Raw genomic sequence first — 57671 nt, forward strand, 5'->3', positions numbered from 1 at the left:
GTCGACACCTGCAACCAGCTGCCACCGGCTTCCAGGTCGCGACCGCCGTAGACCTCACCGGCATCACCGGCATCCGGATCGAAACCGGCGGGCGCGGTGGCGCGCGCATGCGCCTCGTCGCGATTGGCGATGAGCACCAGTGGCCAGCGTGGGTGCAGGCGATAGGCGAGGGCGACCAGGCACATGGCCCCAGCCTAGCGGGTTGGCGCGGGTTGCAGCGTCGTCAGAGCGGGCACAGCGCCAGGCGCCCGGCATGCGGCGCGCATACGCGGTCACGGCAGGCGATGCCGGCCGGAGTGTTCGCACGCGGGCAGGCAGCAAGCGCCTGCTCCACCTGCTGGCGGGCTCGCGCCTCGCGCCGCGAGACCGGTTGCGCCTGCGGTCCACCCAGGCTTTCCAGGCGCGCCTGGGTCTGGCGGCTGCGCTCGTCGTCCGCGCGCAGCTGCGCCACCAGCGCGTCCATCGACTCGTGCTCCTCGCCAGGCGCGCTGCCGTCCTGGTGGATGATCCGCATCAGCGTCGACAGCAGCCCGCCGTCATCGGCCGCAGCCGCAGGTGCGGTCGCGGCCGCACGCCGGGCGGTCGTCGCGCGCGTCGGGACGCGTTCGGACCCTCCGACCCGTGCCGTCGGCGGCGCGGCCGGGGTGGCGGCTGCTCCGGCGGCCGCGGCAGCGACCGCGGTCGTCCCCGGAGCCGCCGACCCGGCCGAAAGACGCTGGAACGGATCGGCCGGGCGCTCGTCGACGATCACTGCGACATCGTGTGGTGGCTCGCCCGCGTCCGCGGCAGCCGGAATGTCTTGCAAGGCGGTCGCCGGATCATGGACAGTCTGCGCCGGATCCACGGCCACGCCCTGCCACAGGCGCGTTGCCGCAAGGAGCAGGAACACAAGGACCGTGAGTGCGATGACCCCCAGCAGCAGCCGCCTGCCGGCAAGCGTGCGTCCACGACCGCTGCGCGGCCTGCGCGTGCGCTCGGGCCTGCGTTGTTCCATGTCCGCAAGGATGCGGCCGCTGCCTGCGGCCACAGTGTGGCCGCTACCTGCGACCAGGCTGGGACGGGTCGATTCGCCAGTGTTCAAGGGCAATCCTGCGCTTGTCCGGCCGCGGCCGGGATCAGTCCGTTGCCGCATTCTATGCAGCCGGGATGGCGCGGCGTCAATGGCGTGCCATCCGTGTGGAGCGGCGGCATGACGGTTCTCGTCGTGTTGCTGGTGTTCTTCGTGCTGGCCTGCGTGTCGAGCTGGTTGCTGCTGTTCGACGGCGCGCGCGATGCGCTCTCGGGGTGGTGGGCGCGGATCCGGGCACGTTTCGCGCGAACCGGAACCAGGGTCTCGGGTGGTCTTGCGCGGAGCATCGGTGCCGGCGGGCGTGCCGCGGCCGGGGTTGGCTCGGGCGTACGCCAGGACCTGCGCAGGCATCGCTGGCTGGTGCTCGCTTCCGTCGTCCTGCTGGTACTGCCGCCGCTGCTCGTGCTCGGCCTGCGCCAGCGTGTGGTGCTGCCCGGTTTCCAGGGTGACGACCTGGGCGAGTCGCAGACAATGATCGCCGGCCTGCTGCGCGGCGAACGCCTGGTGCCGCCGCCCCCTCCGCCGCCGGCGGTGTTCACCACCCGGGAGATCCGCGAGGAGCGCCCGGAGATCGTGACCGCCGACCGTCGCTGGGACCACGTGGATGCCGACCTGCAGCAGCGGGTGCTGGCGATCTACCGGGTGATGCAGACGCAACACGGCATCCGGATGGTGCTGGTGGAAGGCTACCGCTCGCCCGAACGCCAGGCCGAACTCGCACGCGAAGGGCGCGCGACGCTGGCGGGTGCGTGGTCGAGCTGTCACCAGTACGGTCTCGCCCTCGACAGCGCACCGATGCGCGACGGCAAGCTGCAGTGGGACATGGGCGATGCCTGGACCCGGCGCGCGTACTTCCTCTACGGCGAACTCGCCGAGCAGGCCGGGCTCACCTGGGGCGGGCGCTGGACGCGGCTCAAGGACTACGTGCATGTCGAGTCCACGCGCAGCTGCCGTGAGGCGCGTGCGGCACGCCGCGCGGCGAGCGACTGAGCGCATACGCAGGGATGCCAAGCGGCGTCGACACCTGCTATCGTCGCGGCCGGACCGGCTGCGGTCCGCAGGAGCGGTAACGACAGGGAGAGCACGCGATGTCGCGTCCAATCATCGTCATCGGCGACCGGATCGACCACGGGGGAAGCGTGGTCTCCGGCACCCCGACATCGGATATCGCCGGCACGCCGATCGCGCGCGTCGGTGACAGCGTCGTCTGCCAGCGCCACGGCCCCACCACCATCGCGTCGGGTGATCCCACGCTCATCGTCGACGGCCAGCCCGTCGCCCGGCACGGCGACAGGACCGCGTGCGGGGGCACGCTGCTGTCGTCGCAATCCACCACGTTCGTGGACTGAGGCGGGCGCATGGGGCAGGACGCCCGCAGGGGAATGCACGGCGACGGGGGCGCATCGGCATGATGCGGGCGTTGCTCGTGGCCGTCGTGGTGTTCGCCGTCGTGTGGCTGTGCGCGATCGGCATCTGGCGTGGTACCGGCGCCACCCCGGGGGGCATGCAGATGGCGCTGGTGCTGGGCGGGTTGCCGCTGCTGCTGCTGGGTGGCGTGCATGTGGCGCGCAAGGCACGACGCAAGCGTGCCGACGCGGCAACCGACATACCGGCGACCGCCGCCGCTGACGCTGACAGGCGCGACGCGATCACCCCTCCGTCGATGGCCGTGCGCGCCAGTGCTGTGTGGCTGCCTGTCGCCGACACGCCAGCGGATGCGCTGGCCGCGCTGGTGCAGCCGCGGCGCCCCGGCCTGCATCCGACCCTGCGCGATCGCGACGGGCTGCCGGTGTTTGCCGCGTTCGTTGCCCATCTCGACACCCTGATGGCCGAAGAGCTGCTGCGGCGGCACGCGCCCGGGGTGCGGGCCGGTGAGGAGGCGCTGCGCGCACTGGCGCTGCTCGAGCCGGTGGCCGAGGCCCTGTACCTCGAGACCGCGGCCCTGCTGCCGCGCGTGGTGGAGGCCGACGGGCAGGTGGTTGCCGGCATGCACCACCGCGAAACGGCTGCGATGCGCGAACGTATCGACGTCCACCTGCTGCTGCCGGCGGCCTGGCCGGCGGCACTGCGCGAAGCATGTGCCGCCGCGATGCAGGAACACGCGATCGATTGCGGGCTGCCGGCCGCGCAACTGCAGGTGCAGGCCATGGCGGTCGTCGATTCCCGCGAAGCGTGGGCGCGGATGCGGCCGCTGCTGGAACCGGCGGATGTCCCGGATGGCCCCGATCGAGCGACGCGCTGGCATCTGCTGCTGGCGGCGGATTCGCAGGTCGGCGCGCAGGCGGTCCGCCGCCTGGAGTCCGCAGGCCTGCTGATGGGTGCGCGCCACCAGGACGGCCTGGTGCCGGGGGAGGGTGCAGCTGGCGTGCTGCTGCAGCGCGCGGCCGGGTCCCACGGCGCCATGGCGTTCGTGCACACGCAGGTGGACGGCGAAACCTCGCTGGCGTCGCTGCGTGCCGGCGCGCGCGCCACCGCCGACCTGCTGGAACGCGCGATGCGCGAGGCGGGCATCGAGCCCGCATCGGTCGGATTGGTGCTCAGCGACGCCGACCAGCGCACCGCGCCCGCGGTGGAGACCGCCGCCGCGGTGTCGCTGGTCTGCCCGGATCTCGATACCGCCCACCAGTGCCCGGCGCTGGGCATCGCCAACGGTGCGCTCGGCATCGTGGCACCGGTCGCATTGCTGGCGCTGGCGGCTGCCCGGGTGCAGGACTCCGCACAACCGCTGCTGGCGCTGTCACTGCTCGACGAGCGCCGGCGCCTCGCCCTCGCCATCGTGCCGGTTGACGACGATGGCTCCAGCTCCCGCGCCGACGCCGATGCGCCGGCCACTGTCGCCTGACGGATTTCCCGATGTTCAGCAGACTGCGTTACTACCTCACCGACTACCGCGTGCTCGCCGCGATCGGCATCGTCTCCGCGGCGGCGATCGCCATGTTCGGCGCCGACGGGCTGCGCCGGATCGGGCTGTGGCTGCTCGCACTGCTTGTCCTGTTGCTGCTGGTCGCCGCGGCGGTGTGGCTGGTACGCCGGCTGCGTGCGCGACGTGCGGCGCAGGGCATCGACCGGATGGTGGCGGAGGACGCCGATCGCGCGGTCGCACACGCACGCCCCGCGGCGAAGGCCGATACCGAAGCGCTGCGCACGCGGATGATGGAAGCGGTGGCGGCGATCAAGTCCTCGCGCATCGGCGTGCTCAAGGGCAAGGCCGCGCTGTACGAGCTGCCCTGGTACGTGATCATCGGCAACCCGGCCGCGGGCAAGAGTTCGGCGATCCTCAATTCCGGGCTGAAATTCCCGTTCGGCGACAGCCGCGGCAATGTCATCCAGGGCATCGGCGGCACCCGCAACTGCGACTGGTACTTCACCACCGAGGGCATCGTGCTCGACACCGCCGGCCGCTACTCGGTCAGCGTCGAGGACCGCCTGGAGTGGCTGACCTTCCTCGACCTGCTGAAGAAGAACCGCCCGCGCGCGCCGCTCAACGGCATCCTCATCGCCGCCAGCATCGCCGAGATCTCCGGCAGCAAGCCGGAATTCGCCATCGAGCTCGCCAAGAGCCTGCGGCAGCGCGTGCAGGAGATCACCGAGCGGCTGGAGGTGTTCGCGCCGGTCTATGTGGTGTTCACCAAGGCCGACCTGATCGCCGGCTTCACCGAGTTCTTCCGCGGGCTCGACCCCGCCGAGCGCGAGAACGTGTGGGGCGCAACGCTGCCGTTCGAGCCGGAGGCGGCGACCGATGCGCTCGGCGCGTTCGATGCGCATTTCGACGAACTCGCCGACGGCCTCAAGGAAATGAGCCTCAGCCAGATGGCGATGCAGCGCGGCGGCCAGGTGTCGCCGGGTCTGCTGACGCTGCCGCTGGAGTTCGCAGCCATCAAGCCGGCGCTGCGCACCTTCATCGCCACCCTGTTCGAGGACAATCCCTACCAGTTCAAGCCGGTGTTCCGCGGCTTCTACTTCACCAGCGCGCTGCAGGAAGGCCATTCGGTGCACTACGCGTCCGAACGGGTCTCGCGCGAGTTCGCGCTGCAGCCGGCGCGCGATGCCGCGGTCGAGTCTTCGACCACCGGGCATACCGCGCATTTCCTGAAGGACCTGTTCCGCAAGGTCATCTTCGCCGACCGCGGCCTTGTGCAGCAGTACTCGAGCCCGCGCCGCACCCGCCTGCGCTATGCGGTGTTCCTCGGATCGGTGGCGGCACTGGCGCTGGCACTGGGTGGCTGGGCCTGGTCGTACACGACGCATCGCCAGCTGGTGGAGAACGCCTCGCGCGATCTGGAGCAGGCGGTTCGCGCGCAGGAAGGCCGCGTGGACCTGCAGTCGCGGCTGCAGGCGCTGTCGTTGCTGCAGGACCGTCTCGAACAGCTGGCGCGGCACCGGCAGTCGCGTGGCATCGCCTCGGTGATCGGCATGGACCAGAGCGAGCGCATCGAACGCAAGCTCCGCGACGAGTACTTCCACGGCATGCGCCAGGTGATGCTTGCGCCCACCAGCGCACGGCTGGAGAGCTTCCTGGCCGACGTCGCCGCCGGTGGTGGCCTGCAGGAGCCCGCCACGCCCGGCGACCAGGCACAGGCGCAGGAGGCCACGCTGTACCAGGAAGCTTCGCCGGACGACGCCAACGACGCCTACAACGCGCTCAAGACCTACCTGATGCTCGGCAACCGTGGGCGCGTGGAGCAGGCGCACCTCGCCCACCAGCTGACGCGCTTCTGGCGTGGCTGGCTGGAGGCCAACCGCGGGCAGATGTCGCGCGAGGAGATGGCACGCAGTGCCGAGAAGCTGCTCGGTTTCTACGTCGCGCAGGCGGATGACCCGGCGTGGCCGCAGCTGGACACCAGGGTCGCGCTGGTGGCCGACAGCCGCGAGGCGCTGCGCCAGGTGATGAAGGGCCAGCCGGCCATCGAGCGGGTGTTCGCACAGATCAAGGCGCGTGCGGCCACGCGCTTCCCGACCATTACCGTGGCCTCGCTGGTCGGCGAGGAGCGTAATGGCGAGGCGATCGCCGGCAGCTATGCGATCTCCGGCGCGTTCTCGCGCAAGGCCTGGGAGGACTATGTGCGCGCCGCGTTTGACGAGGCGGCCGGCAGCGAGCTCAGCACCACCGACTGGGTGCTCGATACCACCGAACAGAGCGACCTGTCGCTGGCGGGCAGCCCGGAGCACATCTCGCGCCAGCTGGCGGCGCTCTACAAGCAGGAATACGCGCAGGAATGGCAGAAATTCCTGCAGGGCGTGAGCGTCAACCGCTTCGAGGATTTCGACGCCGCGGTTGCGCGCATGAACAGCCTCGGCGACCCGCAGAACTCACCGCTCCGGGCGCTGCTGGAGGCGATCAACGAACAGACCGTCTGGGACAATCCGGCGGCACTGCGTGCTGCGCAGGGCCCCGGGCGCAGCGGCTTCGTGGCGTGGTTCCAGCGCGTGGTCCTGCGGCGCGCGCCGTCGTCCCTGCCGATGGAGCTCGATCCCGGGACCGGCCAGGCCGTGCAGGCGGCAATGGGACCGGTCGGCAAGACCTTCGAGGGCTTCGCGCGGCTGCTGGGCACCGGCGATGGTCCGGCGCTGATCGACAGCTATTTCCAGACCCTGGGCAAGCTGCGCAGCCGGCTCAACGCGATCCGTACCGAAGGCGAGCCGGGCCCGGGCGCCCGCCGGCTGATGCAGGACACGCTGGGTAACGACGGCTCCGAACTCAACGCGGCGCTCGCGCTGGTCGACGAGCAGATGCTCAATGGCCTCGACGAGACCCAGCGCAACGCGCTGCGGCCGCTGCTGCTGCGCCCGCTGACCGAGACCTTTGCCGCGCTGGTGGCGCCGACCGAGGCCGAGATCAACCGGGTGTGGGCGGCGCAGGTGTACCAGCCGTTCCGCGACGGCATCGGCCGGCAGTTCCCGTTCGACCAGGGGGCGGATGTCGATGCCGCGCCGGGCGATGTCGCGGCGATCTTCGGCAGCAGCGGTGCGGTTGCCGGCTTCAACAGGGACGCGCTGGGGGCGCTGGTGATCCAGCGCGGCAACCTGCTCGAACCGCGGCGCTGGGCGGGCATGGGTATCACCCTGTCTCCGGAACTGGTCAGCGGCTATGGCGACTGGGTCAGCGGCAGTGCCGCCGGCGCGGGTGGCCAGGACACCACGATCTTCCAGATCCAGCCGGCGCCGGCGATCGGCGCGGTCGAATACACGCTGGAGATCGACGGCCAGGCGATGCGCTATCGCAATACGCCGCCGACCTGGACGACCTTCCAGTGGCCCAATCCGGGGCAGGTGCCGGGCGCGCAGCTGTCGGTGGTCACCAGCGACGGCCGCACCGTGCGCGTGGTGGATGCACCGGGCAGCAATGGTTTCGTCCGGCTGATGGAAGCCGCGCGTGTGGAGAGCCGACCCGACAGCAGCTCGGTGACCTGGAGCGCGGAAGGAATCTCGATCACCGTGGACATGCGCATCACCCGCCGCGCCGGTGCCGCCAGCGGCAGTGGCGAGTGGCAGCGCGGCCTGCAACTGCCGTCCACGGTGGCCGGCGAGCCGGACCCGACGGCCACCGCCGCTACCGATGTGGACGCATCCATGGAGGAAGGCGCATGAGCCAGACAGCGACGGCCGCGGTCAGTTACTTCGGCAAGATCCCGGCACGCGGGGATTTCGTGCGCACCGCCGACGACCACCAGCTGATGGCACTGCTCGACCGCTGGGCGGGCGGCAGCATCGAACTGCTGGCGCGCAACCCGGACTGGAAGCGGCTCTACGACGCCACCCCCGGCGTGGCGTATGCGTTCCTCGGCTCGCGCAGCCGGCTGGTGGTGTGCGGGCACCTGCGCCCGAGCCACGACGCCTCGTCGCGGCGTTTCCCGCTGCTGTCGGCGATCCGCCTCGAGGTCGGCCAGCCGCTCGCATTCCTTGCCCGCAGCCCGCTGGCGCTGTCACGGGTGTGGACCGGGCTGTCGCGCCTGTCGGCGAACGCGGTGAGCGCGGACGCGCCCGAGGAACCGCTGCGTACGCTTGGGGAGGCGCGCTACGAGCTTGCGGTCGATCCGCTGGCCTACCAGGCCCCGTTCGACGACTTCCTCGACATGGAGACGATCGGCTCGCTGCAGGCGCGCCTGCGCGACGCCGGCCATGCCGAGGTCTCGCTGCGCCACATGCTGCCGGCGCTCGGCCTGCTGTTGCAGCCGCTGCTGACCGGTGGCGGCATCAGCATCGACAAGGGCCTCGAGCTGCCGCTGCCCACCGACAGCCTGCACCGTCCGCTGGTGGCGGCGTTCTGGCTGGACCTGGTCTCGGGCTTCATCGCCCGCGGCGATTTCGAACTCGCGGTGCTGGTGCGCGACGAGGCCGTGCCGCGGCTGGTGGTCGGCTTCAATGGCGCGCAGGACCAGGTGCTGGGAGCGGTGCTGGACCCCACCGTGGCGGCGGACTACCTGATCCGCGGCAGCCAGGCGGGCTGGGTCGAGGACTACCTGCCCGGCGACTACGCGCTCAACCGGCTCGCCAGCTATCTCGACCGCGACGACCTGTCGCTGAAGACCGCACGCAAGCTGTTTGGCGAAACCTTTCTGGGGACCTGAGATGCGAACGATCCTCCACACGATGCTGGCGTGCGTACTGCTGGCCGGTACCGCCTCCGCGCAGGACACCTCGAAGCCGGTCATCGCCGAGGGCATCGTGCCCGACCAGGCCAGCAAGGCGCTGATCCTGGCGCGGTTGCACGAGGTCTACGGCGCCGAACGGGTGGTCGACCGCCTGCAGGTCGAATCCATCCCCACGCCGCCGAACTGGGGCGAGTACGTCGCCAACATGGTTGGGCCGGGCCTGCGCCGGGTGTCGGACGGCGCGCTCGAGGTCAACGGCCAGGCGGTGCGCATCACCGGCCAGGTAGTGAACGAGGCGCAGCGGCAGCAGGTCGCCAGCGAACTCAGCCTCGCCAGCAGCAGCCGCTACACGGTCACCAACAGCCTGCGCACCGGGGGGTCCGGACAGAACCTGCTTGACGCGACGCTGGGCGATCGCATCGTCGAGTTCGAAAGCGGCAGCGCGCAGCTCACCGATGTCGGCCGCGGCATCCTCGACGAGATGGCCTCGGGCCTGCGCGAGATCGGCGATGCGCGGGTGCAGATCGTCGGCCATACCGACGACGTCGGCGCGCGCCAGGGCAATATCGCGCTGAGCCAGGCACGCGCCCTGGCGGTGCGTGACTATCTGGTGGGGCAGGGGATCCCCGTCGACAACCTCAGCGTGCTGGGCCGCGGGCCGGACGAGCCGATCGCCGACAACGCGACCGATGAGGGCCGCGCGCGCAACCGCCGCATCCAGTTCAAGGTGCTGTAGCGCTCAGCCGTAGGGGTCCTGAGAGGGATCCTCGACGTCGAGCATCTCCTGCATCTGCGCGAGCGTGGCATCGTCCTTGATCACGCGCTTGAGCCACACATGCAGCGGCATTTCGCCCCAGCGCGCGGCCTTGTCGGCGAGATAGGCCACCGGGCTGTGCGGCTCGGTGCGACGGAAGAACTCCGCGACCTGGCGCAGCTGGGCAAGCGCCTGCCGGCGCGATGCAAGTGGCCCCGCAGCCGCCGGCATGCTGCCCGCCGCCGGTGCGCCCTGCGTCGACTCTGCATCGGTGCCCATCGGCACCTCTGTGGCGTGGGCGTCACCGCCGTCATCGGTCAGCACACCGGCTTCGCGGGCAAAGCGGCCGAGCATCCGCCGCAGGGTGTCGACCTGGTCGTTGACGGCGGCGAAACTCGGGCCGTCCACGCCCAGCCGTGCGTCCACCGCCAGCTGCAGTTCGCGCAGCGCTTCGACGCAATCGTCGGCATCCTCGAGCAGCTGCCGGTAGAACCCATGCGGGGTGTCGCGCCGCGCGGCCTCGAGCAGTTCCAGGCCGGGCCGGCCATCGCCGGGGTCCTGGTCGCCACGCGCATGCGCGGCCTCGAATGCGCCCAGTCCGAACCGCCCCTGCGGCGCCTGCACGATCGGCAGCGTGCGCAGCCACTGCAGGGAATTGCCGAGCAGCCAGCCGAGGTTGCCGATACGTTCCTCGTGGTCGTCGCCTTCCGGCAGCGGGTGCAGGTCGTCCCAGTAGCGGTCGCAAAGGCCGGCGACCAGCCGGTAGCCCTGCGCAAGCCCGGCCAGGCCGTGCAGCTGGCCATTCGCCTCCACCAGCCATGCGGCGATGCGCAGGTCCTTGGTGCGGGTGCGCAACAGGTCGCTGCAGGTGCGCGCGACCACCGGCCAGTCGGCGCTCTTGATGTCGGTGACCCAGTCGCCCTGTTCGAGGGTCGGGTCGTCGGCGCGGCGCGCTTCCTGGATCAGGTCGAGTTCGGAAGAGAACGCGAGGTCTTCGCCGGCGGGGTAGGTGGCGTCGATCGGCGCCAGCAGGTCGTCCAGGTCCAGCATGTCGGGAGTCCGTTCCGGGTAGCCTCGCAAGTCCAGCCCTGCACCGATCCATCGGACAGGAACCAGGCCAGCCTGGTCGGCCGGGTGGTGGTGCCGGAGGCGGGACTCGAACCCGCACGCTTTCAAGGGCGGCGGATTTTGAGTCCGCTGCGTCTACCGATTCCGCCACTCCGGCGCGGAGCGCGAGTATACCGCCAGCCGCCCGCGCTGCGAGGCACTCAGGCGGCGGGATCCACCGCGAGCGGGCTGTCGGTGCGCCGGTGCCACTCGCCGTCTTCGGGCACGAAGCGCGCGCAGCGTTCCATCGGGCCCTTGTAGATGTGCACCGACACCGCGACGCGGTCGCTGCTGGCGTTGGCGATGGTGTGGTACTCGTGCGGCGGGATCAGGCTCCCGGCGCTGCCGGGGCCCGCCTGCATGCCGCCGGCGGCGCGGAAGCGGAAACGCTCACCGTCCTGTTCCAGCAGCTCGTACTGGGTGATCTCCAGCACCCCGTGCCAGACACCCTCCACGCACCACAGGCCGCAATGGTCGTGCAGCGGCGTCGCCTGGCCGGGGCCCCAGGTCATCGCGACGATGCTGTAGCCGTGCTCCGGGCTGCGATAGAGCTCGCGGCGGGCGTAGTGGTCGGCGACCGGCTCGTGCACGCAGGCCGGTAATTCGACCTCCGGATCGCCGATCACGTTGCACAGCACGGTGCGCAGTGCGGCGGTCACCGCGTGCTCGTCACCGCTGGCCACTGCGGTGTCGATGGCGCGCACCAGCTTGTCGCGACCGGTGAAGCGGATGTCGGGCAGGGCGGTCTCGGTCATGCAGGCCATTCTAGGCCAAGCCCGCGGCCACGGCCCGGTGGACGGCCCCTGGTGGCCTACAGCCCGTCGAGAAAGCCGCGCACCGCCGGCCCGAAGCGCTCGAAGTCGACCAGGAAGGCGTCGTGGCCCTGTGGCGACGGCAGCGGCAGGAAGCGCGCATCGCAACCGCCAGCGCGCAGGCCGTCGGCGATCTCCTCCTGCTGCTGCAGCGGAAACAGGATGTCGGTATGCACGCCGATCGCGAGCGCCCGCTCCACCCGGATCGCCGCCAGCCCCGCCAGGGTGTCGCCGCCGAGCGATTCGCCGATGTCGAACCAGTCCATGCAGCGGCTCAGGTACAGATAGCAGTTCGGGTCGAAGTTGCGCACGAAGCGCCGCGCATGCGCCTCGAGGTAGCTCTCAACCTCGAATTCGAGGCCGAACGGATCCTCGTCGTCGCGACGATCGGAGTCCAGCCGCACGCGGCCGAAGCGGCCGTCCCACTCCAGCGCGGAGCGGTAGGTGATTACGCCCAGCTTGCGCGCCATGCGCATGCCGCTCTCGGGATAGCGCGCGTCATCGTAGTGGCCGCCGTTCCAGGCGGGGTCCAGGCGGATCGCCTCACGCTGCAGCGAGCGGATCGCGATCGAGAACGGCAGCGCCCGCGCGGCCCCCGAGACATTGATGTGGCTGCGCGCACGGCCGGGATGGCGCAGCAGGAGGGCGAGCGCCGCCATGCCGCCCATCGAGTTGCCGATCACGCAGGCAAGGTGCTCGATGCCCAGCGCGTCGACCACGTGCATCGCGGCATCGGCGACATCCTCGATCGAGAGGTCCGGGAAGCGCAGCCGGTACGGCTGGCCATCCTCCGGTGACGGCGAGGCCGCCCCGGTGGACCCCTTGCAGCTGCCGAGCGTGTTGACGCAGACGACATGCCAGCGGTCGGTGTCGATCGGTTTGCCGGGGCCGACCATCGCGTCCCACCAGCCCGGCGACGGGTCGTCGGCGTTGCTCGCGGCGTGCGCATCGGGCGACAGCCCGGTGAGGATGAGGATGCTGTTGTCACCCGAGGCGTTGCGGGTGCCCCAGGTCTCGTAGGCGATGCGCGCGCGCTGCAGGGCGCCGCCGCGCTTCATCGGCAGCGCGTGCTCGAGCTGGAGGAAACGCGTGCCCGGAGGGATGAATTCGGTCATCGCGAAAGTGTAAGCGCAGCCGCCCGGACCGCGTGGCGGGCCATCGCGTTCACTGCTGTAGGACAATCCAGCGGTCCCGGCTGGCGTCCATACACATGCCCCCATCGTCCGCTATCCGTTCCCGGTGTTCGCGCATCGCCATGCCGCTGGCGGCTGCGGGGATGGCGTTGTTCGTAGTGATCGCCATCGGCATCCATCTGCTGCGGCCCGACCTCGACTGGGTCGACGCGCAGATGAGCCGCTACCTGTTGCAGCCGTATGGCGGCTGGCTGCAGCTCGCGTACTGCACGCTGGCGGTGGCGATCGTGGCGATCGCATTCGCGGTGCAGCGATCCCTGGCGCCGCCGGCACGCAGCAGCGGACCGCTGCTGCTGTTCGTCGCCGGGGCGGCCTCGCTGGTGGTGACCGCATTCGCGCCGATGGACGGCGATGGCGCCGACGCGACCTTCGTCGGCTGGATACACGGGGTTTCCGCACAGGCGGCCTTTCTGTGCGTGACCGTAGCGATGCTGCTGCAATCCGCCTGGCTGCGGCACGACGCGCGCTGGCGCACATCGATGCCCGGCGCATTGGGCATCGCCGCGGTCGCGTTCGCCGCGTTGTGGGCGCTGGTTCTGGTCGGCGGGCTGCCACGCGGGGCCGCGCAGAAGGCGGTGATCGCGATCATCGCCTTGTGGTTCGTCTTCATCTGGACGGCGCTGCGCGGGCGGTTGCGTCGCGGCGACGCGTGGGTCGGAGATCCGCCATGACCGACACCGGGTTCAACCCCTATGCCGTACCCGGCATGCCCGTGCTGGCCGCGCAGCAGCGGGCGGCGCTGGAGGCCGCCTATGCGGATCCTCCGCGCGCCTACCATTCCTTCGCGCATGTGGGCGAGGTGATGCGCGAGATGGCCACGGTGCTGTCCGGGCCGGGCTGGCACCGGCCGCGCGAGGTGTGGCTGGCGGTGCTGTACCACGATGCGGTGTACGTGCCGGGCGCGACCGACAACGAAGCACGTTCCGCGGAGCTGGCGCGCGAGGCGATCGTGCGCTGGCTGCCCGACGCGGGCATCGATGCCGGGCGCGTCGCGGAGCTGATCGTGCTGACGGCCCGGCACGGCCAGCACGATCCGGATGACTTCCCGGACGATGCCGACGGCGACGACACCCGCCGCTTCCTCGACTGCGACATGGCGATCCTCGGCGCACCGGCGGCGCGCTTCGACGCCTACGACCGCGCGATTGCCGCCGAATACCGCGACCGCGTGCCGGGCTGGCTGTACCGCATGCAGCGGCGGCGATTCCTCGCCGCGCTGCTGCGACGCCCGCGCATCTACCTCAGCGCGGAGTTCCACGAGCGGCTGGATGCCACGGCGCGCGCCAACCTGCGGCGCACGCTGGGTACCAGACGCTGATCGACAGGCCGCTGCTGATCAGCCAGCGTCCATCGCCTGGCCGTTCTGCTTTTCCTCGTCGGTCGCCGCACGCACGCTGGCGATGCGGACGTCGAAATGCAGGGTCTTGCCGGCCAGCGGATGGTTGCCGTCGACGCGGACCTCGTCATCACCGACCTCGACCACCGTCACCAGCAGCGAGCCACCTTCGGTCTGGGCGCGGAACTGCATGCCCAGCTGCACGTTGTCCACGCCCTGGAATGCCTGTTTCGGCACGGACTGGACCAGCCCCTCGTGACGTACCCCGTAGCCCAGCTCGGGTTCGACATCCACGGTCAGCTCGTCACCGACGGCATGGCCCGCCAGGGCGTTCTCCAGGCCCGGCACGATATTGCCGGCACCGTGCAGATAGCTCAGCGGGCGATCGTCCGGCGAGCGGTCGATGACAGCGCCGGCATCGTCGGTGAGGGTGTAATGGAAGCTGACCACGCGTTCGGCCGCGATCTCCATGGGATCTCCTTCGGGGTTGGGATGGGAGTACGCCGGTCGACTCACGACGCCAGAGAAGTGGTGCGTGCCGGCAGGCTAGGGGAATCGGCCCGCCCGCTGCAACCCGGCGCGCCGCACGCGCGGCCGCGCGGAACCCTGCCGGGGCTGTGGCAAAGTTGCGGCCTTGTCGAAAACGGAGTGCACGGATGAGGCGGATCTGGTTCCTCGGCCTGGCGGCAGCGCTGCTGCCGATCGGAGTGATGGCGCAGGCGGGTGGCATGACCCTGGAGCAGATCGCCAAGACGCGGACCGCGTCGGGCGTCGCGATCAGCCCCGACGGCGGCGAGATCGCCTATGTGCTGGCGGTGCCGCGCCTGCCGGGCATCGACGAGGACGGCCCCGCGCGGACCGAACTGCACGTGGTGTCGCGCAATCGCGACAGCCGCGGTTACGTCACCGGCAAGACCAATGTCGCCGCCCTGCAGTGGTTTCCGGACGGGCGCTCGCTGGCGTTCCTGTCCAAGCGCGAGGGCGACACCACTCGCGGGGTGTACCGCATCCCGTTGCGTGGTGGCGAGGCGGTGCGCTTCGCATCGCTCAAGACCGATATCTCCGGCTACAGCCTGTCGCCCGACGGCACCCGCGTCGCCCTTCTGGCGCCGCAGCCGGAGAGTGATGCACTGGCCGCCGAGCGCAAGCAGGGGTTCACCCAGAAGGTGTACGAGGAGGACTGGCGCCCGACCACGTTGTGGATCCAGGACGTCGACGGCGACGCCGAGGCGCGGGAACTGGCGATCGATGGCAGCGTGCAGAGCGTGCACTGGAGTCCGGCCGGCGATCGTCTGGCACTGGTGGTCGCCCCGCGCCAGCTCACCGACGACACGCTGGTGTTCGCGCGCGTGCGCATCATCGACCCCGACGGTCGTGAACTCGGGCGCGTCGACAATCCGGGCAAGCTCGGCCAGCTGGCGTGGAGCCCGGATGGAGCACACCTCGCGGTCATTTCCGCCGCCGATGAGAACGACGCCGCCGATGGTCGCCTCACCATCGTCGGCAAGGACGGTGGCCCGCAGCGTGACCTGCTGCCCGGCCTGCACGGGCATGTGTCGCACGTCGGCTGGCGCGACAATGGCCGCGTCCTGTTCCTGAGCCAGGAGGGCGTGCAGACCCGGATCGGCGAGATCGCCGTCGACGGCAGCAATCAGCAGACCCTGCTCGCCGCCGAAGGTCCGGTCTGGGGTGGGCTCAGCGTGGCACGCGAGGGCGGCGACCTCGCCCTGGTCGGGCACTCCCCGCAGCATCCGCAGGAGGTCTTCATCCTCGGCCGCGGGCAGGCGACGCCGACCCGCTTGACCGACAGCAACCCGTGGCTCGCCGACGTGCGCCTGGCCCGGCAGGAGGTGGTGCGCTACCGGGCGCGCGATGGCCTGGAGATCGAAGGGATGCTGGTGCATCCGCTCGAGCGCCGCGGCAACCAGCGGGTGCCGCTGATCCTGGTGGTGCACGGCGGTCCCGAGTCGCACTACTCCAACGGCTGGCTGACCGGCTATTCGCAGCCGGCGCAGGTGGCCGCCGCACGTGGCTTCGCCAGCTTCTTCCCCAACTACCGCAGCAGCACCGGGCGTGGGGTGGAGTTCTCCAAAGCCGGCTACGGGCGCCCGGGCATGGAGGAGTTCGACGACCTCGTCGATGGCGTCGACCACCTGGTGGAGATCGGCCTGATCGACCGCGACAGCGTCGGCATCACCGGCGGTTCCTACGGCGGCTACGCCAGTGCCTGGGGTGCCACGTACTACAGCGAGCGCTTCGCGGCATCGGTAATGTTCGTCGGCATCTCCGACCAGGCCAGCCTGGTCACCACCGGCGATATCCCGCAGGAGCAGTACCTGACCCACATGGGCACCTGGCCGTGGGAGAACCCGGAGATGTTCCGTCAGGCCAGCCCGATCACCCACGCACAGAAATCGCGCACGCCGACGCTGATCCTGCATGGCGAGGCCGACCCGCGGGTGCCGGTGATGCAGTCCTACATGATGTACCGCTATCTGCAGCTGGCCGGGCAGGCGCCGGTGCGTCTGGTGCTGTATCCGGGCGAGGGGCACGGCAACCAGCGCGCTGCCTCGCGCTGGGATTACGCGATGCGCCTGATGCAGTGGATGGAGCACTACCTCACCGGGCCGGGCGGCGAGCCGCCCGCCTACCAGCTCGACTACGCCCTTCCCGAAGCCGCACGCTGATCGGCACGGGTGATCCATGGGGAAGGCCGGCAGCGATGCCGGCCTTTCGCGTCATCGGGCAACGTGTTGCCTCGGGACGTGCAGGAGACAGGGTTCGCGCACGCCGGAGACCGTTCGTAAGCACTGCGTGATTGCGTGGCTCACATGCCTTTGAGTGCCACGCGGTTAGCGTGTGGATGCCGCATCGCTGCACCGCGCGCCTGTTCGCCGACCACGATGCGCCACGGGCCGGACCGCCGCCGACAACCGTGCGCGCCGCCCGGCAACCCCCACGATCACCAGGAGACACCATGAACCAGCAGAGCCGGACCACCGAGACGTTGAACGACCTGATCGCCATCGCCCGCGACGGGCAGGAGTTCTACCAGGATGCGTCCACGCGGATCGACGATGTCGAGCTGAAGTCGCTGTTCACCCGCGTGGCCACGACCAAGGCCACGATCATCGCCGAGCTGGGCGCTGCCGTGCAGGCCGTGGGCGGCGACCCCGAGGGCTCGGGCACCATGCGCGGCTCGATGCAGGAGATGTACGCCCGCGTGCGTGCCGCGCTGGGTGACAAGGAATACAGCTATGTCGCCGAACTGGAGGAGTCCGAGGACCGCCTCCTGCACGCGTTCGAGGACGCGGTCAAGGATGAGAAGACGCCGCCGGCCGCGCGCGACGTGGTCACCCGGCTGATGCCGGAAGTGCGCGCCTGTCACGACCTCATGCGCGCACGCAAGCATGCGATGAAGGGCGTTTCCTGAGTCATCGGATCGCGCACTGACTGCGGCCCATCCGGGTATCCGGGTGGGCCGTATGCGTTGGGCCGGCAGCGCCCGCTAGAATCGCGGCGTCCCCGCTACACGGTCGATCGATGTCCAAGGTCCTGCTGCATCTGCGCAACGTCCCGGACGAGGAAGCCGATGGCGTCCGTGCGTTCCTCGATGCCCACCGCATCGCCTGGTACCAGACCCGGCCCGGCCCGCTGGGCATCACCGGCGGGGCGATCTGGATCAAGCACGACCAGGACTACCCGCAGGCGCGCCGGCTGATGGATACCTACCAGCAGGAGCTCCGCGAGCGGGTGCGCGCCGGGCTGGCCGACGCGCGTGCGCGTGGCGAGGACGAGACCTTTGCCGACATGCTGCGCGAACGCCCGGGCTGGGTGCTGGTGCGGGTGCTGGCGATCCTGGCGCTGCTCGCCCTGATGGCGCTTCCCGGCTATCTGCTCTGGCGCTAGCGTCGTCCGGGCACCGCCTTCGATACTCACATGCGGTGAATGCCGGGATCCTATGATCGAAGACGGCCGATCGCCTGCGGAGCCATGATGAAATCGACCCTGGTCCTTGCTCTTGCCGCCGCGATGACGGCGTCGGCGCTGTCCGCCTGTGGCGAGCGCGCGCCACCGTCGCCCCCGCCGGCGCCTGCGGACTCCGCGCCGCCACAGGAACGCGTGCCGGCCAATGATCCGGCGGTGCGTCGCCATGAGCGCGCCGCTCCTCCGGAATTGCAGGCGCTGGTGAGCGGACGCTTCGAGCCGCGTGGCGAGCGCGCCACCCGGGCCACCGGCGCGATCGAGGTCGACGACCATGCGATCTCCGCCGCACAGGGCGACGAGCTGAGCACCGAGCGCATCGCGATCGTCCGCGGCGACGACCAGTACCGCGCGGGCGAGCGCTATTCCAGTCTGCTCATGGTGGGCGCCGAACAGCCGGTCGAGCTGCGCCGGGTGTATCCGCCCGCTGGCGACACCAGTGACGATGACCCCCTGGCCGCCGACACCGCGGCGGTCGAAGGCACGCCCCCCGTCTCTGCGGGTGTTCCTGCCGGTATTCCTGCCGATGCCGCTGCCGATAGGCACACGGCGGTGCCGCTGTGCGCCTCCGGCGAGGCGAGCTACATCGCCCTGGTGATGGTCAACGAAGGCGACCGCCAGGTCGTGCGCCTGGCCGGGCTGAGGGGCGATTCGATGCCGGCCGCCGGTGCCAGCGATATCGAGGCGTGCGAGGTGCTGGAGTACGAGTCGCGCTGAGCCGTGGGTCGCATTCCGGCATTTCGCCGAAGCCCGCTCACGGAATATGAACATCTGTGGCCGTCGACTCCGGATAATGCGCGCAGGTTTCACGGAGCTGAAGATGACCTCGCGACCCATCCGCCTGCTGTTCGTTGCCCTCGCGGCGACCGGACTGGCCGCCTGCCAGGAGATCGCCGATACGCCGGCGCACACCTCCACCACCGCACCGGTGCTGGTCACCGCCGCGCCGCCTCCGGCCGACGTGCCCAGCCATGATCCGCAGCTGCGCCCGGGTTCGCGCGCGGCGCCGCCGATGCTGCACCCGGTGGCGCTCGGCCCGTTCGAGACCGGCAATCCGATCGCCGAATCGGTCACCGGGCGCATCACCATCGAAGGCTCGCGCATCGTCGGCGAGAACGGCGCCGAGTTCGTCACCGAACGCATCGCGATCCTGCGCGGCGGCGACGAATTCCTGCCGGGCCAGCGGTATGCCGACGCGATGATGATCGGCACCGAGCATCCGGTGGAACTGCGTCGGGTGGTCAGCGAGACCTGGCCCACGCGCGCACCGGGCAACGCCATCTGCCGCGACATGAAGACCGGCTACCTCGCCATTACCAAGATCGCCGAGGGCGACCACGATGTCGTGCGCCTGATGGGCCTGCGCGGGCAGGACATGCCGGCGCCGAGCGCCGCCGACGTCACCGTCTGCGCATCGTCGTCGTACTACGCGCGGCGCTGATCCGACGCGGCGCGCGCCGCGGTCCGTGACCATCGGCACCCGGCTGCGGCGCATATTTTCTTTATGGTCCGGGGCGGCCTTCGCTGGCCGCCCCGTCCGTTCGCCTGGAGTCCACATGTTCCGATCGTTCTCGCTGCAGCGCATGCTGTTGGCGCTGCTGCTCTCGTGTCTCGCCCTGCCTGCCGCCGCGCAGCGTGAGATCCGCTTCGATGCCTACGCGGTGCCGTCGGCCGGCACGGTCGCGGTGGCGATGCGTGGCGAGGGTCCCCAGACCGGCGCGTTCGCCGATGTCGATGCGGCCACCGGTGGTGCGTTGGCACGCGCGGTCGCCGCGGCAGGCTACAAGGGTCGCGCCGATACCCAGCTCGACCTGCCCGGCCTGGCGCCGTTCGACCGTGTGCTGGTGGTGGGCGTTGGCAGCGACGCGCCGTCCACGCGCACGCTCGAGGATGTCGGCGGACGTGTCGGCCGCTTTGCGGCCGGCAGCACCGCCGCAGCGGTCGAGCTGCTGTGGGGCGGCGACGAGGCCGCGGCCGCGCAGCCGCTGGCGTTCGGTGCCGCGCTGGGCGGCTACCGCTTCGACCTCTACCGCTCGCGGCGCGAGGACGATACCGGCCCGCGCGCCGGCGAAGGCACGCTGGTGGTGCGTACGCGCGACGGCGCCGCCGCCGCCGAGGCGTTCCAGCGCGACTGGGCGCCGGTCGCCCACGGGGTGAGGTTCGCCCGCGACCTGGTCACCGAGCCGGCCAGCGCGGTGTATCCGGAAGAATTCGTGCGCCGTACCCGCGAGGCGTTCAACGGCATGCCGGGCGTCACCATCGAAGTGCTCGACGTACCGGCGATGGAACGCCTGGGCATGGGCGGCATCCTGGCGGTCGGACAGGGCAGTGCGCGCCCGCCGCGGCTGCTGGTGGTGCGTTATGACGGCGCGGCCCGCGGCGAGGCGCCTGTCGCCTTCGTCGGCAAGGGCATCACCTTCGATTCCGGCGGCCTGTCCATCAAGGGCAGCGACGGCATGTGGCGCATGAAGTACGACATGGCGGGCGCCGCCTCGTCGGTGGGCGCCGTGCTCGGCCTGGCCGGCCGCCGCGCACCGGTGAACGCGGTCGCGGTCGCCGCGCTGGCCGAGAACATGCCCTCGGGCACCGCGACACGCCCGGGCGACGTCATCCGCACCGCCTCCGGCCAGACCTTCGAGGTCATGAGCACCGATGCGGAAGGGCGCATGGTGCTGGTCGATGCGCTCTGGTACGTGCAGGACCGCCACAGTCCGCGCGCGATCATCGACATCGCCACCCTGACCGGTGCCATCGTCACCGCCCTGGGCGGCGACTACGCCGGCCTCTTCAGCCGTCATGACGATCTGGCCGACCAGCTGCTCGCTGCCGGCGAAGCCTCAGGCGATGCGCTGTGGCGCATGCCGATGCATCCGGGCTACGGGAAGATGCTGGAGTCGCCGATCGCCGACATGCGCAATGGCGGCGGCCGTCCGGGCTCCGGCACTGCGGCGCACTTCATCGGCGAGTGGGTGGACAAGGACACGCCGTGGGCGCATCTCGACATCGCCGGCATGGCGTGGATCGAAGCCGGCGGCACCGCCACCACGCCGGCCGGCGCCACCGCGTTCGGCGTGCGCCTGTTCGACCGCTGGGTGCGTGACCACGTGGAGCCGGCGGCGCGCTGAGGGCGCCGCCCAGCAACCACCTGCAGGCGGCGGTCCGGGGAAGACCGGGCCGCCGTTTCGCTTTCCGGAATGCGCAGGGCGGCCGAAGCCGCGATGAACGCACACTCCGGCGCGGCAGGTGAGGCCAATGCGCCGCGTAGAATGCGCGCATGTACACCAGCATCGCCGCCTACTGTTTCGTGCACGTGGACGATCCACGTGCGCTTGCCGACGCCATCGAACCGATCGCCCGCGACCACGGCCTGCTCGGCAGCGTGCTGGTGGCGGAGGAGGGCCTGAACCTGTTCCTTGCCGGCGGCCTTCGCGGGATTGACGGGTTCCTCGCCTGGTTGAAGGCCGATGCACGCTTCGCCGGGATCGAGGTCAAGTTCAGCGGGAGCGGCCGGCAGCCGTTCGCGCGGCTCAAGGTCAAGGTCAAGCGCGAGATCATCGCCTTCCGCCGCGACGATGCATCGCCGCTGCAGGGGCGCGCGCCGGCGGTGGCGCCGGAGGTGCTTGCGCGCTGGCTGCAGCAGGGCCATGACGACAGCGGGCGCGCCGTGGTGATGCTCGATACGCGCAACCGCGAGGAAGTCGCCTACGGCACCTTTGCCGGGGCGCTGACGCTTCCGATCGACAACTTCACCGATCTTCCCGGGGCGGTGACCGCGCAGCGCGACCGGCTCGCCGGGACCACCGTGGTCAGCTTCTGCACCGGGGGCATCCGCTGCGAGAAGGCCGCGCTGTGGATGCGTGCGCAGGGCATGGACAACGTGCTGCAGCTCGACGGCGGCATCCTCGGCTACTTCGAGCGCGTCGGCGGCACGGGGTATGAAGGCCGGTGCTTCGTGTTCGACGAGCGCGTGGCGCTCGACCCGGAGCTGGTCGCGCTTGCCGATGCAGAGACCGACGCCGCATGAGCTGGATCGGCATCGTCCTGCTGGTGCTGGCGCTCTACCTCGGCTTCAAGCTGGTGGGCGTGGTGCTGAAGCTGGTGCTGTTCGTGGTCGCGATCGTGATCGGTTACGCGCTCCTGGCGCCACACCTGGACTGGCCGTCGCCGACGGAGATCGTCTGGGTGCTGGGGCCGGATACCGATGCGCTGGGGCCCGACGGCCTGCGCGTGCCTGACACCGCCGGCATGCGCCAGCGGGTGGTGGACGGTGTGGCCGGCGCGATCGCCGAACGCGTGGTACCGGCGGTGGATACCCCGGCGGACCCGCTGCCGTCGCCCTGTGCCGAGGGGCAGGGGGAAGCGGCCGGCGACTGCTGAACACCTGCAGTGCCCATCTCCCGCCCCGAAGGGCGGGTGGGTGCCTGACGGGCCTCAGCCCTCGCGACGCGGCGGCTTGCGCGGGCCGCCCTTGAATCCACCCGGCGGACCCTTGCGGAAGCCACCCGGAGCGCTGCCCGGGCGCTTGAAACCACCGGGACGACGCGCGGGCGCCTCGGTATCGGCCGCCTCGGCACGCCGCATCCGCAGCTGCTGGCCGGCCACGCGCACGCGCTTGAGATGCTCCAGCACCTCGCGCGGCATGCCGTCGGGCAGGTCCACCAGGGTGTAGTCGTCGCGGATGTCGATGCGGCCGATGTAACGGCTTTCCAGGTCCGCCTCGTTGGCGATCGCGCCGACGATGTTGCCCGGCTGCACGCCGTGCACGTGGCCGACCTCGATGCGGAAGGTCTCCAGCCCGGCCTCGGGGCCCTGCACGCGCTGCGGGCGGGGCTCGCGCGGTGCGGCATCGTCGGCGGTGCGCCGCTGCCCCCGGTCGGCGCGTTCCGGTCGCTCGAAGTGGCGCTCGCTTTCGTTGGCACGCTCGAACTTCGGGCGCTCGCGCGGCGGGTCGAGCAGCAGCGGGGTGTCGCCCTGCAGCAGCGCCGCCAGCGCCGCGGCGATCTCCACCGCTGGCACGTTCTGCTCGCGCTCGTAGGTCTCGACCAGCTCACGGAACATGCCGTGCTGCGGGTGCTGCAGGCCGTCGCCGATACGGTCGAGGAACTTGGTCACGCGACGTGCGTTCACGGTCTCGACGCTGGGCAGCTCCATCTGTTCGATCGGCTGGCGGGTGGCGCGTTCGATCGAGCGCAGCATGCCGCGCTCGCGCGGGCTGACGAACAGGATCGCCTCGCCGGCGCGCCCGGCACGCCCGGTGCGACCGATGCGGTGCACGTAGCTTTCGGTGTCGTACGGAATGTCGTAGTTCAGTACGTGGCTGATGCGCTCCACATCGAGCCCGCGTGCGGCCACGTCGGTGGCGACGAGCACGTCGATACGCCCGTCCTTGAGCTGCTGGATGATGCGCTCGCGCTGCTTCTGTTCGATGTCGCCATTGATCGCCGCAGCGGCAAGACCGCGTGCCGCGAGCTTCTCCGCCAGTTCCTCGGTCGCGATCTTGGTGCGCGCGAACACGATCATCGCGTCGAACGGCTCGGCCTCGAGGATGCGGGTCATCGCGTCGAGCTTGTGCACGCCGCTGACCATCCAGTAACGCTGGCGGGTGTTCTTGGTGGTGGTGGTGCTGGCCTTGATCGCGATCTGCACCGGATCACGCAGGTAGGTCTGCGCGATGCGTGCGATCTGCGTGGGCATCGTCGCCGAGAACAGCGCGACCTGGCGCGTTTCCGGTGTCTTCTTCAGCACCGCCTCGACGTCGTCGATGAAGCCCATGCGCAGCATCTCGTCGGCCTCGTCGAGCACCAGGGCACGCAGCTCGGAAAGATCCAGCGAGCCGCGCTCGAGGTGGTCGATGATGCGGCCGGGGGTGCCCACGACCACATGCACGCCGCGCTTCAGAGAGCTCAGCTGGGTGCCGTAACCCTGTCCGCCGTAGATCGGCAGCACCTGGAAGCCGGGAATGTGGTGGGCGTACTTCTGGAACGCCTCGGCCACCTGGATCGCCAGCTCACGGGTCGGCGCCAGCACCAGCACCTGCGGCTTTCCGGCCGCGGGGTTCAGGCGTGCGAGCATCGGCAGCGCGAACGCCGCGGTCTTGCCGGTGCCGGTCTGCGCCTGGCCGAGCACGTCGCGGCCTTCGAGCAGCGGCGGGATCGTGGCCGCCTGGATCGGCGACGGCGTTTCATAGCCGACTTCGGTCAGTGCCTGCAGCAGCGTGGCCGGCAGGCCGAGATCGGAAAAGGTGGTGGTGTCAGCCTGTATGTCGTTTGCGCTCATCGCGGTCTCTCGCACCGGTGAGGGCGCAGTTCGTGGGGAACCGGCTAGTCTACGGCACGGCTCCGCCACGTCCCACGCCCGTCCACATCCTGTTCAGCGCGCGCAGGGCCGCGCGCATCCTCATGGTGTGGGCGCCGCCGTCATCGTGGCGTGTCTACCCTCGCACGCATGACCGACACTACACTGCAATTCGATAACGCCTTCCTCCGCGAACTTCCGGGCGACCCGTCGCAGGCGCCGGGCACGCGGCAGGTCGAGGATGCTGCATGGTCACGCGTGGCGCCGACTCCGGTCGCGAAGCCGGAGCTGCTGGCGTGGTCGCCGGAGGTTGCCGAGGCGATCGGGTTCTCGCCGCGCGATGTGCTCGACCCCGCGTTCGCCGAGGTGTTCGCCGGCAACGCGCTGCTGCCCGGCATGCAGACCTACGCGGCGAACTACGGTGGCCACCAGTTCGGGCACTGGGCGGGGCAGCTGGGTGATGGCCGCGCGATCGCGCTTGGCGAGGTGATCGGCCGCGATGGTAGGCGCCACGAGCTGCAGCTCAAGGGCGCCGGGCCGACGCCGTACTCGCGCGGCGCCGATGGACGCGCGGTGCTGCGCTCCTCATTGCGCGAGTTCATCTGCAGCGAGGCGATGCACCATCTCGGCGTGCCGACCACGCGCGCGCTGAGCCTCGTCGCCACCGGCGACAGCGTCATGCGTGACATGTTCTACGACGGCCGGCCCGCACCCGAGCCGGGTGCGATCGTGTGCCGGGTGTCGCCGTCGTTCATCCGCTTCGGCAGCTTTGAACTGCCCTATGTGCGCGGCGACACCCACCTGCTGCGGAAGCTGGCGGACTTCACCATCGCCCGCGATTTCCCGCATCTCGGGCCCGGCCCGAACCGCTATGCGGACTGGTTCGCCGAGGTCTGCACCCGGACCGCCGCGTTGATGGCGCAGTGGATGCGCGTCGGCTTCGTCCACGGGGTGATGAACACCGACAACATGTCGATCCTCGGGCTCACCATCGACTACGGCCCCTACGGCTGGATCGAACCGTTCGATCCCGACTGGACGCCCAACACCACCGATGCCGGCGGCCGCCGTTACCGCTTCGGCTGGCAGCCGCGCATCGCGCACTGGAACCTCGGCCAGCTGGCGCAGGCGCTGTCGCCGTTGTTCGACGAGGTGGCGCCGCTGCAGGCCGGGCTGGACGGCTACGCGCATGCGTTCACTGTCGCCGATCGCGCCGCACAGGCGCGCAAGCTGGGGCTGGCGGAACTGGGCGACGACGACGCTGGCCTGCTGCAGGACCTGCTTGTGCTGCTGCATGACGGCGCCGCGGACATGACGCTGTTCTACCGCGCATTAGGTGAGCGCGAACCGGGCGCCGCGCCGGATGCCGCGCTGTTCGACACCTTCTATGGCGACGATGCCGAGGCCCGCATCGGCCCCGCACTGTCCGAGTGGCTGGCGCGCTACGCCGCCCGCGTGGAGCGCGATCCGCTCGATGCCGCGCAGCGGCGCGAGACCATGCGCCTGGCCAACCCGCGCTACGTGCCGCGTAACTGGCTGCTGCAGGAGGCGATCGACGCCGCCACCGCGGGCGACCTGGCGCCGCTGCATACCCTGCAGGCGGTGTTGCGCCACCCCTACGACGACCAGCCGGGGCGCGACGACCACGCGCGCAAGCGCCCGGACTGGGCGGCCAATCGCGCGGGCTGCTCGATGCTGTCGTGCAGTTCCTGAGCGGTGGCAGCGTCGTGCGCGGGTAAACTGCGCGCATGCCCCTGATCACACTCAACGCCGTCGATGTCGGCGTCGGCGGTCCGCCGCTACTCCATCGCACCGACCTCTCCATCGAACCCGGCGAGCGCATCGCGCTGATCGGCCGCAACGGCGCCGGCAAGTCGACCCTGCTGCGCGTGCTGGCCGGCGAGATCGAACCCGAGGACGGGCAGATCCGCCGCCAGGACAACCTGCGCGTCGCGCGCCTGGAACAGGAGGTCCCGGCCGGCGCCGGTGGCAGCGTGTTCGATGTGGTCGCCGAGGGCATGGGCGAGGAGGGCGCGCTGCTTGCCGAGTACCACCGGCTTGCGCATGCCGAGACCTTCGACAGCGACGCGTTCGCCGCCGTGCAGGCGCGGATCGAGGCGGCCGGGGCATGGGAGGTCGACCGCCGGGTCGAAGACACGCTGCTGCGCCTGTCGCTGGATGGCGATGCGGCGTTCTCCGCGCTGTCGGGCGGGCTCAAGCGTCGCGTGCTGCTGGCGCGTGCGCTGGTCTCGGCGCCCGACCTGCTGCTGCTCGACGAGCCCACCAACCATCTCGACATCGCCGCCATCGACTGGCTGGAGCAGTTCCTGCTGGAGTGGCGCGGCGCGCTGGTGTTCGTCACCCATGACCGGCGCTTCCTGCGGGCGCTGGCCACGCGCATCGTCGAGATCGACCGCGGCCAGGTCACCAGCTGGCCGGGCGACTGGGCCAACTACCAGCGCCGCCGCGAGGAACGGCTCAATGCCGAGGCGCAGGAGAACGCGCGCTTCGACAAGCTGCTGGCGCAGGAGGAGGCGTGGATCCGCCAGGGCATCAAGGCGCGCCGCACCCGCGACGAGGGGCGCGTGCGCCGCCTGAAGGCGATGCGCAACGAGCGCGCCGCGCGGCGCGAGCAGACCGGCAACGTGCGCATGCAGGCCACCCAGGGCGGTGCATCCGGCCGCAAGGTGGTGGAGGCGCGCGACGTTTCCTTCGCCTTCGCCAACGGCACGCCGCTGCTGACCGGGTTCTCGACCACCATCCTGCGTGGCGACCGCATCGGCCTGGTCGGCCCCAACGGTTCCGGCAAGACCACGCTGCTGCGGCTGCTGCTGGGCCAGCTGCAGCCGCAGGAAGGCGAGATCCGCATCGGCACCCAGCTCGACGTGGCCTACTTCGACCAGTACCGCTCGACCCTGCGCGAGGACTGGAACGCGCTGGAGAACGTCGCCGAGGGCCGCGAGTTCGTCGAGATCAACGGCGCGCGCAAGCACGCCATCGGCTACCTGCAGGATTTCCTGTTCACCCCGGAACGCGCGCGGGCGCCGATCACCCGGCTGTCGGGTGGTGAGCGCAACCGCCTGCTGCTGGCGAAGCTGTTCGCGCAGCCAGCGAACCTGCTGGTGATGGACGAACCCACCAACGACCTCGACGTGGAGACCCTGGAACTGCTCGAGGAGCTGCTGATGGACTACAGCGGCACCCTGCTGCTGGTCAGCCATGACCGCGAGTTCCTCGACAACGTGGTGACCTCGACGCTGGTGATGGAGGGTGAGGGCCGCGTCGGCGAGTACGTCGGCGGCTATTCCGACTGGCTGCGGCAGCGCGCCGCGGCGACCGCCAGCGCGCGTCCGGCGCCGGCTGCGGCGACGGATGGCGGCACGCGCGGCACCTCTCCGGCACCGGCGAAGCAGGCACCGCTGCGGCGCAAGCTCGGCTTCAAGGAAGCGCGCGAACTCGAACAGCTGCCGGCACGCATCGAGGCGCTGGAAGCACAGCAGGCGGCGATGACCGCGGAAATGGGCGATCCGGCGTTCTTCCAGCGCGATGGCGCGGCGATTGCCGCCCACGGCGAGGCGCTGGCCCGCGTGCAGGCGGAACTCGAGGAAGCCTATCGCCGCTGGGGCGAGCTCGACGGCTGATCCGGACCCCGCGGGCGCGTGCCCGCGCCGGCGGCAGGTTCCTGCCGCACCGGCGACGTATCTACGGTGAGCGCAGCATGCGGAATTCGGCCGGCTGCGTGCTGCCGTCGACGACCGGCACCGCCTCGGCGGTCACGAACATCCGCTCGCCTCGCGGCGTGAACAGCGCGGCGTGCAGCCCGAGCCGCGCGTCCCCGGCAACCTTCGCCGTGGAATAGCGCATCGTGAATGCATACGGCGGGCCGGGAATCGAGCTGAACTCCTCCCGGGCCAGCACGTCGTTGCCGCGCGACATGTCGACCAGCTCCACCCGTAACACCGAGTCGGCCGGCATCAGGAGTTTTTCGTGGAAGGTGGCGCGGCCCTCGACGGTCGCGCCGACTCCGTCTCCGGGTTCCGGCGTGGCGGCGCAGGCCGAGAGCGAGGCGGCGGCGATGCAGGCGGCGATCAGGGCAGGGCGCATGGCGGATCTCCAGTGGGCACTGCGAGGCTAGCGCCAGCCGGGTTGCACCGGAGTCAAGGCTGCACCCGGAACTCCACCAGCACCCCGAAGTGATCGGACGGCCACGTGCCGTCGCCCGCGGGGACGTCGAGCACCCGCCGCGCGGCGCGCGGTTGCAGGCGCGCGCCGCGTGCGAACACATGGTCGATCCGTCGGGCGCGCTCGAAGTAGTGCGGGTTGAGCGTGGTCCGCGCGGCGGTGCCGGGGTCCGTGGCGGCCACGGCGTCGACGAAGCCGGCCGCGTCCAGCGCCTGCAGTTCGGGCGCATCGGCTTCGGCGTTGAAGTCGCCCACCAGCACGCTGGCGTCCGATCCGTTGCGGTCGACGTGCGCCAGCACGCCGTCGAGCTGGCGCGCGCGGATCGCCGCGCCGTCGTCGGTCCAGTGCAGATGGGTGTTGAACACGTCCACCGCGCGACCGTGCACGTCCAGCCGCAGGTGCGCGACGGTGCGCGAGTCCTCCAGTGGCTCCAGCCGGGCCTCGCTGCGTGCCAGCACCGGCAGCCGCGACAGCAGCGCGTTGCCGTAGCGGTGCGCCTGCCCGGGTGGATCGGTGGACACGAAGTGGACCGAATAGCCGAGTGCCGCGCCGATGTCCTCGGCCTGGTTGCGCAGGCCGTCCTTCTGCAGCACTTCCTGCAGCGCGATCACGTCGGCATCCAGCGCGCGCAGGCCGTCGATCACCAGCGGCCGGCGGCGCGGCCAGTGGTCGCGGTCGTGATAGAGATTGAGGGTGACCACGCGCAGCGCCGGTGCATCGGCCGGGTGGCGAGGGGCCTGTGCGCAGGCGGCCAGCGCCATGCACGCGGCGGCCAGCACCGCGCACAGCCGGCCGGTCATGGCGCGGCGTCGATCCGGTACACGGGGTACAGGCCGAAGCGCTCGTCCCAGGCGCTGTGGCGGCGGTAGAAGAAGTCCAGGCGTGCACGCGGATCGGCGGCGAAGGCCGCGTCCTCGCGCAGCCGGCGCTCGAACGCCTCGCGCACTGCCGGGTCGGCCTCCAGCATCTCGCGGGCGACGGCTTCGGCGACGTACGCCTCCATGTATTCCTTGCGCTCGAAATGGTTGTTGAAGGCGCCCCATGCGGCGAGCGCGTCCGGCGCCTGCGGCTCCAGCAACGCCATCACCAGCCGCGCCTTCGGCTGCGCGATCGGCACGAACAGCGCGCCGGCCGGCAGGTCACGGGGCTCGTCGCGCCAGCTGCCTTCCAGGTCCAGCCGCTGCAGGCCCTCGCTGGAGGCGGCGGCAAAGCGGATGTCGTCCGCACGGAAGACCTGTACCGGCGCCCGGGCGAGCGCGCGCTCGACGCGGCGATAGTCGATGCCGTGGATCCGCAGTGCGCGCTCGACCCGCCCGGCCTGCGCGGGCGGCACCAGGTAGCCGGCACGCGGCGCGGTCGCGGTACGCGCCGGTACCAGGGTGTCGCGCAGCGGGACCCGCCACAGTTGCGGGGTGGTCTCGTCATAGCGGGTCATCAGCGCGCCGGAGACGTCCGATGGCGTGCGGGTGTAGGCATAGCCGCGGAAATCCAGCGTGCGCACGTCATCGGTGGCGCGCCAGTCGAGCGGCACGTCCTGGCCGCCGAGCGCCGCGGCGCGGCGGTCGGCCTCATGCGCGACGCGCATCCAGTCGCGGCCATGGCGGGCGATGTGGTCGAGCACCGACACGATGGTGTTGCGGGTGATCCGCACCCGCACCGGGTATTCCTTCCAGGAGTGGGTTTCGACCAGCATCGCCAGCCGGTTGCGCAGCAGGAAGTAGCCGGTGGAGAAGCGCGGCGGCGACACGCCGTCGACGAAGCCCGAGTCCGGCTCGTCGTGGCGCACGAAGGACGGATAGAACGGCAGCGGCAGTGAGCCCTGCGCGGCCAGGTCGGCCATGACCCCGTCGCGCAGCTGCAGCCCGGCCGCGCGCAGGGCGTCGTCGCCGGCGTGCAGCGGTTCCACCTGGATGGAGATGTCGTGCTCGAACTGCGCGCCATTGGTGGCGTGCAGGTCGATGTAGGCGATCGGGTCCCAGGCCTCGACCAGCGCCAGCATCGCCTGCATCTCGGGCGCTTCGGCCTTGGCGTAGTCGCGGTTGAGGTTGAGGTTCTGCGCGGTGGTGCGCCAGCCCATCTCGCGCGGGCCGCGCTGGTTGGGGCGGTTCCAGGCGCCGAAGCGCTCGTGCCCGTCGACGTTGAACACCGGTACGAACACCCAGACCAGCTGTTCGAGCGTGCCGGTCGCGGCATCGCCGTCGAGCGCTTCGCGCAGGGCCAGGAAGCCCGCGTCCTTGCCGTCGATCTCGCCGGCATGGATGCCGCCCTGCATCAGCACCACCGGGATGCCGGAGTCGCGCGCGGCCTCGGGCGTCAGCGCGCCGCTGCGCGACACCGCGAGCGCCTTCATCGGTCGGCCTTCGGGCGTGGTGCCGAAGTCGAAGCAGCGCACCGCGTCGGGATAGACGGCCTGGAAGGCGTCGCAAAGGGCGATGGTCTCGTCGTAGCGGCCGGTCTCGACGAAACCGCTGCGCTCGGCGTGCGTGGTGAGGTCGGCCGCGGCGGCGGGGCCGGCGACGGCGATCAGCAGGGCCAGGGCAAGGCGGTGCGGGAGGCGACGCGGCATGGCGGGCGGCTCGGGTGACAGGGGCGCCGATGGTAACGAGCCATGCACCCGTGCCGGCCGTGCCATTCGTTGGTCCCGGCGACGGACCCGATCGGCTACCCTTGCCCGCTTTCGCCCGTCCCTGGCCAGAGAATGTCCACGACTCCCGCTTCCGCTTCCCCGGCCAACGGCCGCATGCCCCGCCAGATCGGCTACATCATCGGCAACGAGGCCTGCGAGCGCTTCAGCTTCTACGGCATGCGCAACATCCTGGTGCCGTTCCTGATCAGTTCGGTGCTGCTGGCCTACCTGCCGGCCGGCTCCGAGCGCGACGCGGCGGCCAAGGACATCTTCCACATGTTCGTGATCGGCGTGTACTTCTTCCCGCTGCTGGGGGGATGGCTCGCCGACCGCTATTTCGGCAAGTACCACACGATCCTCTGGTTCTCGCTGATCTACTGCGCAGGCCATGCCTGCCTGGCGCTGTTCGAGAACAACGCGACGGGCTTCTATACCGGCCTGTTCCTGATCGCGCTGGGCTCGGGCGGCATCAAGCCGCTGGTGGTGAGCTTCTGCGGCGACCAGTTCGACCAGACCAACAAATCCAAGGCCAAGGTCGTCTTCGACGCCTTCTACTGGATCATCAACTTCGGCTCGTTCTTCGCCTCGCTGCTGGCGCCGCTGTTCCTGCGCCACTACGGGCCGGCCGTGGCGTTCGGCATCCCCGGCGTGCTGATGTTCATCGCCACCTTCATCTTCTGGCTGGGGCGCCGCGAGTACGTCAACGTGCCGCCGTCCGGGCGCGATCCGCATGCCTTCCTCGAAGTAGTGAAGTCCGCGCTGCGCGCGCAGGCGCCGGGGCAGGGCCGTCCTGGCCTGCTGGTGGCGATGACCGGCATGGTCTCGGCGGCGCTGATGCTGGTGCTGTGGGCGCTGTCGGCCACGGTCGGCGTCGACTTCTGGCCGACCGATTTCAACTTCGTCATCACCGCCTGCCTGGCGCTCGGCGTGATCATCGCGCTCGGCGGCTGGGGCGCCTCGCTGCAGCTCGAGCGTGCGCGTGGCGCGCATCCGGATGCCGCGGTGGACGGCGTGCGCGCGGTGCTGCGCATCCTCATCGTGTTCGCGCTGGTGACGCCGTTCTGGTCGCTGTTCGACCAGAAGGCCTCGACCTGGATCATCCAGGGCCGCGAGATGGTGATCCCGCACGAGGCCGGCTGGTGGCCCAGCTGGCTGATCCAGGACGCGGCGCAGATGCAGGCGCTCAATCCGCTGCTGGTGATGCTGCTGATCCCGTTCAACAACATCGTGCTGTACCCGCTGCTGCGGCGGCTGGGCTTCGTGGTGACCGCGCTGCGCCGGATGGGCTGGGGCATCGCGATTTCGGGCGTGTCGTGGATCGCCGCCGGCATCCTGCAGCTGTGGATCGACAGTGGCTCGGAAGTGTCGCTGGCCTGGCAGAGCCTGCCGTACCTGCTGCTGACCTTTGGCGAGGTGCTGGTCTCGGCCACCGCGCTGGAGTTCGCCTACAGCCAGGCACCGCATGCGATGAAGGGCGTGATCATGGCGTTCTGGTACCTCACCAGCACCTTCGGCAGCCTGTGGGTGCTGCTGACCAACGCCGGCGTGCGCAACGAGGCGGTGACCGCGTGGATCGCCTCGTCGGGGCTCAGCGAGAACGCGTTCCTGATGTTCTTCTTCGCCGCATTCGCGTTCGTCGCCGCGCTGGCATTCGCCCTCTATGCACGGCGCTACCCGATGCAGGACAACTACCGCATCGCCTGATGCGGCCACAGGCCCCACATGATGAACTCCGGACCCGTCACCCTGCTGCTGATCGCCGTCACCGTGCTGGTGTCGTGGCAGGCGTTCGCCAACCCGCGGCTGATCGAGCGGCTGATCCTGTGGCCGCCGGCGATCGACCGCAGGAAGCAGTACGACCGTCTCGTCACCCACGGCTTCATCCATGCCGACTGGGGCCACCTGCTGTTCAACATGATCACGCTGTTCTTCTTCGGCGGCCTGATCGAGCGCGCGTTCGCGCCCTACATCGGCGCCGTGGGTTTCGCGCTGTTCTACATCTCGGCGATCGTGGTCGCGATCCTGCCGACCTGGCTGCGCCACCGCCACGACCCGCACTACCGCAGCCTGGGTGCGTCGGGCGCGGTCTCCGCGGTGCTGTTCGCCTTCGTGCTGCTGAGCCCGTGGTCGCTGATCTTCGTGTTCTTCCTGCCGATGCCGGCGATCCTCTATGCGGTGATGTACGTCGGCTATTCGATCTGGATGGATCGCCGCGGCGGCGACAACATCAACCACAGCGCCCACCTGTGGGGCGCGGGGTACGGCGTGCTCTTCACCGTGATGATGGAGCCGCAGGTCATACCGGCGTTCCTCGAGCGCCTGGCGAGCCCATCGTTCTTCTGAGTTCCGCCCCAGGCGGCACCTGCCGACGCGCTCACTTCCACTGAAAGTCCGCTGTGCTAAAGCTGTCCGCACAGCCATACAGTGGAGTCACCCGCAAATGCTCATCACCCGGGCCAAGGCCACCGCTCTCCTCAACCAGAAGGAGATGGAGCTCTACACCGACAGCCGAGTGAACGCGCTGCGCAAGCTGGATGCGAAAGCGCTCACCACGCGCGTCGGCCGTGCACGCGATGCCCGCGACCGCGCGCGCGACCTCGTGCAGCGTCAGAAACTGGCATCGCGCGAACGCACCGGCGCCAAGCGCGGGACCAGCGGCATGGCGAACGAGCGCAGCAAGGAGAAGGCGACGCTGCTGTCGGACATCCTGTCGCGCTTCGAGGCGCAATTGCGCCAGGTCGAGCGCGACGACCGCAGGGCCGCCAAGGCCGCGGAGAAGACTGCCGCGACGGCTGCGTCGGCGCGCAAGCCGGCGTCGAAGCGCAGCGAAGCGTCAGCGCCGGCGAAGCCGGCCGGCGGGCGGCGCAGCGCTGCATCCGGTGAGCCGGCCAGCGCGACCCGCAAGTCGTCGGCGAAGGGCACGCCGGCCGGCGGCGCCAGGGCGACACGCGCGTCCACCAGATCGGCGGAGCCGTCGAAGGCTGCAAAGAAGGCTACGGGCACCGCATCCGCTGACGGCAAGGCTGCGGGCAGGTCCGCGACCGGGGCGTCCAAAAAGGCGCGTCCCGCGAAGAAGGTACTGACGCCCGAGCAGGCGCTCGAACGCACCCGCGAACTGCTGGAGGCCAAGCAGCAGCAGGCGCGCCAGCCGAAGTCCTGGGAGACCCTTGGTGGCACCGCCGCTGAAGCCGGATCCCCGGGTTACCAGTCCGAGGAAGCGGCACGGCGGGCCGAGCAGCTGCACGAGGGCGAGGCCCGCGTCCCGGCCATCCACGGCAGCAACAGCACCCGTGACCGCATCAACCAGGGCAAGCGCGACGCGCGCCGTTCGCCCGCCACCGGGGATTGAGCATGGCCACACCCGCGGATGTGAGGCATGACGCCCGGCGCGGCAGGTTCGAGCTCGACATGGATGGCGAAACCGCCCATGTCGAGTACCGGCGCGACGGCGACACCATGGTGATCCTGCACACGATCGTGCCGGAGGCGCTGTCCGGCCGGGGCATCGCCGGCACCCTCAATGCCGCGGCACTCGGGCATGCCCGCGAGGCGGGTCTGCAGGTGGATCCGCAGTGCGAATACACCGCGTCCTACGTGCGCCGGCACTCCGGTTATGACGACCTTCTGGTCGGCGGCGAGCGGTCGTCGTAAACGCGTTTTGCCCATTCACACTTTCGATTCGAACTAGGGTATCGTGCGCGAACTGTTCAAGGCCGGGATCACGGTACATCGTGGCTCCGATGCGGTAGATCAAAGCTGTACGGCCGCACGGCCGGGACGATCCGCTCCATCGCTTTCGCGTTACCCCTTGCTAGACAGTCTCGGCTCCGCCACGGCGGGTCGTGCCAAACCATCAACAACTGTTGTATCAAGGAGTAACACCATGTCCGAGCGTCAGAGCGGTACCGTCAAGTGGTTCAACGATGCCAAGGGCTTCGGCTTCATCACCCCGGAAAGCGGCCAGGACGTGTTCGTCCACTTCCGCTCGATCCAGGGCACCGGCTTCAAGTCCCTGCAGGAAGGCCAGCGCGTCTCCTTCAAGGTCGTGCAGGGCCAGAAGGGCCTGCAGGCTGACGAAGTGCAGCCCGAGTAATCCAGCCCTCACGGCAGGATCGAAAGCCCGGCTCCGGCCGGGCTTTTTCGTGGGCGACGTTCGGACGTGAGCCGGGCGGGCCGCACGCGCACGCTGCTTGCATGGGGCCATCACGCAACGCCCTTTAGCCTCGTCACGACATTGAACAGGGGAACGCAGACGATGAAGTACTGGTGGATCGGGCTGGCCGTGCTTGCGCTGGCCGCGTGCGGCCGCAACGAGGAGGCGACCACCATCCCGTCGACGCCGGCAGCGCCGCAACAGGTGGGCGATCCTGCCGGGGCACCACAGCAGGCGCCGGCGCTCGAGGACGTCATCGAGCAGACGCCACGCTACATCGTCGGCATCAGCTATCCGCCCGAGGCGCGTCGCCATCCCGGACTTGCGGCCGAGCTGCACCGTTACGGCCAGGCCGCCCGCGGCGAGCTCGTGGACGCGGCAGCCAGCGCGGGCGAGGCGCCCGGCGGGCTTGCATACGACCTTTCGCTGGAATTCCGGATGCTCGCGGAAACCCCGCAGCTGGTGGCGGTTGCCGCCGACGGCAGCAGCTATACCGGCGGTGCGCATGGCAACCCGCTGGTGGCGCGCTTCGTCTGGCTGCCGCAGCAGGAACGCATGCTGCGTGCGGCCGATCTGGTGGCCGGGCCGGACGGCTGGGCGGCGATATCGGCCTACGTGCGCGAGCAGCTGCACGCGGTGCTGGGCACCCGGATCGATGCCGAGGAACTCTCGCCCGAGGAGCGCCACGAGGCGTTGCGCACCGCAGGGCGGATGATCGACGACGGCTCCGGGCCGGAGCCCGACAATTTCGATTCCTTCGAGCCCGTGCTCGATCCGCAGGGCCGCATCGAGGCGCTGCGCTTCGTGTTTCCGCCGTACCAGGTGGGCCCGTACGCCGACGGCACCCAGAGCGTTTCGGTGCCTGCGCATGTGTTGCTGCCGCACGTGGCCGCCGAGTATCGCGGATTGTTCTCGACCGACATGCCGGCACCTTCGATCAACGATGCGGGCGTCGACGGCGCGGACTGGCGCCGCGAGAACGGATAGCCGGGCGCCTGGTCCCGGCTATTCCCCCGCCAGGCTCGCCGGGCCGGGAGCTTCCGGCTGCTGCGGACCTACGGGGCGCTGAGTGCGGCGACGTCCGCGCGGGATGATCAGGCCGCCGCACCCAGCAGTCGCGCCGCCCCCGACAGCGTGGCGCCAAGATCGCCATCGAGGCGCAGGCCGGCAAGGGCGTCCGCGCGGGTCACGCCACGATTGAGGATGGCGAGCGGCAGCCCGCGCTCGTGCGCCATCCGCGCGAAGCGGAACCCGGAATAGACCATCAGCGACGAGCCGGCCACCAGCAGTGCATCGGCCTGTTCGAGGGCGTCGCATGCAGCGATGTAGCGTGCACGCGGAACGTTCTCGCCGAAGAACACCACGTCGGGTTTCAGCAGGCCGCCGCAGTCCACGCAGTGTGGTGGCAGATAGGCGCGCTCGGCCTCCGGGGCGATGTCGGCGTCGCCATCCGGTGCGGCCGTGGCGAGGCCGGGCGACCAGCCCGGATTGAGCGCATCGAGTCGCGGCTGCAGCGAGGCACGCGGCAGCCGGCCGCCGCAGCCCAGGCAGACCACCGCATCCAGGCGACCGTGCAGGTCGATGACGGACTCGCTGCCGGCCCGCTGGTGCAGGCCGTCGACGTTCTGGGTGACCACGATCGAAAGCGGGCCGCTGGCGCCGAGCGCGGCCAGGGCGTGGTGGGCGTCGTTGGGGCGGGCGCGGTCGAAACGCGGCCAGCCGACGTGGCTGCGCGCCCAGTAGCGGCGGTAGGTCGCGGGGTCGCCGGTGAACCCCTGCCAGGTCACCGGCGGCGGACGTGTCCACTGACCGTCGTCGCCGCGGTAGCCGGGGATGCCCGACGCGGTGCTGCAGCCGGCACCGGTCAGCACGAAGATCCGCCGATGGCCCGAGAGCCAGTCCGCCAGCCGCACTGCGTTGTCGTGGGCGGGGGCGGGAAGCGGGGAGGGCATGGGCTGCATGCTTCCATCGTACCGGGCCAGAAACTGGAAGACGGGCAATATCGGGCCGCTCGCCGTTGCCGTCCGGGAACTCGAACCCAACCAACCTGTGGCACGCAAAGGACACAGAAGGTGTTCCGGCACGATCGCGTGCAGCCGGATGCCCGTGCGCTCGTGAGTTGCTTCGTTGTGATCCGTGGTGGCCGCGGTGGGCTGCCCGCAAGCCCACCGAGGGGCCCCTTTTCGATCAGGAGAAGAGCCAAAAAAAAACCGCCCGGATCGCTCCGGGCGGTTTGCTCGCCATCAGGCGAAAAACGTTACCTGTTGACCGGCTCCGGGGTGCCGGCATCCGGCGCTGCGGAGTCGTCGGCCGAACCGGCCAGGCCACGCTTCACCAGCAGCGGCTGGATGTCCGGTTCGGCACCGGAGAAGTCGCGGAACAGCTGCAGCGCATCCTTGCTGCCGCCCTGCGAGAGCAGGGTGGCGCGCAGGCGGTCGCCGTTGGCGCGGGTCAGGCCGCCGTTGTCCTCGATCCACTTCACCGTATTGGCGTCGAGCACCTCGGACCAGATGTAGGCGTAGTAGCCCGCCGCATAGCCGCCCATGATGTGGCTGAAGTAGGTGGTGCGGTAACGCGGCGGCACCGCCGCGAAGTCCACGCCCGCCTCGCGCAGCGCGGTGGCCTCGGTGGCGAGGATGTCGCCCGGCTCCGGCAGCCGGTTCGCCGGCAGCTGGTGCAGGTGCTGGTCGAGCATCGCCGCACCCAGGTACTCGGTGGTGGCGAAGCCCTGGTTGAACTGGGCGGCCGCGGTCACCTTGTCCAGCAGGGCCTGCGGCATCGGCTCGCCGGTCTCGTAGTGCTTGGCGTAGTTGGCGAGGATCGACGGCCAGTCCGCCCACATCTCGTTGACCTGCGAGGGGAACTCGACGAAGTCGCGCGGCACGCTGGTGCCGGAGAAGTAGGGGTACTCGACGTCCGAGAACATGCCGTGCAGCGCATGGCCGAACTCGTGGAACATCGTGGTGACCTCGTCCCAGGTCAGCAGGGTCGGCTCGCCCGCCGGCGGCTTGGTGATGTTCTGGTGGTTGGCGACCACCGGCTTGGTGCCCATCAGCTCCGACTGCGACACGTACGAGTTCATCCACGCACCGCCACGCTTGGAGTCACGCGCGTACGGGTCGAAGATGAAGATCGCCAGCTTGCTGCCGTCGTGGTCGAACACGTCGTACACGCGCGTGTCGGGGTGGTACAGCGGCAGGTCGGTGCGGTGCTTGAAGGTGATGCCATAGAACTCGGTGGCGGCATGGAACACGCCGTTCTCGAGCACGTTGACCATCTCCAGGTACGGCTTGAGCTGCGACTCGTCGAAGTCGTACTTGGCCTGGCGCACCTTCTCGGAATAGAAGGCCCAGTCCCACGGCTCGAGCTTGAAGGTCGGCTCGCCCTTGGCGGCCTGTTCCTGGTCGATCATCGCCTGCAGTTCGGCGGCTTCGCGGCGCGCGTTGGCCACGGCCGGCGGCGCCAGCTGGCGCAGCATGTTGTTGACGGCGTCCGGATTCTGCGCGGTCTCGTCGTCGAGCACGTAGTGCGCGGTGGTCGGGAAGCCCAGCATGCCGGCGCGTTCGGCGCGCAGCTTCAGCACCTGCGAGACGATCTCGCGGTTGTCCCACTGGTTGCCGCGGGCGCCACGCACGACCGATGCCTCGTGGATGCGCTGGCGCAGGTCGCGGTTGGTCAGCTGCGACAGCGGCGGCTGGCCGGTGGTGTTGAGCAGGGTGACGACGTACTTGCCTTCGTGGCCGCGGGTCTTGGCGGCATTGGCGGCGGCGGTGATCTGCTGCTCGGTCAGGCCGTCGAGCTCCTCGCGGGTGTCGACCACCACCGCGGAATCGTTGACCTCGGCCAGCACGTTCTGGCTGAAGGTGGTGCCCAGGCGGGCGAGCTCGCCGTTGATTTCCTTCAGGCGCGCCTTCTGCCCCTCGTCGAGGTCGGCACCGGCGCGAACGAAGTCGTTGTAGTAACGCTCGACCAGCCGCACGCCCTGCGCATCCAGACCGAGCGAGGCGCGGTCGTCGTGCAGGGTCTTGATGCGCGCGAACAGCTCGGGGTTGAGGGTGATCTCGTCGCGGTAGGCGGCGAACTTCGGCGAGTACTCGGCCTGCAGGCGCTTGCGCTCGTCGTTGGTGTCGGTGCCGACCAGGTTGAAGAACACCCGGGTGGCGCGGCCGAGCAGCTGGCCGGCCTTTTCCATCTCGAGGATGGTGTTCTCGAAGGTCGGTGCCTCCGGGTTGCTCGCGATGCGCTCGATCTCGGCCAGGTGCTCGCGCATGCCGGCGTCGAAGGCGGGCGCGAAGTGCTCATCGCGGATGCGGTCGAACTGCGGGTACTGCAGGTCAAGCGGGCTGACCTGGAAGAAAGGATTGGCCTGCTGCGCTTCCGAGGACACGGCAGCGCCCTGCGGGGCGGCGGGGGTCTGGGCGAGCGCGGGGGCGCCAAAGCCGGCGATGGCGGCGGCGAGCGCGAGGCTGAGCGGGTGCTTCATGCGGCGGATTCCTGCTACGTCGGAACCACCAAGAATATCCCACCGCTACTGACCGGGACCCATGACCATCGGCATGGGCGCCGGCAGGGTCCGCGCGTCGATGGCCCGCCGACCCGCCGACCCGCCGGCAGGTCGTCAGCGGACGATCGTTACCGGCACGTCGGCCTGTGCCAGCACCTTGCCGGAGACCGAGCCGAGCAGCATCCCGGAGACCGCGCCGCGGCCGCGCGCGCCCATCACGATGAGGTCGGCGCGTGCCTTGCGCGCGACCTCGACGATGGTGGTGGCGATGTCGCCGACCTCGCGGCGCTCCCTGAAGTCCACCTTGGCGCGGGTGAGCGTCTTCACCGCGGCATCGATCATCGACGCGTGCGACTCCGCGTGGTGGCGCGCGGCGGCTTCGGCGCCGATCTTGCGTTCCACGCCGGGGAACAGCTCCGGGTTCACCGCGACCAGGGTGATCTGCGACTTCTCGTTCCCGCGCGCGAGCTTGATCGCGAACTTGACGGCACGCTGGCTGATTTCGCTGCCATCCACGGCGACGACGATCTTCATTGCGGAGCTCTCCTGGCGAGTGGCGCGATTGTAGTCGCAAGCCCCCGACGCATGGAACGTGCGACTCAGCGCTCGACGAACGCGCGCTCGAACACGTACTGGCCGGGCGTACCGATACGCGGCGCCGCGCTGAAGCCACGCCCATCGAGCAGCGCGCGGAAGTCGGCGAGCATCTGCGGGCTGCCGCAGACCATCGCGCGATCGTGCTCGGCGTCGAGCGCCGGCAGTTCCAGTTGCTCCATCATCCGGCCACTGTCCATCAGCGCGGTCAGCCGGCCCTGGTGATCGTGGCCGTTGAACGCGAACGCCTCGCGGGTGACGGCCGGGTAGTACAGCAGCTTCGCGCTGATCTGCTCACCCAGGAACTCGTGCTGCGGCAGTTCGCGGGTGAAGTAGTCACGGTAGGCGAGGTCGGCCTCGTGGCGCACGCCATGGCACACGACCACCCGCTCGAAGCGTTCGTAGGTCTCCGGGTCCTTGACCACCGACAGCCACGGCGCCAGGCCGGTGCCGGTACCCAGCAGATAGAGGTTGCGGCCGGGGTGGAGGTCGTGGATCAGCAGGGTGCCGGTCGGCTTGCGGCCGATCAGCACCTGGTCGCCGGGGCGGATGTCCTTCAGCCGCGAGGTCAGCGGGCCGTCCGGCACCTTGATGCTGAAGAACTCCAGCTGCTCCTCCCAGTTGGCGCTGGCGATCGAGTACGCGCGCAGCAACGGCTTGCCGTCCACCAGCAGACCGATCATCACGAACTGTCCGTTCTCGAAACGGAAGCCGTCGTCGCGGGTCGTGGTGAAGCTGAAGTAGTCGTCGGTCCAGTGGCGGACGTCGAGCACCGTCTCGGTGCCGAAAGCGGAGGACATGCGCGGGTAAGGCCGTGGGGAAACGGCCCATTCTATCCGATGCGAACCATTCTCATCGAACCTGCACGCCCCGGCTGGCAGCCTGCCGCGATGGACACGTTGTGGACGATCGGCCATTCCACGCGGACGCTGGAGGAATTCGTGGCCCTGCTGCACGAGGCGCGGATCGCCTGCGTGGCCGACGTGCGCCGCTACCCGGGATCACGGCGGCATCCGCATTTCGCGGCGGAGGCACTGGCCGAGAGCCTGCCGGCACACGGCATCGACTTCCTGCCGATGCCAGCGCTGGGTGGGCGCCGGCGGCCACGGCCGGATTCGCCCCATACCGCCTGGCGCAACACCAGCTTCCGCGGCTATGCCGACTACATGGACACCCCGGCGTTCGCCGCCGCGCGTGAGCACCTGATGGAGACCGCCGGTGAAAAGCCCACGGCGGTGATGTGCGCCGAGGCGATGTGGTGGAGCTGCCACCGCAGCCTGATCTCCGATGACTTCAAGGCGCGCGACTGGACGGTCATCCACCTGATGGGCCCCGGCAAGTCGCAGGAACATCCCTGGACCGGTGCCGCGCGCATCGTCGACGGACGGCTGGACTACAGCGCACCGGAAGATGCGCAGGGCGAGCTGGGGTTCTGAGTCCGGCGCGGGCCTCCGTGTTCTCAGCGGTAACCGGCGGCCTGCAGCTCGAACAGTTCCGCGTAGCGGCCGCCGGCGGCCATCAGCTGGTCATGGGTGCCACTGGCTTCCAGCTGCCCCTGTTCCAGCACCAGGATGCGGTCGGCCATGCGCACGCTGGAAAAGCGGTGGGAAATCAGCACCGCGGTGCGCTGGTGCGACAGCTCCTTGAAGCGGCGGAACACCTCGTATTCGCTGCGCGCATCGAGCGCGGCGGTGGGTTCGTCGAGGATCATGACCTGCGCATCGCGCATGTAGGCGCGGGCGATGGCGATCTTCTGCCACTGCCCACCCGAGAGGTCCACGCCGGTCTTGAAACGGCGGCCGATCAGCTGGTCGTAGCCGCCGGGAAGCTCGGCGATGACCTCGTCGGCCATCGCCCGGCGCGCGGCATCGACGATGCGCTCGCGGTCGTCCATCGCGCCGATCTGGCCGACACCGATGTTCTCGGCGGCGGTGAGGTGGTAGCGCACGAAGTCCTGGAAGATCACCCCGATGTTGGCGCGCAGTTCGTCGAGGTCGTAATCGCGCAGGTCGCGGCCGTCGAGCAGGATGCGGCCCTCGTCGGGGTCGTACAGGCGTGCCAGCAGCTTCACCAGGGTGGTCTTGCCGGCGCCGTTTTCGCCGACCAGCGCCAGCACCTCGCCGGCACGCAGCTCGAAGTCCAGGTGCCGCACCGCCCAGCGTTCGGCGTCCGGATAGCGGAACCCCACGTTTTCGAACACGAAGCCTTCGCGGATCGGCCGCGGCACCGGCACCGCGTCGGGCCTGGAGCGGATTTCCGGCTCGATGGCGAAGAACGAGAACAGGTCCTCGAGGTAGAGCGCCTGCCCGGCCACCTGCGAGAAACCGATCAGCAGGCCCTCCAGCAGCTGGCGCAGGCGGCGGAAGCTGCCGGCGAGGAAGGTGAGGTCGCCGATCGAGAAATCGCCGCGGATGGTGCGCCAGACGATGTAGGCGTAGGCCACGTAATAGCCGAGCGTGCCGAGGGCCGACAGCAGCGTGCCCCAGAACGCGCGGCGCCGCGCCAGTGCGCGGTTGGCGCGGTAGAAACCCTCGGCAAGCGTCCGGTAGCGGTCGATCAGGAAGCGGTGGAGGTCGAAGATCTTGACCTCCTTGGCGCTCTCCACGCTGGCGCCGGTCTGGCGCACGTACTCCAGCTGCCGGCGTTCCGGCGTCCAGTGGAAATTGAGGGTGTAGCCCAGCGCGTTGAAGTGCGATTCGCCGACGAAGGCCGGCAGCAGCGCCACCGCCAGCAGCAGGATCAGCCATGGCGCATAGATCAGCAGGCCCGCCGCGAAGCTGGCCACGGTGACGATGTCCTGCACCTGGCCGAACAGCTGGCCGAGCAGGCTCATCCGCCCCATCGTCTGGCGGCGTGCGCGGTCGAGCTTGTCCTGCAGCTCCGGGTCCTCGAAGTCCTCGAGGTCCAGGGTGGCGGCATGCTCCATCAGCCGCACGCTGGTGGCATTGGTGAACAGTTCCGACAGCAACCCTTCGGCATACGACACCAGCCGCCCCAGCAGGTCGGACAGCACCGCCAGCCCGAACTCCGCCAGCACCAGCCACAGCAGGTAGTCGAGCTGGCCGCTGTCCCAGGCCTGGCGCAGATCGACGAACCCCAGTCCGAGGCCGACCAGGCGCACCACCTCGTCGATGATCAGTTTGCCGATATAGAGCATCACCACCGGCATCACCGCACGCACCAGGCGGATGCCGAGGCTGGTCAGCGTGAGGGTGGGGCTGGTCGCCCAGACCTGGCGCAGGAAGGGCGGCAGGTTGCGCATCGCATTGAAGCGCTCGCGCAGGCTGGGCTGGGCATGGGACGGGGCGGTTCCGGGGGGCTGGGGCATCGCGCGATTCTGCCGTTCATGGTGTGGTCGTGGCGGTCACGACTGCCCGGCGCACCGGGCCGGCGGATCCGGGCATCCGCGTATACTCGCGTGTGGCGTCGCCCCGGGCGATGCCGTGCCCCAACCGGAACAACGGCTTGCCGGGGCTTTCCACACCGGATTCCCACCAATGGAGTGGCCGCGCCCCGGCGCCGGCCCACGAGGCAACCGTCCGCCGCATGCGCCTGTCCACGATCAAGCTCGCCGGATTCAAGTCCTTCGTCGACCCCACCACGCTGCACCTGCCGACCAACATGACCGGCGTGGTCGGCCCCAACGGTTGCGGCAAGTCGAACATCATCGACGCCGTGCGCTGGGTGATGGGCGAGAGCACCGCCAGCCGCCTGCGTGGCGATTCGCTGACCGACGTGATCTTCTCCGGCTCCACCGCGCGCAAGCCGGTGTCGCAGGCGATGGTCGAGCTGATCTTCGACAACTCCGACCACACCATCAGCGGCGAATACGCCTCGTTCAACGAGATCTCGGTCAAGCGCACGGTCAGCCGCGATGGCCAGAGCGCGTACTACCTCAACGGCACCAAGGTCCGCCGGCGCGACATCACCGACCTGTTCCTGGGCACCGGCCTGGGCCCGCGCAGCTACTCGATCATCGAGCAGGGGATGATCAGCCAGATCATCGAGGCGCGGCCCGAGGACCTGCGCGTGCATCTCGAGGAGGCCGCCGGCATCTCGCGCTACAAGGAGCGCCGCAAGGAAACCGAGACCCGCATCCGCCACACCCGCGAGAACCTCGACCGTCTGAACGACCTGCGCGAGGAGGTCGGCAAGCAGCTGCAGCATCTCGCGCGGCAGGCGAAGCAGGCCGAGCAGTACACCGCGATCCAGGCCGAGCGGAAGATCCGCGACGCGGAGTGGAAGGCGCTGGAGTTCCGCATCCTCGATCGCGAACTGCAGGCGCTGCGCGAGGGCCTGGCGCAGGAGGAGACGCGGCTGGAACAGCTGATCGCCGAACAGCGCGACGCCGAGCGCCGCATCGAGACCGGGCGCGTGCGCCAGCACGAGGCCGCCGACACCCTGGCGAAGGCGCAGGCGGCGGTCTACGAGGTGGCCGGCACGCTGGCCCGCATCGAGCAGCAGATCGCCCATCAGCGTGACCTGTCCGCGCGCCTGCACCGCGCCCGCGACGAGACCGCCAATGCGCTGGCCGAACTCGGCGGCCATATCAGCGGCGACCAGCAGCGCCTCGATGCGCTGCGCGCGACCATCGTCGAGGCCGAGCCACGCCTCGAAGCGCTGCGCGCCGAGGACGAGGCGCGCCAGGAGATGCTGCGCGAGGCCGAGGCCGCGCTTGCCGACTGGCAGCAGCGCTGGGAAGCACATGGCCGCGAATCCGCCGAGGCGGCGCGGGCCGCCGAAGTCGAACGCACCCGCGTCGATTACCTCGACCGCCAGGCGCTGGAAGGCGACCGCCGCCGCGAGCAACTGCAGAACGAACGCGCCGGTCTCGACCTTGACGCGCTCGCGGAGGCGTTTGCCGGGATCGAGCAGCGCCACGAAGAGCAGCGCACCGCGCTCGACACCCTCGGAGAGGACGTCCAGCTGCGCAAGCAGGCGGCGCTGGAGCTGCAGGACGAGCAGCGGCGCGCGCAGGACGAACTCTCCGAGCTGCGCAAGCGCGCGCAGGAAGCACGTGGGCGGCTGTCGTCGCTGGAGACGCTGCAGCATGCGGCGCTCGGCCAGGAGCAGGGTGCCGCGGTGGAGTGGCTGCGTCGGCAGGGGCTGGATTCGTCGGCCCGCGTCGGCGAACGCCTGCAGGTCGAAGCGGGCTGGGAGAACGCTGTCGAAGGCGCGCTCGGGCAACTGATCGAGGGCGTGCTGGTCGATTCGCCCGAAGCCCTGGTCGAAGCACTCGGCGACCTCGGTGAGGGCCGGCTTGCGCTGGTCTCGGCCGCGGACGGGGATGCCGGCTTCGCGCCGACCTCGCTGGCGGCGAAGGTGCGCGGGCCGCTGGCGATCCGCCGGCTGCTGGCACGGCTGCATGCAGCCGAAACGCTGGCCGATGCGCGTGCGCTGCAGGCCGCGTTGCCGGAGGGCGATTCCGTCATCACCCGCAATGGCGAGCGCCTGGGCGCGGGCTGGGTGCGGGTGCTGCGCTCCGGCGCGGCCAAGCAGGGTGCGCTGCTGCGCGAGCGCGAGATCCAGTCGCTGCGTGCGGAAATCGCCAGCCTGCAGGAACGCGAAGCCGATCTCGAAGCTGCGGCCGCGCAGCGCCGCGAGCGGCTGCTCGCGGCCGAGCAGGCGCGCGAGGAAGCCCAGCGGCAGCTGTACGTCGCCCACCGCAGTGCGTCGGAACTGGCCGGCCAGTTGCAGAGCCAGCAGGGTCGGCTCGATGCCGCGCGCAACCGCATCGCGCGCATCGACCAGGAGCTGGACCAGCTTATCGCCACGCTCGACAGCTCGGCCACGCAGTCGCGCGAGGCACGTGGCCGGCTGGAGGATGCGATCGGCCTGATGGCCGGTCACGAGCAGGCCCGCCAGGCGCTGGAAGCCGAGCGCGCGGCGCTGGTGCAGGCTCGCGATGCCGCCCGCGATGCCGCGCGTGCCTCGCGCGATGCGGCGCACGCGCTCGCGCTGAGCCTGGAGTCGCAACGCGCGCAGATTGCCGGGCTCGCGCAGGCGCTGGAGCGGATGGGCACGCAGCGCGGCCAGCTCGACAGTCGCCTGGAAGAGATCACCGTGCAGCTCGCCGATGGTGACGCCCCGGTCGGCGACCTCGAGGAGCAGCGCCAGTCCGCCCTGGAACAGCGCGTGGTCGCCGACAACGCGCTGGCCGCGGCGCGTTCGGCGCTGGAAGCTATCGAGCACGAGCTGCGTGGTTTCGAACAGACCCGCCAGCAGCGCGACGCGCACGCGCTGGCGCAGCGTGAGGCGATCTCGCAGCGCAGGCTGGATCAGCAGGCGCTGGTGATCCGCGCCGACCAGCTGCGCGCGGCGGTGGTCGAGGCCGGCTACGAAATGGAGGCGGTGCTCGCCAACGTCGCCGACGAGGCCAGCGCCCCCGCGTGGGAAAAGATGGTCGCGGACTTCGATGCCCGCCTGCGCCGGCTCGAGCCTGTCAACCTCGCCGCGATCCAGGAACATGCCGAGGCCGCACAACGCAAGGAATACCTCGACAGCCAGGATGCCGACCTCAACTCGGCGCTGGAAACCCTCGAGGACGCGATCCGCAAGATCGACCGCGAGACCCGCGGCCGCTTCAAGGACACCTTCGACCGCGTCAACGCCGGCGTGCAGGAGCTGTATCCGCGCCTGTTCGGCGGTGGCCACGCGTATCTCGAGCTCACCGGCGAGGACCTGCTCGATACCGGCGTGGCGATCATGGCGCGGCCGCCGGGCAAGCGCGTGTCGAACATCTCGCTGCTGTCCGGTGGCGAGAAGGCGATGACCGCGGTGGCGCTGGTGTTCGCGATCTTCCGCCTGAATCCCGCGCCGTTCTGCCTGCTCGACGAGGTGGACGCGCCGCTCGACGAAGCCAACGTCGGCCGCTTCACCGCGATGGTGTCGGAGATGAGCGAGCAGGTGCAGTTCCTGTTCGTCACCCATAACAAGGCGACGATGGAAGCCGCGCACCAGCTCAGTGGCGTTACCATGCGCGAGCCCGGCGTCAGCCGGCTGGTTTCGGTGGACCTTGCCGAGGCAGCGCGCCTGGCCGGCGCGGCCTGACGGCCGGGGCGGCGCGCTGGTCGGCGCGGCATGACGGTCCATTCCGCACGCTGGCCGCGGCCGGCGTGCACCGATGACGAGCAAGGGAGAGAAGCGCGATGTCCGATGTGTGGCTGATGCGGATCGGCATTCTGGTTGCAGGTGCGATCCTGCTGGCGGCCATCTGGTACTTCGGCACGCGTCCGCGACAGGGCGGCCAGGGCCGTCGCCTGCGTCCGGAGGAGCGCGGCACCGAGCGTGACCGCATGGAGCCGACGCTGGGTGCGCAGATCGAGCAGGAGCTCGACGCCGCGGGCGCCACCACTGACGATGCGCGCGAGCCCGAGGAACTCGACCTCTTCGACGCCGCCGTCGGCGAACCGGCCACGCCGAACGCGGAACTCGGCCGCCGTGTCAGCGACGACTTCGACAAGATCGTGACCCTGTACATCGCCGCACGCGCCGGCGAGGTGCTGCGCGGTCCGGACATCGTGGTCGCGGCCGAGAAGGCCGGCCTGACCTACGGGCACATGAACGTGTTCCACCGCCTGCTGGAAGGCCATCCCGAGCGCGGGCCGATCTTCAGCGTGGCCAATATCCGCAAGCCGGGCAGCTTCGAGATGTCCGAGATCCAGTCGCTGGAAACACCGGCGATCGCGTTCTTCCTGACCCTGCCCGCACCGGTCAGCGCGCTCGACGCGTGGGAAAAGATGCTGCCCACCGCGCAGCGCATGGCCGAGTTGCTGGAAGGTGTCCTGCTCGACGAGCAGCGCAACGCGCTGGGCCGCCAGCGCGTGGCCCATATCCGCGACGACCTGCGCGCCTACGACCGCCAGAACGAAGCGCCGCCGGTGACCCGCAGCCCGCGCTGGTAGGGGATCCGCCGTTGGACGGCTCCACGTCCAGGGGCTGCATCGAAGGTCACGAGGAAGCCCCGCCTTTTTCAGGGTTCTCCCGAATGACGGGAGTTCCATGCGAGCGCGGAGGCTCGCCGGACGCCTGGGAATTTGTGAGCGCGAGCCGCGAGCCTGCGAGCCCGGGGTCAGGTCAGTGCCAGGAGCGAGAGCCGGAGCGCGGGCGTGGTGCCGGCGCGCGCAGCCCACCGCGGCCACAGGGGGATGCCCAGCCGGATATCTCCGCGTCCTGCTCCCACATCCGGCCGCCGGCCATCCATGGCCGGCTCTGGACATCCCCCTGCGTCCGCGGCGGGCACCGGACTGTCGCTGCGTGCTGAAGAGGTCAACGGCGGAAAACGTCAGGCTCGTGGCGGGCAGCCACGGCTATGACCTCCATGCCGGAACTCTCGTACGCACGCGCGTGTCAGCGGCAGGCGGCCCAGCACAACCGCTGTTGCTTTGTGTGCCGGAGCCGGCGGATGTCCGGGCCCGTCGCGTGCACCGGGGGGTGTGCTCCCAGCCGGCCATGGATGGCCGGCGGCCGGCTGTGGTAGCTGGACGCGGACTCCAGCCGGGGGAGCACACCCCCCGGTGCGCGTGACGGGCAGCGCGAAGCCGAACGAAGCACCTCGCCGACGCCTGGGCACCCCGCGCTCGCGCTTTTCCGCCACCGCCCGCGCGTGGAGAAGATCGAGGACAACACCTCCCCGTATGCACGATGAGCGGCACGGCGCGTACAGAGGCATGACAGCCGCACGACGTCTCCCGCAGCGGGACATGGACCTTTCCAGTCAGACGCCTCGACACACATCCATGGAGCTGTGGTCCGCTGACCGCAGGCGACGTCGCCCACCACCGCGGCCCCCTTAGAATTGCCCGATGGCCAAGTCCCCCAGCGAACGCGTCGACGAACTGCGGCGCCTGATCGAAGACGCGAACCATCGTTACTACGTCCTCGATGACGCATCGATTCCGGACGCCGAGTACGACGCGCTGATGCGCGAGCTCGAGGCGCTGGAAGCGGCGCATCCGGATCTTGTCACCGCGGACTCCCCGACCCGCACCGTCGGCGCACGCCCGGACTCGGGCTTCGCCGAAGTCCGCCATGCGATCCCGATGCTGTCGCTGGCGAATGCGTTCGAGGATCCCGACGGCGGTGACGACGACCGCGTCCGCTACCGCGAGGTCGCCGAGTTCGAGCGCCGTATCGAGGACCGGCTCGGCACACGCGCACCGCGCTTCTCGGTCGAGCCCAAGCTCGATGGCCTCGCCATCAGCCTGCGCTACGAGGACGGGGTGTTCGTGCAGGGCGCCACGCGCGGCGATGGCGCGACCGGCGAGGACGTGACCGCCAACCTGCGCCAGGTGCGTGCGGTGCCGCTGCGGCTGCGTGACACCGGCGCGCCGCCGCCGGCGGTGCTCGAGGTGCGCGGTGAGGTATACATGCCGCGCGAGGCCTTCGAGGCCTGGAACGCGCGCGCCCTGGAGCGCAACGAGCGCCTGCTGGCCAATCCGCGCAACGGTGCGGCGGGGTCGCTGCGACAGCTCGACCCGGCGGTCACCCGGCGTCGTCCGCTGGCGTTCTTCGCCTATGGCGTCGGTGCGGTTGAGGGCCTCGACCTGCCGGAGACGCATTCCGGGACGCTGGCACTGCTGCGCGGCTATGGGTTCCCGGTGGCGGCGGAAGTCGACACCGCCACCGGCTTCGATGGCCTGATCGCCTATTACCGCCGCATCGGCACGCTGCGTGACAGCCTGCCGTACGACATCGACGGCGTGGTCTACAAGCTCGACCGTTACGACCAGCAGCGCACGCTGGGCTTCGTCTCGCGTGCACCGCGCTGGGCACTGGCACACAAGTATCCGGCGCAGGAACAGGCCACGCAGCTGCGCGCGATCGAGATCCAGATCGGTCGCACCGGCGCGGCCACGCCGGTGGCGCGGCTGGAGCCCGTGCAGGTGGCGGGCGTCACCGTCACCAATGCCACGCTGCACAACGCCGACCAGATCGCGCGGCTGGACGTGCGTGAAGGCGACACCGTGATCGTGCGCCGCGCCGGCGACGTGATCCCGGAGATCGTGCGCGTCATCGACGAGCGTCGCCCGCCGGGCACCACGCCGTGGGCGATGCCCGACGCCTGTCCGGTGTGCGGGTCCGACCTGGTGCGCGAGGAGGGCGAGGCGGCGTTCCGCTGCACCGGCGGGCTCACCTGCGGTGCGCAGCGGCGCGAAGCACTGCGGCATTTCGCCTCGCGGCGTGCAATGGATATCGAAGGCCTGGGCGAGAAGCAGGCCGACGCGCTGGTGGAATACGGTTTTGTCGAATCGATCGCCGATCTCTACGCACTCGACGTCGCCGATCTCGTGCGCATGAAGGTGGCGATGGATGCGGCAACCGCGGCGGACCTGTTGCGGATCGTCGATGACAGCCGCGGCGCGCTGACGATCGACGAGGCCACGCGCACCGCACTGGCGCAGGAACCGCCGCAATGGCGTCGCGCGGAGTTCCTGCGTGCGCATCTTGCGGTGGATGCATCCGCGGGCCGGCTCGCGACCAGGTGGGCGGAAAACCTTATCGCCGGCATTGATGCCAGCCGTCGCACCACCTTGCCGCGCTTCCTGTTCGCGCTGGGCATCCCGCACCTGGGCGAGACCACCGCGAAGACGCTGGCGCAGTGGCTCGGCTCGCTCGGGTTCATCCGCAGCACGCCGGCGCTGCTGTTGCAGGCGTTGCCGGACATCGGCGCGGAAGTGGCGCGTTCGATCGCGACGTTCTTCGAACAGCCGGGCAATATCGCCGTGGTCGATGCGCTGCTGGCCGCGGGCATCACCTTCGAGGACGAGGGCCTGCCGGATGCCGGCCTGCACGAACGCCTGGATCTTGCGCACCTGCTGTCCGCGCTTGCGGTCAACAAGCTGGGCGGCAAAAGCGCCGAGCGCCTGGGCCAGACCTATCAGACGCTCGGCGCACTGCTGCGGGCGAATCCAAGTGGCTGGACCGGTGCGGGGCTGTCGGCCGCCGGTGCGGAGAACCTGCAGGCCTACCTCGCCGATGACGACGCGCGCGCGGCGTTGCTGGCGGCCGGCGAGGCGATGGAGCGCCTGCTCGCCGCGGCACCGGCGGCCGCACGGCGCAGCGCCGGCCCGCTCGAGGGCAGGACCGTGGTGCTGACCGGCACGCTGTCGTCGATGACCCGCGACGAGGCCGGCGAGCGCTTGGAAGCGCTCGGCGCCAGGGTCAGTGGCAGCGTGTCGAAGAAGACCGATTTCGTGGTCGCCGGCGAGGCTGCCGGCTCGAAGCTCGCGAAGGCGGAATCACTCGGCGTCGAGGTCTGGGACGAAGCCAGACTGGTGGCTTTCCTCGGGCGTGAGCAGTGAACGACTGGCGCCCGTCCGCGGCACCGGCCGCGATCCGCCTGCGCGCGCGCGTCAATGCGCTGATCCGTAACTTCTTCGCCGAACGCGACGTGCTCGAGGTGGAGACCCCGGTGATGTCGCAGGCCGGCAACACCGAGCCCAATATCGCGTCGTTCTCGCTGGCATTCACCGGCCATGTCGATGCCGGTGCGCGCACGCGCTGGCTGCGCACGTCGCCGGAATACCCGCTCAAACGCCTGCTGGCCGCCGGCGTCGGTGACTGCTACGAACTTGGCCGGGTCTTCCGCGATGGCGAAGCGGGCGGGCGCCACAACCCCGAGTTCACCATGCTCGAGTGGTACCGCGTCGGCTGGGGCCATCGCCGGCTTGCCGACGAAGCCGCGGCGGTGGTGCAGGCGGCGCTTGCGCTGGTGGGTCGGCAGGCGCACGTGGTGGCGACGTCGTACCGGCAGCTGTTTCGCGAGGCGCTTGGCCTCGACCCGATGCTCACCGACATCGGCACGCTGCGTGCGGCACTCGGCGATATCGGCATCGATGGCGACGGCCTCAACCGCGACGATTGGCTCGACCTGCTGCTGAGCCATCGCATCCAGCCCGGCTTCCCGGTCGACCAGTTGCTGGTGCTGTACGACTACCCGGCATCGCAGTGCATGCTCGCGCGCATACGTGAAAGCGATGGCGACGTGCTTGCGCCGGTGCCGGTGGCGGAGCGCTTCGAGCTGTTCCTGGGCCCGCTCGAACTCGCCAACGGCTATCACGAGCTGGCCGATGCGGGCGAGCAGCGCGCGCGTTTCGAACGCGAACTGGCTGAACGGGCGCGCCGCGGTGACGTCCTGCCGCCGATCGACCGGCATCTGCTGGATGCGCTGGACACGGGCTTCCCGGCCTGCGCCGGCGTCGCGCTGGGCGTCGATCGCCTGCTGATGGCGATGCTGGGCACGTCGCGGATTGCCGACGTGCTGGCATTCGATTTCGCGCGCGCCTGAGGCCACGCCCCGCGGCGGGGCCGGATTGTCGAAATGTTTACATGCGCGGCGGTGCGCAGCGTGTAGATTGGGCGCGTCGTGGATCCGGGGGGTTTCATGTTGCGGGGAGCGCTTGTCGTGATGTTGGCCGTGGGCACGGGCGGATGCGGCCTGACCGCGCGCCTCGGCCTGGGCGGCGGGGAAGACGCGCAGCCCGTTGCCGCCGCGGAGCCTCGCGTGTTCCGCTGCGAATCGCGCGACAACCGCCGCAACTACTGCAACGCCGACACCCGCAACGGGGTGCGCCTGCTGGTGCAGAACTCCTCGTTCGATTGCATCCACGGCACCACCTGGGGCTATGACAACCGCAGCGTGTGGGTCGCACGCGGCTGCAGCGCGGACTTCATCGAAGGGCCCGTCGATCTCGACGGCAACACGCCGCCGCAGCGCGTGCGCTGCGAGTCGCGCGGCAACCGCATGATGCGTTGCAATGCCGTGGTCGCGCAGGACGTTCGCCTGGACGAACAGCTGTCGGACGTGCGTTGCGTGCAGCGGCAGAACTGGGGCTGGGACCGCAACGGCGTGTGGGTCTCCGGCGGTTGCGGCGCGGAATTCGTCGTCCGCTGACGGCATTCGGCATCGATCGGGGCCGGCCGCTGCGGCGGTTAGAATCGCCCGATGAACGACGCCATCGATTACGCACGCTACGACCGCATCCGCCCGATCCGCTGGACCGGCAATGCCCTGGAACTCCTCGACCAGCGCAAGCTGCCGTTCGCGACCGAGTACGTCACCTGCACCCGCAGCGATGACGTGGCCGCGGCGATCCATGCGCTGATCGTGCGCGGGGCGCCGGCGATCGGCATCGCTGCGGCCTGGGGCGTGGTGCTGGCCGCGCGCGAGGTCGATGCGGCCGACGGCGTCACCGCAGCGTCCCTGCTGGCGCCGGCGATGCAGCGGCTCAACGCCGCGCGTCCGACCGCGGTGAATCTCGCCTGGGCGCTGGCGCGCATGCGCACCGCGCTCGAAGCCGCGGGTGCCGACTGGCGCGAACGCATCGCCGCCGAAGCGCAGGCGATTGCCGACGAGGACCTTGCCGCCAACCGGCGCATGGGTGAGCTCGGTGCATCGCTGATCGCGCCCGGCTCGGGCGTGCTCACCCACTGCAATACCGGTTCGCTCGCGACCGCCGGCTTCGGCACTGCACTGGGTGTCATCCGTGCCGGCGTTGCGCAGGGCAGGGTGGGCCGCGTGTATGCCGACGAGACCCGGCCGTGGAACCAGGGCTCGCGGCTGACCGTATGGGAACTGCAGCAGGACGGCATCGACGCGACCCTGATCGCCGATGCCGCCGCCTCGCACCTGCTGCGCAATGGCGAGGTCGAGTGGGTGGTGGTCGGTGCCGACCGCATCTGCGCCAATGGCGATGTGGCCAACAAGATCGGCACCTACCAGCTGGCGATCTCGGCGCGCTTCCACGGCAAGAAGTTCATGGTGGTGGCGCCGTCGTCCACCGTCGACATGGCCACGCCATCCGGCGACCGCATCGAGATCGAGGAACGCGATCCGGGCGAGCTGCTGGGCGTCGCCGGCAACCGCACGGTCGCCGAAGGCGTGCAGGCCTGGAACCCGGTATTCGATGTCACCCCGGCGTCGCTGATCGACGCGATCGTGACCGAGCGCGGCATCGTCGAGCAGCCCGACGCCGAGCGCATGCGCGCCCTGTTCGGCACCGCCTGAGCGTTTCCGACGGACTCCCTGGGCGCGCTCGCGCGCAGCCGCTCCCCCGGGGACTGCACCGCGCTTCCGGCGCGGCCTCACCCGGCTCCATTCGCACCGCCTCGCCGTCCGGCCGCGGGGCACGCGCCGGTCCCTTGCCCGTTCAGGTCAGCCGGGGCCGCCGCCCGCAACCGTACTGCCTGTGCGCGACCCTTGGCCTAAGTGCTTGTTTTCAGGATGGAAGCGTTTGGGCCGCAGGGCCCCGCGTGGTATCATCCGCTGTCTTTTTCCACGCGTTGCCGGCGGCCGGCGCGCGGGTCGTCCGGAGGTTCCGGAAGGCCACCCGGTCCGTGCCGCGCAGCCAGGATGCAAACCGCCTAGATGGTCGATTCCTCGAAAGAAATCATCCCCGTAAACCTCGAAGACGAGATGCGCCGCAGCTACCTCGATTACGCCATGAGCGTGATCGTGGGACGCGCGCTTCCCGACGTGCGTGACGGCCTGAAGCCGGTGCATCGCCGCGTGCTGTTCGCGATGACCGAGCTCGGTGCCCACAGCAACAAGCCGTACTACAAGTCGGCGCGCATCGTCGGTGACGTGATCGGTAAGTACCACCCGCACGGTGACCAGTCGGTGTACGACACCCTGGTGCGCATGGCGCAGCCGTTCTCGCTGCGCTACATGCTGGTCGACGGGCAGGGCAACTTCGGTTCGGTCGACGGAGACTCCGCGGCGGCGATGCGTTACACCGAGGCGCGCATGGCGCGGCTCACCCACGAGCTGATGGCCGACATCGACAAGGACACCGTCGATTTCGTGCCCAACTACGACGAGAAGGAGCTGGAGCCGTCGGTGATGCCGACGCGCTTCCCGAACCTGCTGGTCAACGGCTCGGCGGGCATCGCGGTCGGCATGGCCACCAATATCCCGCCGCACAACCTGGGCGAGGTGGTGGACGCGCTGATCGCGATGATCGACAACCCCGACATCGACATCGACGGGTTGATGGAATACATCCCGGGTCCGGACTTCCCCACCGCCGGCATCATCAACGGCGTCGGCGGCATCCACCTGGCGTATCGCACCGGCCGCGGCCGTGTGCGCATGCGCGCGAAGGCGGACGTCGAGGTGGCCGACAACGGTCGTGAGTCGATCATCGTCACCGAGATCCCGTACCAGGTGAACAAGGCGCGGCTGATCGAGAAGATCGCCGAGCTGGTGAAGGAAAAGAAGCTCGATGGCATCAGCGAGTTGCGCGACGAGTCCGACAAGGACGGCATGCGCATCTACATCGAGATCAAGCGCGGCGACTCCGCCGAGGTGGTGCTCAACAACCTCTATCAGCAGACGCAGATGGAGTCGGTGTTCGGCATCAACATGGTGGCGATCGTCGAGGGCCGGCCGCAGCTGCTCAACCTCAAGCAGATCCTCGAGGCCTTCGTGCGCCACCGCCGCGAGGTGGTCACGCGCAGGACGATCTTCGAACTGCGCAAGGCGCGCGCGCGCGCGCACATCCTCGAAGGCCTGACGGTCGCGCTCGCCAACATCGACGAGATGATCGAGCTGATCAAGACCTCGGACAACCCACAGGTCGCCCGCGAGCGCATGCTGGCGCGGGTGTGGCAGCCGGGCCTGGTCGGTGCGCTGCTGGAAGCGGCCGGTGCCGAGGCCTCGCGCCCGGAAGACCTGCCCAGGGGCGTGGGCCTGCTGGCCGATGGCTATCAGCTCACCGAGACCCAGGCGCAGCAGATCCTGGAGATGCGCCTGCACCGCCTGACCGGGCTGGAGCAGGACAAGCTCACCGAGGAATACCGCCTGCTGCTGGAAACCATCCGCGGCCTGATCGAGATCCTCGAGAATCCCGACGTGCTGCTCGACGTCATCCGCACCGAGCTGCGCAACGTCAAGGAAGAGTTCGGCGATGCCCGCCGCAGCGAGATCCGCGCCAGCGAGGAGGATCTCGACATCCTCGACCTGATCGCGCCGGAAGACGTGGTGGTCACGCTGTCGCATGCCGGTTACGTCAAGCGCCAGCCGGCGACCGCCTACCGTGCGCAGAAGCGTGGTGGCCGCGGGCGCAACGCCGCGTCCACGAAGGACGAGGATTTCATCGACCAGCTGTGGCTGGTCAACACCCATGACACGCTGCTGGCCTTCACCAGCAGCGGCCGCGTGTTCTGGCTGCCGGTGCACCAGCTGCCCGATGCCGGCCCGAACGCGCGCGGGCGTCCGATCATCAACTGGATGCCGCTCGAGGAAGGCGAGAAGGTGCAGGCGGTGCTGCCGGTGCGCGAGTACACCGAAGGCCAGTATGTGTTCTTCGCCACCCGCAACGGCACGGTCAAGAAGACCCCGCTCACCGAGTTCGCGTTCCGCCTGCAGCGCGGCAAGATCGCCATCAACCTCGACGAGGGCGACGCGCTGATCGGCGCCGAGCTCACCGACGGCGACCGCGACATCCTGCTGTTCGCCTCCAACGGCAAGGCGGTGCGCTTCGACGAGAACGCGGTGCGCTCGATGGGCCGCACGGCGACCGGCGTGCGTGGCATCCGCCTCGCCGAAGGCGAATGCGTGGTCAGCCTGATCGTCGCCGAATCGGCAGGCGAGGGCGCCGAGGAAGCGGCCGACGAATCCGAGAACGGCAACGGCCATGCGAACGGCAACGGCAACGGCAATGGCGACGCGGTGCAGGTCGAGCACGACGACGAGCCCGATGCCTACATCCTCACCGCCACCGAGAACGGCTACGGCAAGCGCACCCGGCTTGCGGAATATCCGCGCAAGCGCCGCGGCACCCAGGGCGTGATCGGCATCCAGACCACCGAGCGCAATGGCCGGCTGGTTTCGGCGGTGCTGCTGAGCCGTCGCGACGAGGTGCTGCTGATCTCCGATGGCGGCACCCTGGTGCGCACCCGCGCGGCGGAGATCTCCGTGGTCAGCCGCAACACCCAGGGCGTCACCCTGATGCGCGTGTCCGAAGGCGAGCGCCTGCAGGCGGTGGAGCGCGTGGATGCGTCGATCGTCGAGGACGAGGGCGTGGTGGCGACGGCACAGCTGGCCGACGGCGGTGCCGCAACGGAGTCGGCAACGCCGGCGTCCTGATGGCGGGGCGGGTCGCGGGCATCTCCCGCGGCGGGATGCCCTGACCCCAGGCCCTCTCCCGCGGGCGGGAGAGGGTTCTCGAGCCGCAGCCCCGGCGCTTGTTCGACGTTCATCTCCCGACCCGGTGTCGTTGCACGGCTGACGTGCCTCCGTGGGTGCCGCGCGTCCATCGTGCACACGGGGGCGCGTTGTCCTCTCGTTCCCCGGATGTGGCGCAACCCTGGAATGCCGCGCGGTGATGGGCTCCGTTTCGAGCCGCGCCGCCCGTCGCGCGCACCGGGGGGTGTGCTCCCCCGGCCGGAGTCCGCGTCCAGCTACCACGGCCGGCCGCCGGCCATCCATGGCCGGCTGGGAGCACACCCCCCGGTGCACGCGACGGGCC

Annotated in this window: 47 protein-coding genes and 1 tRNA gene (1 of these 48 cut by a window edge); 32 read left to right on the top strand and 16 right to left on the bottom strand. The window is 70.1% G+C overall.

Features of this window, described 5'->3' with window-relative positions:
- Window positions 1-185 carry the 5' end (the start) of an NRDE family protein gene (locus tag ERL55_RS05920; RefSeq protein ID WP_129135606.1) on the bottom strand. It extends 634 nt beyond the left edge of the window, so 185 of the gene's 819 nt are visible here — the first part of the coding sequence; it begins with the start codon at window positions 183-185; its stop codon lies off the left edge, out of view.
- Window positions 186-223: 38 nt separating this feature from the next.
- A complete protein-coding gene (locus tag ERL55_RS05925) occupies window positions 224-1081 on the bottom strand; it encodes a hypothetical protein (protein ID WP_129135607.1) in 858 nt (285 codons plus the stop codon).
- A gap of 108 nt (window positions 1082-1189) precedes the next feature.
- On the opposite strand from ERL55_RS05925, the gene ERL55_RS05930 reads away from it, so the two are divergent.
- The 6 genes from ERL55_RS05930 (at window position 1190) to ERL55_RS05955 (ending at window position 9397) form a co-directional block, all read left to right on the top strand.
- Complete coding sequence (locus ERL55_RS05930) at window positions 1190-2059, top strand: M15 family metallopeptidase (RefSeq protein ID WP_129135608.1); 870 nt, start codon at window positions 1190-1192, stop codon at window positions 2057-2059.
- Window positions 2060-2157: 98 nt separating this feature from the next.
- Window positions 2158-2418, top strand: a complete 261-nt coding sequence (locus ERL55_RS05935; protein WP_129135609.1) for a PAAR domain-containing protein — start codon at window positions 2158-2160, stop codon at window positions 2416-2418.
- A 71-nt stretch (window positions 2419-2489) separates the two neighbouring features.
- Window positions 2490-3911 (top strand): hypothetical protein, encoded by a 1422-nt coding sequence (locus ERL55_RS05940; protein WP_129135610.1) that lies wholly within the window; start codon window positions 2490-2492, stop codon window positions 3909-3911.
- A gap of 11 nt (window positions 3912-3922) precedes the next feature.
- On the top strand, window positions 3923-7657 hold the full coding sequence (gene tssM, locus ERL55_RS05945) for a type VI secretion system membrane subunit TssM (protein WP_129135611.1): 3735 nt from the start codon (window positions 3923-3925) through the stop codon (window positions 7655-7657).
- Entirely contained in the window at window positions 7654-8637 is a 984-nt protein-coding gene (gene tagF, locus ERL55_RS05950; RefSeq protein WP_129135612.1) for a type VI secretion system-associated protein TagF, read from the top strand. The genes tssM and tagF overlap by 4 nt, the downstream gene beginning before the upstream one ends.
- 22 nt (window positions 8638-8659) lie before the next feature.
- Window positions 8660-9397, top strand: a complete 738-nt coding sequence (locus ERL55_RS05955) for an OmpA family protein (RefSeq protein ID WP_129137230.1) — start codon at window positions 8660-8662, stop codon at window positions 9395-9397.
- Window positions 9398-9400: 3 nt separating this feature from the next.
- Here the strand turns inward: ERL55_RS05955 and tssA are convergent, their stop codons facing one another.
- The 4 genes from tssA to ERL55_RS05975 form a co-directional block, all read right to left on the bottom strand.
- The gene (gene tssA, locus ERL55_RS05960; protein WP_129135613.1) at window positions 9401-10465 is read right to left on the bottom strand and encodes a type VI secretion system protein TssA; all 1065 of its coding nucleotides are present in this window, start codon (window positions 10463-10465) and stop codon (window positions 9401-9403) included.
- Window positions 10466-10553: 88 nt separating this feature from the next.
- Window positions 10554-10640, bottom strand: a tRNA-Leu gene (locus ERL55_RS05965).
- Window positions 10641-10683: 43 nt separating this feature from the next.
- The gene (locus ERL55_RS05970; RefSeq protein WP_129135614.1) at window positions 10684-11277 is read right to left on the bottom strand and encodes a cysteine dioxygenase family protein; all 594 of its coding nucleotides are present in this window, start codon (window positions 11275-11277) and stop codon (window positions 10684-10686) included.
- A 56-nt stretch (window positions 11278-11333) separates the two neighbouring features.
- Window positions 11334-12449 (bottom strand): homoserine O-acetyltransferase, encoded by a 1116-nt coding sequence (locus ERL55_RS05975; protein WP_129135615.1) that lies wholly within the window; start codon window positions 12447-12449, stop codon window positions 11334-11336.
- A gap of 161 nt (window positions 12450-12610) precedes the next feature.
- Between ERL55_RS05975 and ERL55_RS05980 the strand changes: the two genes are divergently transcribed.
- Complete coding sequence (locus ERL55_RS05980; RefSeq protein ID WP_164972126.1) at window positions 12611-13198, top strand: DUF998 domain-containing protein; 588 nt, start codon at window positions 12611-12613, stop codon at window positions 13196-13198.
- Between the two features lie 35 nt (window positions 13199-13233).
- Window positions 13234-13845, top strand: a complete 612-nt coding sequence (locus ERL55_RS05985; RefSeq protein WP_129137231.1) for a hypothetical protein — start codon at window positions 13234-13236, stop codon at window positions 13843-13845.
- Window positions 13846-13863: 18 nt separating this feature from the next.
- Here the strand turns inward: ERL55_RS05985 and ERL55_RS05990 are convergent, their stop codons facing one another.
- Window positions 13864-14334: a peptidylprolyl isomerase gene (locus ERL55_RS05990; protein ID WP_129135617.1), complete on the bottom strand. Its 471-nt coding sequence runs from the start codon at window positions 14332-14334 to the stop codon at window positions 13864-13866.
- Between the two features lie 185 nt (window positions 14335-14519).
- Here ERL55_RS05990 and ERL55_RS05995 point away from each other — a divergent pair, with 185 nt between their 5' ends.
- The 8 genes from ERL55_RS05995 (at window position 14520) to ERL55_RS06030 (ending at window position 22224) form a co-directional block, all read left to right on the top strand.
- On the top strand, window positions 14520-16550 hold the full coding sequence (locus ERL55_RS05995) for a S9 family peptidase (RefSeq protein WP_129135618.1): 2031 nt from the start codon (window positions 14520-14522) through the stop codon (window positions 16548-16550).
- 290 nt (window positions 16551-16840) lie between these two features.
- Window positions 16841-17296: a PA2169 family four-helix-bundle protein gene (locus tag ERL55_RS06000; RefSeq protein ID WP_129135619.1), complete on the top strand. Its 456-nt coding sequence runs from the start codon at window positions 16841-16843 to the stop codon at window positions 17294-17296.
- 110 nt (window positions 17297-17406) lie between these two features.
- Entirely contained in the window at window positions 17407-17772 is a 366-nt protein-coding gene (locus tag ERL55_RS06005) for a DUF6164 family protein (protein ID WP_129135620.1), read from the top strand.
- Between the two features lie 87 nt (window positions 17773-17859).
- A complete protein-coding gene (locus tag ERL55_RS06010; protein WP_129135621.1) occupies window positions 17860-18564 on the top strand; it encodes a hypothetical protein in 705 nt (234 codons plus the stop codon).
- Window positions 18565-18667: 103 nt separating this feature from the next.
- Window positions 18668-19288 (top strand): hypothetical protein, encoded by a 621-nt coding sequence (locus ERL55_RS06015; RefSeq protein WP_129135622.1) that lies wholly within the window; start codon window positions 18668-18670, stop codon window positions 19286-19288.
- A 115-nt stretch (window positions 19289-19403) separates the two neighbouring features.
- A complete protein-coding gene (locus tag ERL55_RS06020) occupies window positions 19404-20972 on the top strand; it encodes a leucyl aminopeptidase (protein ID WP_129135623.1) in 1569 nt (522 codons plus the stop codon).
- 149 nt (window positions 20973-21121) lie between these two features.
- On the top strand, window positions 21122-21871 hold the full coding sequence (locus ERL55_RS06025; protein ID WP_129135624.1) for a sulfurtransferase: 750 nt from the start codon (window positions 21122-21124) through the stop codon (window positions 21869-21871).
- Window positions 21868-22224 carry a hypothetical protein gene (locus ERL55_RS06030; protein WP_129135625.1) on the top strand — a complete coding sequence of 119 codons (357 nt, stop codon included), beginning with the start codon at window positions 21868-21870 and terminating at the stop codon, window positions 22222-22224. The genes ERL55_RS06025 and ERL55_RS06030 overlap by 4 nt, the downstream gene beginning before the upstream one ends.
- 54 nt (window positions 22225-22278) lie before the next feature.
- Here ERL55_RS06030 and ERL55_RS06035 read toward each other — a convergent pair whose 3' ends face one another.
- Window positions 22279-24123: a DEAD/DEAH box helicase gene (locus ERL55_RS06035; protein WP_129135626.1), complete on the bottom strand. Its 1845-nt coding sequence runs from the start codon at window positions 24121-24123 to the stop codon at window positions 22279-22281.
- A 168-nt stretch (window positions 24124-24291) separates the two neighbouring features.
- Between ERL55_RS06035 and ERL55_RS06040 the strand changes: the two genes are divergently transcribed.
- Both ERL55_RS06040 and ERL55_RS06045 read left to right on the top strand, forming a co-directional pair.
- Window positions 24292-25854, top strand: a complete 1563-nt coding sequence (locus ERL55_RS06040; RefSeq protein ID WP_129135627.1) for a YdiU family protein — start codon at window positions 24292-24294, stop codon at window positions 25852-25854.
- A gap of 35 nt (window positions 25855-25889) precedes the next feature.
- Window positions 25890-27782 (top strand): ATP-binding cassette domain-containing protein, encoded by a 1893-nt coding sequence (locus ERL55_RS06045; RefSeq protein WP_129135628.1) that lies wholly within the window; start codon window positions 25890-25892, stop codon window positions 27780-27782.
- Window positions 27783-27843: 61 nt separating this feature from the next.
- Here the strand turns inward: ERL55_RS06045 and ERL55_RS06050 are convergent, their stop codons facing one another.
- The 3 genes from ERL55_RS06050 to ERL55_RS06060 are packed head-to-tail and all read right to left on the bottom strand — an operon-like array spanning window position 27844 to window position 30889.
- The gene (locus ERL55_RS06050; protein WP_129135629.1) at window positions 27844-28245 is read right to left on the bottom strand and encodes a YbaY family lipoprotein; all 402 of its coding nucleotides are present in this window, start codon (window positions 28243-28245) and stop codon (window positions 27844-27846) included.
- 53 nt (window positions 28246-28298) lie between these two features.
- Entirely contained in the window at window positions 28299-29123 is an 825-nt protein-coding gene (locus ERL55_RS06055) for an endonuclease/exonuclease/phosphatase family protein (RefSeq protein WP_241685854.1), read from the bottom strand.
- Window positions 29120-30889, bottom strand: coding sequence for a M14 family metallopeptidase (locus tag ERL55_RS06060; protein WP_129135630.1), 1770 nt, complete (start codon window positions 30887-30889; stop codon window positions 29120-29122). Before ERL55_RS06060 ends, ERL55_RS06055 begins: the two co-directional genes overlap by 4 nt.
- A gap of 132 nt (window positions 30890-31021) precedes the next feature.
- On the opposite strand from ERL55_RS06060, the gene ERL55_RS06065 reads away from it, so the two are divergent.
- The 6 genes from ERL55_RS06065 (at window position 31022) to ERL55_RS06090 (ending at window position 36089) form a co-directional block, all read left to right on the top strand.
- Window positions 31022-32653 carry an oligopeptide:H+ symporter gene (locus ERL55_RS06065; RefSeq protein WP_129135631.1) on the top strand — a complete coding sequence of 544 codons (1632 nt, stop codon included), beginning with the start codon at window positions 31022-31024 and terminating at the stop codon, window positions 32651-32653.
- Window positions 32654-32671: 18 nt separating this feature from the next.
- A complete protein-coding gene (locus ERL55_RS06070; RefSeq protein ID WP_129135632.1) occupies window positions 32672-33292 on the top strand; it encodes a rhomboid family intramembrane serine protease in 621 nt (206 codons plus the stop codon).
- Between the two features lie 97 nt (window positions 33293-33389).
- Window positions 33390-34298, top strand: coding sequence for a hypothetical protein (locus tag ERL55_RS06075; RefSeq protein ID WP_129135633.1), 909 nt, complete (start codon window positions 33390-33392; stop codon window positions 34296-34298).
- Window positions 34299-34300: 2 nt separating this feature from the next.
- Entirely contained in the window at window positions 34301-34600 is a 300-nt protein-coding gene (locus ERL55_RS06080) for a GNAT family N-acetyltransferase (RefSeq protein ID WP_129135634.1), read from the top strand.
- A 232-nt stretch (window positions 34601-34832) separates the two neighbouring features.
- A complete protein-coding gene (locus tag ERL55_RS06085; RefSeq protein WP_129135635.1) occupies window positions 34833-35042 on the top strand; it encodes a cold-shock protein in 210 nt (69 codons plus the stop codon).
- 162 nt (window positions 35043-35204) lie between these two features.
- A complete protein-coding gene (locus tag ERL55_RS06090) occupies window positions 35205-36089 on the top strand; it encodes a DUF3298 and DUF4163 domain-containing protein (RefSeq protein ID WP_129135636.1) in 885 nt (294 codons plus the stop codon).
- A gap of 107 nt (window positions 36090-36196) precedes the next feature.
- Here the strand turns inward: ERL55_RS06090 and ERL55_RS06095 are convergent, their stop codons facing one another.
- The 4 genes from ERL55_RS06095 to ERL55_RS06110 form a co-directional block, all read right to left on the bottom strand.
- On the bottom strand, window positions 36197-37054 hold the full coding sequence (locus ERL55_RS06095; RefSeq protein ID WP_129135637.1) for an NAD-dependent protein deacetylase: 858 nt from the start codon (window positions 37052-37054) through the stop codon (window positions 36197-36199).
- A gap of 305 nt (window positions 37055-37359) precedes the next feature.
- Complete coding sequence (locus tag ERL55_RS06100; RefSeq protein WP_129135638.1) at window positions 37360-39585, bottom strand: M3 family metallopeptidase; 2226 nt, start codon at window positions 39583-39585, stop codon at window positions 37360-37362.
- 135 nt (window positions 39586-39720) lie between these two features.
- The gene (locus ERL55_RS06105; protein ID WP_129135639.1) at window positions 39721-40140 is read right to left on the bottom strand and encodes a universal stress protein; all 420 of its coding nucleotides are present in this window, start codon (window positions 40138-40140) and stop codon (window positions 39721-39723) included.
- A gap of 65 nt (window positions 40141-40205) precedes the next feature.
- Window positions 40206-41000, bottom strand: a complete 795-nt coding sequence (locus tag ERL55_RS06110; RefSeq protein ID WP_129135640.1) for a ferredoxin--NADP reductase — start codon at window positions 40998-41000, stop codon at window positions 40206-40208.
- 39 nt (window positions 41001-41039) lie between these two features.
- On the opposite strand from ERL55_RS06110, the gene ERL55_RS06115 reads away from it, so the two are divergent.
- Window positions 41040-41636 carry a DUF488 domain-containing protein gene (locus ERL55_RS06115; RefSeq protein ID WP_241685855.1) on the top strand — a complete coding sequence of 199 codons (597 nt, stop codon included), beginning with the start codon at window positions 41040-41042 and terminating at the stop codon, window positions 41634-41636.
- A gap of 23 nt (window positions 41637-41659) precedes the next feature.
- Here the strand turns inward: ERL55_RS06115 and ERL55_RS06120 are convergent, their stop codons facing one another.
- Complete coding sequence (locus ERL55_RS06120; protein ID WP_129135641.1) at window positions 41660-43528, bottom strand: ABC transporter ATP-binding protein; 1869 nt, start codon at window positions 43526-43528, stop codon at window positions 41660-41662.
- 218 nt (window positions 43529-43746) lie between these two features.
- Here ERL55_RS06120 and smc point away from each other — a divergent pair, with 218 nt between their 5' ends.
- From smc to gyrA, 7 genes are all read left to right on the top strand, one after another.
- Window positions 43747-47250: a chromosome segregation protein SMC gene (gene smc, locus ERL55_RS06125; protein ID WP_129135642.1), complete on the top strand. Its 3504-nt coding sequence runs from the start codon at window positions 43747-43749 to the stop codon at window positions 47248-47250.
- Window positions 47251-47348: 98 nt separating this feature from the next.
- Window positions 47349-48104 carry a cell division protein ZipA gene (gene zipA / locus ERL55_RS06130; protein WP_129135643.1) on the top strand — a complete coding sequence of 252 codons (756 nt, stop codon included), beginning with the start codon at window positions 47349-47351 and terminating at the stop codon, window positions 48102-48104.
- Window positions 48105-49004: 900 nt separating this feature from the next.
- Entirely contained in the window at window positions 49005-51503 is a 2499-nt protein-coding gene (ligA, locus tag ERL55_RS06135) for an NAD-dependent DNA ligase LigA (protein WP_129135644.1), read from the top strand.
- On the top strand, window positions 51500-52489 hold the full coding sequence (gene epmA, locus ERL55_RS06140) for an EF-P lysine aminoacylase EpmA (protein ID WP_129135645.1): 990 nt from the start codon (window positions 51500-51502) through the stop codon (window positions 52487-52489). Before ligA ends, epmA begins: the two co-directional genes overlap by 4 nt.
- 120 nt (window positions 52490-52609) lie before the next feature.
- The gene (locus ERL55_RS06145; protein WP_241685880.1) at window positions 52610-53095 is read left to right on the top strand and encodes a DUF3011 domain-containing protein; all 486 of its coding nucleotides are present in this window, start codon (window positions 52610-52612) and stop codon (window positions 53093-53095) included.
- 51 nt (window positions 53096-53146) lie between these two features.
- Window positions 53147-54208 carry an S-methyl-5-thioribose-1-phosphate isomerase gene (mtnA, locus tag ERL55_RS06150; RefSeq protein WP_129135647.1) on the top strand — a complete coding sequence of 354 codons (1062 nt, stop codon included), beginning with the start codon at window positions 53147-53149 and terminating at the stop codon, window positions 54206-54208.
- 360 nt (window positions 54209-54568) lie between these two features.
- The gene (gyrA, locus tag ERL55_RS06155) at window positions 54569-57289 is read left to right on the top strand and encodes a DNA gyrase subunit A (protein ID WP_129135648.1); all 2721 of its coding nucleotides are present in this window, start codon (window positions 54569-54571) and stop codon (window positions 57287-57289) included.
- The last annotated feature ends 382 nt before the right edge of the window (window positions 57290-57671 follow it).

Source organism: Luteimonas sp. YGD11-2, from assembly GCF_004118975.1.
Lineage (GTDB): Bacteria > Pseudomonadota > Gammaproteobacteria > Xanthomonadales > Xanthomonadaceae > Luteimonas > Luteimonas muca.

Bases quoted from the DNA above. Each gene is read 5' to 3' on its own strand.
- tssA (WP_129135613.1), bottom strand. From the start codon at position 10,465: ATGCTGGACCTGGACGACCTGCTGGCGCCGATCGACGCCACCTACCCC.
- ERL55_RS06045 (WP_129135628.1), top strand. From the start codon at position 25,890: ATGCCCCTGATCACACTCAACGCCGTCGATGTCGGCGTCGGCGGTCCG.
- ERL55_RS06060 (WP_129135630.1), bottom strand. From the start codon at position 30,889: ATGCCGCGTCGCCTCCCGCACCGCCTTGCCCTGGCCCTGCTGATCGCC.
- ERL55_RS05935 (WP_129135609.1), top strand. From the start codon at position 2,158: ATGTCGCGTCCAATCATCGTCATCGGCGACCGGATCGACCACGGGGGA.
- ERL55_RS06025 (WP_129135624.1), top strand. From the start codon at position 21,122: ATGTACACCAGCATCGCCGCCTACTGTTTCGTGCACGTGGACGATCCA.
- ERL55_RS05995 (WP_129135618.1), top strand. From the start codon at position 14,520: ATGAGGCGGATCTGGTTCCTCGGCCTGGCGGCAGCGCTGCTGCCGATC.
- tagF (WP_129135612.1), top strand. From the start codon at position 7,654: ATGAGCCAGACAGCGACGGCCGCGGTCAGTTACTTCGGCAAGATCCCG.
- ERL55_RS06085 (WP_129135635.1), top strand. From the start codon at position 34,833: ATGTCCGAGCGTCAGAGCGGTACCGTCAAGTGGTTCAACGATGCCAAG.
- ERL55_RS06115 (WP_241685855.1), top strand. From the start codon at position 41,040: ATGCGAACCATTCTCATCGAACCTGCACGCCCCGGCTGGCAGCCTGCC.
- ERL55_RS06050 (WP_129135629.1), bottom strand. From the start codon at position 28,245: ATGCGCCCTGCCCTGATCGCCGCCTGCATCGCCGCCGCCTCGCTCTCG.
- tssM (WP_129135611.1), top strand. From the start codon at position 3,923: ATGTTCAGCAGACTGCGTTACTACCTCACCGACTACCGCGTGCTCGCC.
- ERL55_RS05975 (WP_129135615.1), bottom strand. From the start codon at position 12,449: ATGACCGAATTCATCCCTCCGGGCACGCGTTTCCTCCAGCTCGAGCAC.
- ligA (WP_129135644.1), top strand. From the start codon at position 49,005: ATGGCCAAGTCCCCCAGCGAACGCGTCGACGAACTGCGGCGCCTGATC.
- ERL55_RS06000 (WP_129135619.1), top strand. From the start codon at position 16,841: ATGAACCAGCAGAGCCGGACCACCGAGACGTTGAACGACCTGATCGCC.
- ERL55_RS05980 (WP_164972126.1), top strand. From the start codon at position 12,611: ATGGCGTTGTTCGTAGTGATCGCCATCGGCATCCATCTGCTGCGGCCC.
- ERL55_RS06110 (WP_129135640.1), bottom strand. From the start codon at position 41,000: ATGTCCTCCGCTTTCGGCACCGAGACGGTGCTCGACGTCCGCCACTGG.
- ERL55_RS06035 (WP_129135626.1), bottom strand. From the start codon at position 24,123: ATGAGCGCAAACGACATACAGGCTGACACCACCACCTTTTCCGATCTC.
- ERL55_RS06095 (WP_129135637.1), bottom strand. From the start codon at position 37,054: ATGCCCTCCCCGCTTCCCGCCCCCGCCCACGACAACGCAGTGCGGCTG.
- ERL55_RS06030 (WP_129135625.1), top strand. From the start codon at position 21,868: ATGAGCTGGATCGGCATCGTCCTGCTGGTGCTGGCGCTCTACCTCGGC.
- ERL55_RS06065 (WP_129135631.1), top strand. From the start codon at position 31,022: ATGTCCACGACTCCCGCTTCCGCTTCCCCGGCCAACGGCCGCATGCCC.
- smc (WP_129135642.1), top strand. From the start codon at position 43,747: ATGCGCCTGTCCACGATCAAGCTCGCCGGATTCAAGTCCTTCGTCGAC.
- ERL55_RS06080 (WP_129135634.1), top strand. From the start codon at position 34,301: ATGGCCACACCCGCGGATGTGAGGCATGACGCCCGGCGCGGCAGGTTC.
- ERL55_RS05955 (WP_129137230.1), top strand. From the start codon at position 8,660: ATGCTGGCGTGCGTACTGCTGGCCGGTACCGCCTCCGCGCAGGACACC.
- mtnA (WP_129135647.1), top strand. From the start codon at position 53,147: ATGAACGACGCCATCGATTACGCACGCTACGACCGCATCCGCCCGATC.
- ERL55_RS06015 (WP_129135622.1), top strand. From the start codon at position 18,668: ATGACCTCGCGACCCATCCGCCTGCTGTTCGTTGCCCTCGCGGCGACC.
- ERL55_RS05930 (WP_129135608.1), top strand. From the start codon at position 1,190: ATGACGGTTCTCGTCGTGTTGCTGGTGTTCTTCGTGCTGGCCTGCGTG.
- ERL55_RS05985 (WP_129137231.1), top strand. From the start codon at position 13,234: ATGCCCGTGCTGGCCGCGCAGCAGCGGGCGGCGCTGGAGGCCGCCTAT.
- ERL55_RS06100 (WP_129135638.1), bottom strand. From the start codon at position 39,585: ATGAAGCACCCGCTCAGCCTCGCGCTCGCCGCCGCCATCGCCGGCTTT.
- ERL55_RS06040 (WP_129135627.1), top strand. From the start codon at position 24,292: ATGACCGACACTACACTGCAATTCGATAACGCCTTCCTCCGCGAACTT.
- ERL55_RS06020 (WP_129135623.1), top strand. From the start codon at position 19,404: ATGTTCCGATCGTTCTCGCTGCAGCGCATGCTGTTGGCGCTGCTGCTC.
- ERL55_RS06055 (WP_241685854.1), bottom strand. From the start codon at position 29,123: ATGACCGGCCGGCTGTGCGCGGTGCTGGCCGCCGCGTGCATGGCGCTG.
- ERL55_RS06070 (WP_129135632.1), top strand. From the start codon at position 32,672: ATGATGAACTCCGGACCCGTCACCCTGCTGCTGATCGCCGTCACCGTG.
- ERL55_RS06010 (WP_129135621.1), top strand. From the start codon at position 17,860: ATGAAATCGACCCTGGTCCTTGCTCTTGCCGCCGCGATGACGGCGTCG.
- ERL55_RS06005 (WP_129135620.1), top strand. From the start codon at position 17,407: ATGTCCAAGGTCCTGCTGCATCTGCGCAACGTCCCGGACGAGGAAGCC.
- ERL55_RS06105 (WP_129135639.1), bottom strand. From the start codon at position 40,140: ATGAAGATCGTCGTCGCCGTGGATGGCAGCGAAATCAGCCAGCGTGCC.
- gyrA (WP_129135648.1), top strand. From the start codon at position 54,569: ATGGTCGATTCCTCGAAAGAAATCATCCCCGTAAACCTCGAAGACGAG.
- ERL55_RS06075 (WP_129135633.1), top strand. From the start codon at position 33,390: ATGCTCATCACCCGGGCCAAGGCCACCGCTCTCCTCAACCAGAAGGAG.
- ERL55_RS05970 (WP_129135614.1), bottom strand. From the start codon at position 11,277: ATGACCGAGACCGCCCTGCCCGACATCCGCTTCACCGGTCGCGACAAG.
- ERL55_RS05990 (WP_129135617.1), bottom strand. From the start codon at position 14,334: ATGGAGATCGCGGCCGAACGCGTGGTCAGCTTCCATTACACCCTCACC.
- ERL55_RS06090 (WP_129135636.1), top strand. From the start codon at position 35,205: ATGAAGTACTGGTGGATCGGGCTGGCCGTGCTTGCGCTGGCCGCGTGC.
- zipA (WP_129135643.1), top strand. From the start codon at position 47,349: ATGTCCGATGTGTGGCTGATGCGGATCGGCATTCTGGTTGCAGGTGCG.
- ERL55_RS06120 (WP_129135641.1), bottom strand. From the start codon at position 43,528: ATGCCCCAGCCCCCCGGAACCGCCCCGTCCCATGCCCAGCCCAGCCTG.
- ERL55_RS06145 (WP_241685880.1), top strand. From the start codon at position 52,610: ATGTTGGCCGTGGGCACGGGCGGATGCGGCCTGACCGCGCGCCTCGGC.